A 54115-nucleotide genomic window follows, 5' to 3' on the forward strand; every position below is an offset into this window, starting at 1 on the left:
GCCTCGATCGCGGCGGCACCATCGGCGGACTGGCCGAGTCCCGCGGCCGGCAGCATCGCCGCCGCAAGCAACAGGAGCAGCGCCGGTACCAGCGCGTAGGCGGACACGCCCGCGAAGGCAAAAGCGATCAGAACCGCGGCGACACCGGCAGCAAGCAGCCAGCGGCTGTTCCACAGCCGGGCGGCCAGGATTTGCGCCATGCCCTTCTGCCCTGCGTCCAGATCAGTCATTCGCTCGCGCGCCCGCGCCCCATCGGTCGTGCGGCAGCGGAAACTTCCGCTGGACCGCTCCGCGCATGATCCCGTAAATCGGGAATCGATTCTCGGAAAGGATCATGCGCAAAATCAAAAGTCCTGCAGCGTCGTTTGCGCGTCCAGACGGACGCGCGGTCTGTAGTGGCTCCCAATAGCATGAGTCCGAAAGCTGGAAAGGGTTCGTCAGCATGAAAAATGCCAAGGAAAGTTCCGCCGCGCCGGCTTCGGGTCCGCTGAAGATCAGGATCGACGGCAAGGAACGGGAATTCGACATCGAGAATCCCGAGCTTCCGGAGTGGGTCGAGGCCAAAAAGCTGACCGCGGGAGGCTACCCCTACGACAAGAAGATGAAAAGCGACGAGTATGACGAGACGCTCGAAAAGTTGCAGATCGAGCTCGTCAAGGCGCAGGCATGGCTGCAGGCGACCGGCAAGCGGGTGATGGCGCTGTTCGAGGGCCGTGACGCCGCCGGCAAGGGCGGCACGATCTTCGTGGTGCATCAGTATCTCAACCCGCGCACGGCACGCAACGTGGCGCTGACCAAGCCGACCCAGCCCGAGCTGGGACAATGGTACTACCAGCGCTATGTCGACCACTTCCCGACATCGGGCGAGTTCGTCACTTTCGACCGCTCCTGGTACAACCGCGCCGGCGTTGAGCCGGTGATGGGCTTCTGCACGCCCGAACAGCACGAGAAGTTTCTCGACGAGACGCCCCATTTCGAACGGATGATCGTCAATGACGATATCCATTTCTTCAAGTTTTGGCTGAACATCGGCCGGGAAACGCAGCTCGAGCGTTTTCATGACCGTCGCTACAGTCCGCTGAAGAGCTGGAAGTTCTCGCCGATCGATGTCGCCGGCATCACCAAATGGGATGATTACACCAAGATGCGCGACACCATGTTCGAGCGGACCCACAAGGCGTTCGCGCCATGGATCATCGTGCGGGCCAACGACAAGCGCCGCGCGCGGCTGGCGGTGATGCGGCGCATCCTGTTGTCGCTGCCCTATGAGGGGCGCGATCTCGATATCATCGGCAAGGAAGACAAGAAGATCATCGGCGAAGGACCGTCATTCCTGGGCAAGGAGGGCTGAATTCGCCGTGCCGCGTGGCCTCCACGCGGCACGGCATTCTTCGCGATCCTCAGGCCGCCAGCCTTGCAATGCGCTGCAGGCGCCGCAGTGTGGTGTCGTCCTGCAATGCCTGCTGGAACAGCGATATCTCCTGGTCGATGCGATCGCACAGCGCGCCGGTGTTCCCCTTGAGCAGCCCACGGGTCTGCAGAAGGGCAGCGACCGGCTTCTTGGCCAGCTGCCTGGCCCGTCCGAGCGTCGCCTCCTCCACGCCGTCATGTACGATCTCGGCGACGAGACCGAGCGCCCTGGCATCCTCGGCGTGGAGCGTGTCGCCGAGGCAGAAGAAGCGGAAGGCGCCGGCATAGCCGAGCTTCTGCGGCGCCAGGATGCTGGTCGCCGCGTCCGGCACAAGGCCGAAATCGACGAACGGCACCCGGAACGTGCTTTCATTGGAGGCGATCACCATGTCGCAATGGAACAGGATCGTGCAGCCGACGCCGACGGCATCGCCGTCGACGCAGGCGAGGATAGGCTTCGGGAACGTCGCCAGCGTGCGGAACATGTCGGTGACGGCGGCGATGAGCTTCTGATGCTTGGTGGCGTCGAGGAATTCGGAGAAGTCGCCACCGAGGCAGAAACAGCCCGCCAGGCCACGCAGCACGACGACACGAACCTCATCATTGTCGGCGGCTTCGTGGAACGTCCTGGCAAGGCTTTCATAGGCCCTTCTGTCGAGCACCGGCCGGCCGTCATTCGACGACACGGTGACGATGAGCGTGTGGTTGCGCAGTTCCGGTTGCGGGTGCATGGCCATCTCCGATCTCATGACGCCCTCCTTTGGCCGAACATGTCTGGATATCCCCTGGCCAGAACGGGAGCATGATGATTGCGGCGCGAACGCACCACATCCAGCGTGTGCTCGGTGAAGGAGAGCAGTGTCGCCACGACCTGCTGATTTCCGTAGGTGCGCTGGTAGCCTAGCGGCGTCGCCAGGAAATGCAGTTGCAAGGCGCGCAATACCCACATCGGCTCGAACTCGATGATCACCTTGTCGACGCCGCGCTTCAGCCCCCACTCGACGAAGCCGGCGATCAATTCGGTGCCGACCGTCGAAACGCCGCGACGGCCATCGCGGAAGCCTGGAGCCACCGCATAGCGGGTCAATTCCCAGATGTTTGGGCCCGATGGCGGCGTTCCCTCGGAAAGGTCGGTCAGGACTTCGGTCAGCAGATGGGGCCGCGTGGTCGGCAACATCCTTTGATAGCCTGCGATTTCGTTGCCTCTGATGACGATCTGATGCACCGCCTCGTCATGGTCGAACTGGTCGACCTCGAATCCGTCCGGGCGCCGCAGGTCCTCCCACCCCATTTCTTCGACAAATATCTGGTAGCGCAGCCGATGGACGGCCTCCCAAAGGTCGGGACGTTCCATCAATTCCTGAGTTGTAAGACAAAAAAGCATGCCGTCGTCTCCTGGGTTTAAGAGGAAGATACGGCCGTGCTTCAGTGAGAAAATTGCGTGATCACGTAGGCAAGAATTTCTAGGTCGGCACGGCCGACCTAACTAATGTAGCCGCGCCTTATCGCTTCGGCGACAGCCTGAACCCGGTTGACGGCACCGAGTTTGCTTTTGGCGTTAAGAAGATGTTTCTCCGAGGTGTGCTCCGAGATGCCGAGGATTTGCGAAATCTCCCATTCGGACTTGCCGACAGCCGCCCATTGCAGGCATTCGCGCTCGCGCGGAGTCAACTCGATATGGTCGATGGTCTTGGCCGCCATGGTGTGGAGCTGCATGGCGCGGCCAACGGCATAGGTGGAGACCAGCGACACCAGGCCGAACTCTTCCGCCGACAGCTGCACGGCCTCGCCACCCAGCGACACCATGACGATCTGGCCGTCGAGTGTGATCAGCGGGAAAGCCAAGCCGTCGCGCAGCTTGAAGGCGCCGGCATCGCCCATCACTTCGCCGCTGCTCTTGTCGAAGCGAATGCCCTCGGCGGCTTCCCGCCACTGGAACGGCGCCTGCAGTTGTTTCATGTGGCTGACCACGGGATCGTGATCGACATAATTGCGCGACACGTAGCGCTCCAGCCATTCGACAGGCCAGTCGCACAGCAGCACATGCTGCTTTTGCTGCCCGGCCGGCGTGCCCGGCTGCGGAACGGTTCCGGCCATAAGCGCGGTCAGACCGAAATCCGACGTTATGCCCAACAGCTTCTCGCAAACCACCGCCGCCGTTCCGGCGTGCTGCAGTTGGTCTATGTATTCCAGCGTACGATCGAATTGACCCATCGCAACATCAACCCCATGTTGCCTCATGCATTGAGACCGATGGTCCATGCCTTGCCTGCACTTTGCCACCGACCACGGATTGCAATCGCACTTTTCCGGTTGTGGTTCTCGACCCTGGTCCCCCAACCAAGGCAGCCACCGCTGTTTGCAAACGCGCTAAATCATATCCTGAAATCGGCGCGTTGAAATCAAAAACCATTGTGCCTGTATCATTTTCGTACCAAAACCAGTGCGAAAACGAGTGCGGCGGAGTTCTATCGTGGCGTTCCAATGGCGGTTCCTGGTCCTGGCGTCGCTGCTGATGGCGGCACTGCCGGCGGCTTCTGGCGCGCGCGCGGCGGAACCGCAGGTGCCGGTGCTGTGGGACGCCAAGGAACGGTTGCCCAAGCCAGATCTTTCGGCCCTGCCACGGCTGCGGTTCCTGACGACCACGGATTTTCCACCCTTCAATTTCCTCGACGGCTCGGGAAAGCTGTCCGGTTTCCACATCGACCTGGCACGCGCCATCTGCGCCGAACTCGGCATCATCGACAAATGCCAGATCCAGGCATTGCCCTGGGCCGAGCTCGAAGGGGCGCTTGAGAAAGGCGAGGGCGAAGCCATCATCGCCGGCATCGCCGCAACGCCACAGGCACGCCAGACATATGCCTTCTCACGCTCCTATCTGCAGTTTCCGGCGCGTTTCATCATGCCGAAGGGCAAGGCGTTGACGGAACCGGTCTTCGACAAATTGCACGGCAAGCGCGTTGGCGTGATCGCCGGCTCGGCGCATGAGCGCATGCTGCGCGACTATTTCAACACGGTCCAGGTCGTCTCCTTCGACGGACCGGAAGCCCTTTACGCCGACCTCAAGGCGGGCAAGATCGATGCGGCCTTTGGCGACGGCATGCGCTTCGCCTTCTGGCTGGGCGGCTCGGACGCCGCAGGCTGCTGCCGCTTTGCCGGCGGTCCCTATCTGGCGCCAGAATATCTGGGCACGGGCATGGCCATCGCCACACGGGCGGACAATCCGGCCCTGGCCGCCGCGATCGACTACGCGCTGCAGGAGATTTCGATGAAAGGTACCTTCGCCGAATTCTACCTGCGCTATTTCCCGGTCAGTTTTTTCTGATCCGGTCCCGGTCAGTTTTTTCCGATCCGGTTCCGGTTTTCTGATCCGCCCGTAACCCAGTCAGGTCAGAGTGCGCAGCCGCGCCTTGGCCGCGCGGCCGATGGCGGCGACGGTCAGTGTGTCGAGATCGAGCTGCCGGCGGATCAACTGCAGCACGCGCACTTCCTCCATGCGCATTTCGAGATCGACGGCGGCCACTTCGAAGGCAGCGGCATAGGCGGTGTCGCGCAGGCGCTCCGGCAGGGCTTCGGCGACTTGTGCCAGGACACCCTCCAGGCCGTCCTTTTCATGCAGCAGCTTCTGGCAAGCCTGGGCGACGGGAACCAGCCTATCCTGCTTGAAATCCTCGAACACCGGCCATGAGCGGACAACATCGCCGATCCGGGCCAGTTCGACATCGGTCATGTCCCGATCGGAGGCCGAGGTGATGACCATCAGGTAGATCAGGGCTTCATGCGGCGTCGGCGATGGCATTCGGTACTCCTTGAACGGGCTTCGAAGGTAGGAACGGCGCTCGGAGGCCGCAAGGAAAAAGCGCCGCAATCGTTGACGCTCCGGCCCCGCGCGCCTAGAGACCGGTTGAAAATCGACACCGCGGCCAAACCAGCGAAAATAGTCTGGCCGGCGAATAATTTGGAAACAGCACCATGGCGGGATCAAACATCCTCGATCTCAACCCCGAACTGCTGGCGGCCGCCGCCGAGAGCAAGGCGTGGCCGTTCGAGGAGGCCAAAAAGATCATCGAGCGCTACAAAGGCGCCGACTTTCCCGAAACGGTCCTGTTCGAGACCGGATATGGCCCGTCCGGCCTGCCGCATATCGGCACGTTCGGCGAGGTGGCGCGCACCTCGATGGTGCGCCATGCGTTCCGTGTGCTGACGCAAGACAAGGTCGCCACGAAGCTGCTGTGCTTTTCCGACGACATGGATGGCATGCGCAAGATACCCGACAACGTGCCGGACCGCGCAGCGCTTGAGCCGCATCTGCACAAGCCGCTCTCTTCGGTTCCCAATCCGTTCGGCGGCGACTATGCGAGCTTCGCCGACCACAACAACGCGATGCTCTGCCGCTTCCTGGACACGTTCGGCTTCGACTACGAATTCGCCAGTGCGACGCAGTACTACAAGTCCGGCCGTTTCGACGCGATGCTGCTTCGCGCCGCCGAGCGCTACGACAAGATCATGGCAGTGATGCTGCCGACGCTCGGACCGGAGCGGCAGGCGACCTACAGCCCGTTCCTGCCGATTTCTCCGAAGAGCGGCCGCGTGCTTTACGTGCCGATGAAGCATGTCGATGCCAAGGCCGGCACCATCACCTTCGACGACGAAGGCACCGAGACCACGCTTTCGATCACCGGCGGCCGGGTGAAGCTGCAATGGAAGCCGGATTTCGGCATGCGCTGGGCGGCGCTGGGCGTCGATTTCGAAATGTTCGGCAAGGACCACCAGACCAACGCGGTCGTTTATGACCGCATCTGCGACATCCTGGGCGGACGCGCGCCGGAGCATTTCGTCTACGAACTGTTCCTGGACGAGAACGGCCAGAAGATCTCGAAGTCGAAGGGCAACGGCCTGACCATCGACGAATGGCTGACCTACGCGCCGACCGAGAGCCTCGGGCTCTACATGTATCAACGGCCGCGGCAGGCCAAGAAGCTCTATTTCGACGTCATCCCACGGGCCGTGGATGAATATTACACCTTCCTTGCCGCCTACCCACGGCAGGACTGGAAGGAGCGGCTGGGCAACCCGGTCTGGCATATGCATGACGGCAATCCGCCGGCCATCGACATGCCGGTGCCGTTCTCGCTGCTGCTCAACCTGGTCAGTGCTTCCAATGCGCAGAACAAGGATGTGCTGTGGGGCTTCATCTCACGCCACGCCGCCGGCGTGACGCCGGCCACCCATCCCGAACTCGACAGGCTGACGGGCTATGCGATCCGCTATTTCGACGACTTCGTAAAGCCGACGAAAACGTTCCGCGCCGCCGACGATGTCGAGCGCGAGGCGCTGCAGGCGCTGGACGCGGCGCTTGGCACGCTGCCGACGGATGCCAGCGGCGAAGCGATCCAGAACGCTTCACTCAACGTGGCGCGCAAGATCGAACGCTATCAGGACCATTCCAAGCAGAGCCCGGAAGGCGGCCCAGGCGTTTCTGGCGCCTTCTTCCAGATGATCTACCAGGTGCTCATCGGGCAGGAGCGCGGCCCGCGCTTCGGATCGTTCGCCGCGCTCTACGGCGTCGCCGAGACCCGTGCGCTCATTCAGCAGGCGCTGGCTGGTCAACTGGCTTGAGGGCGCCGCCCTCCTCTTTCAGGATCGAGCCCTCTTCCAGGATCGAGCCCGGCGCCTGAGGCGCCGGGGCGGGCGCGGCGGGCATCGCCGAGATGCCGGCAAGATCCGGCGCCGGCCCGAAAATGCCCTTCTTGCCGCTTTGCGCCTTTTCGCCGGCCTCGACATAGGGCCCGCCCTTGGCGGCACGCGCCCAGCCGTTTTCGACCAGCCACTGGCCGACGTCCTGCTTGCCGATCCGGCATTCGGCCGCGATCCGGTCGCGGCCGCCTTCAGGCGGGACCGTGCAAATCACCGCGCGGCCGCGCAGAAAGGCCCTGAAGGCGCTGCGCGCGCGAATGCCGCACGGCCAGGATTTGCCGTCCGTGGTGCAGGCCTCGTCCTGCGCGACGACATCGATGCCGGAAACCGCGACGGAATAGCCTTTCGCCTCGATAAGGCCGGCGGCCGGCGCGACCGGCTGGAACAGCTTCGTGCCGTTCCAGTCGTCGGGCATCTTCGGCTTTGGCGGCATGGCCAGCGCCAGCTTGCTCAGCGGTTCGCGCGGCTCGATCCGCTCGATTTCTCCGGCGGGCAGGTCCGGCGGCGCGACGACCTCCGGATCAATCGCCCGCGAATGCACCGCCGGCTTTGCCGGTGGCGGAGCGGCAGGCGCTGGAATGGCTGACGTGGCCGGCTCTTCCGGCCCGGCATCGGTGCCTGCCTGAGAGATCGTATCAACGCCAGGATCGATCTGGTCCACCGCGACGGTGCTTTCGCTTCCTTTCAGCGTACGGCCGCCGGCGACGACCAGGGCCGCCATCACCGGAACCATCACAACCGCCAGGGCAAGATGAGGAAGCCGCACCAGCTCGGACCTACTGACTCGCCCAGACAATCCGCGCCACCCATTCGACATCGCGCATGGGAATGTCGCGGTCGGGATGATCGGGATTGAGGGAGACCAGCGCGATCGACTTGACGGTCTGGCGCTCGAGCACCTTTGCCATCACCTCGCCTGACGTGGTCTTGACGACGACGCGATCACCCTTGCGGGTGGCCGCGCCCGGCTCGACGATGAGGACGTCGCCATTGCGGTAGAGCGGCAGCATGGAGTCGCCTTGCACCTGCAGCGCATAGGAGCTTTCGGTCGACTGCGCCGGCAGTTCGACCAGATCCCAGCCCTGCCCTGCAGGAAAACCGGCATCGTCGAAAAAACCGCCGGCGCCGGCCTGGGCAAAGCCAAGCAAGGGCACCGATCGCCGGTAGGCGGGCGCGGCGCCCATGCGGCCTTCGATAAGCCCGGTGAATTCGTCGAGTGAAGCACCCGTCGCCTCGATGATCTTGGCCAGCGATTCGGTCGAAGGCCAGCGTGGCCGGCCGTCGGACGACAGGCGTTTCGATTTGTTGAAAGCAGTCGAATCGAGCCCCGCGCGCCTTGCCAGACCTGAAGCCGAAAGCGAATAGCGCTCGGCGAGAGCATCGATGGCGGCCCAGACGCGGTCGTGCGAGAGCATGTCGTGCTCTCCTTCGAAACAGGAAAAAATGCCTGTTCGTTCTAGTCCGCGAAGGCCGCTTTGTCCACCAGCACCGCTCACCCGACACACATTCGTGTCGACCCTAGACATTGGGATTCCCGGGATCAACTGGCCGCCTTGGCGAGGGTACGCAAACCCTGGTGCGAAGCCATGAAAATCCGTTCCGCCTCCGTTGGCTGTCGTGGATCGGCTGTGCGACCAAGGGCTGCAACAACCTCGGCAATGTCGAGGAAGCGGCGAGCCTTGCGGTCATAGACGCCGGCGGTCGTCAGGATCAAAGCAGCCGTCTCGCCATTGTCGAGGACGAAACGGTGCTTGCCGATGACCTGGCTACCTTCCCAGGTTTCGATCGACGACACCACTTCGAACCGGCGCCACAGCCGGATCTCGCGTGCGTAGACCGCCTGCAGCCCGCCCATCATCGGCGCCCAGCCATTCTTTCGCGCCAGCGTGATCAGCCCGGCGCGGACAAAGAGGTCAATGCGGCCGAGATCGGCCAGCATCATGTAGCGCGCATTGTTGAGATGGATGTTGAAATCGATGTCGGTCGGCAGGCAGCGAAAAGCCAGCCGGCTTTCACCGCCCATCACATAGGGGCCACGGCTTCGCGCCGTGGCCAGCATGCGCGCCATACGCGCCCAGACATACATTACAGCGCCGCGCGTCCTGTTGGACGCGCAAAGGACGCTGTAACACTTTCGACTCTACCCATGCGTCAGGCGGCTTGCTTCACGTCACCCTTGGCATAGGGGTCGAAGCGTTCGTAGAAGGTCTCGCCCTTCTCGGCCATGTCGATGAGAAGCCTGGGCGCCTTGAATTCGGCGCCGTATTTCTTCTGCAGCCCCTTGGCGATCTTGACGAAGCGCTTGGCGCCGATGCCGTCGATATAGGACAGCGCACCGCCGGTATAGGGCGCGAAGCCGAAGGCCAGGATCGACCCAACATCGGCCTCGCGCGGATCGGTGACGATGCCCTCTTCCATCACCCGTGCCGCCTCCAGGGCGATGGTGACGAGCAACCGCTGCTGGAGTTCCTCGTAATCGACTGTCTCGGGCTCTAGCTGCGGATAGAGGTCCTTCAACCCCGGCCACAGCTTCTTCTTGGCGGGCTTGGCCGGATAGTCATAAAAGCCCTTGCCATTCTTGCGGCCGAAACGGCCATGGTCGTCGACCATGGTGTTGATCAGCGCCATCTGCCTGGGGTCGACGGCCTTGTCGCCGAGATCCCTGATGGTCTGCTTCATGATCTTCTGGGCAAGGTCGATCGCCGTCTCGTCGGTCAGCGCCAGCGGGCCAACCGGCATGCCGGCGGCCTTTGCCGCATTCTCGATCATCGGCGCGGGAACGCCTTCGATCAGCATCTTGTAGGCCTCAGACATATAGCGCAGCACGCAGCGATTGACGTAGAAGCCGCGCGTGTCGTTGACGACGATCGGCGTCTTCTTGATGGCGCGGACGAAGTCGATCGCGGTCGCCAGCGCCTTGTCGCCGGTCTTCTTGCCCAAAATGATCTCGACCAGCATCATCTTGTCGACCGGCGAGAAGAAGTGAATGCCGACAAAATTCTTCGGCCGCGCCGAATTCTTGGCCAGCGAGGTGATCGGGATGGTCGAAGTGTTGGAGGCGAAGATCGCCGACGACTTCAGCACCGCTTCCGCCTGCTCGGTGGCGGCCTTCTTGACAGCGGAATCCTCGAACACCGCCTCGACGACGAGGTCGCAACCGGCAAGGTCGGCATAGTCGGCCGTGGGCGTGATCAGCGACAGGAGCTTGTCCTTCTCCTCCGGCTTGGCGCGGCCCTTCTTGACCTGATCCGAGACCAGGCTGTCGGAATGCGCCTTGCCCTTCTGAGCGGACTCGATATCGCGGTCGAGCAGCACCACCGGGATACCGGCCTTGGCCGTGACATAAGCGATGCCGGCGCCCATGAAACCGGCGCCGAGAATGCCGATCTTCTTGAATTTGGTTTCCGGCACGCCGGCCGGGCGGCGCGCGCCCTTGTTCAATTCCTGCAGCGATACGAACAGCGAGCGGATCATCGCCGCCGCTTCCCTGGTCCGCATGATCTCGGTGAAATAGCGCTGCTCGATCCTGAGCGCGGTGTCGAACGGCACCAGCAGGCCTTCATAGACGCATTTCAGGATGGCGGCGGCGGCCGGGTAATTGCCATAGGTCTCCCGACGCAGGATGGCGATGGCCGGCGGCCAGAGATTGAAGCCGGCCGGCGAATAGATCTGGCCGCCGGGCAGCTTGAAGCCCTTCTCGTCCCAGGGCTGGACGGCCTTCAGGCCGTTCTTGATCATGGCCTTTGCCGTCTCGATCAGCTTGGCTGGCTCGGCTATCTCGTGGATAAGGCCCATGGCCTTGGCCTTCTGCGGCGACAGGTTCTGGCCCGAGGTCAGCATCTGCAGCGCCTGCTGCTGATCGGTCAGCCGCGGCACGCGCTGGGTGCCGCCGGCGCCGGGGAAGATACCGACCTTGACTTCCGGCAGGGCCATCTTGACCTTGTCCGAGTCAGCCGCGACGCGGCCGTGGCAGGCCAGCGACAGTTCGAAGGCACCGCCCATGCAGGTGCCGTTGATCGCCGACACCCAAGGCTTGCCGGACGTTTCGAGCTTGCGCCACAGGCCGCCCATGCGGCCGGCATTGTCGAACAGCAGCTTTGCCGCCTTCTCCGGATCCTTGTCTTTCTCCATGGCAAAGACCGCCAGCATCTTCTGGAGCATGGTGAGATCGGCGCCGCCGGAGAAGCTGTCCTTGCCCGAGGTGATCACCGCACCCTTGATGCCGGCATCGGCCACCACCTGGTCGATGATCTTGTCCAACTCGCCCATCACCTCCTCGGTGAACACGTTCATCGAGCGGTCGGGCATGTTCCAGGTGACGAGCGCAATGCCGTCAGCGTCGGTGTCGAGGGTGAAATTGATGTAGCTCATTGTTCTCTCCCCGTCAGACGCGTTCGATGATCGTTGCGGTGCCCATGCCGGCGCCGATGCAGAGCGTCACCAGCGCGGTGTTGAGGTCGCGGCGCTCGAGTTCGTCCAGCACCGTGCCGAAGATCATCGCGCCGGTGGCGCCGAGCGGGTGGCCCATGGCGATGGCGCCGCCATTGACGTTGATCCTGTCGTGCGGGATGTCGAAGGCCTGCATGTAGCGCAACACCACCGAGGCGAAGGCCTCGTTGAGCTCGAACAGATCGATGTCGGACAGCTTCATCTTGGCGCGCTTCAGAAGCTTTTCGGTGACGTCGACCGGGCCGGTCAGCATCAGCACCGGCTCGGAACCGATATTGGCGAAGGTGCGGATGCGCGCGCGGGGTTTGAGGCCCATGGATTTTCCGGCCTTCTTCGAGCCGAGCAGCACGGCCGCCGCGCCATCGACGATGCCGGACGAGTTGCCGGCGTGGTGGACGTGGTTGACCTCTTCCACCTCGGGGTGCTTCTGCACCGCGACCGCGTCGAAACCGCCCATTTCACCAGGCATGACGAAGGATGGGTTGAGCGAGGCGAGCGACTGCATGTCGGTCGAAGGCCGCATGTGCTCGTCATGGTCGAGGATGGTGAGCCCGTTCTGGTCCTTGATCGGAATGACGGAGTTCTTGAAGCGACCGTCGGCCCAGGATTTTGCCGCCCGCTTCTGGCTCTCGACGGCATAGGCGTCGACGTCGTCACGGGAAAAACCGTATTTGGTGGCGATCAGGTCGGCCGAAATGCCTTGCGGCACGAACCAGCCGGGCAGGCCGACCGAGGGATCCATGAACCAGGCGCCACCCGAGGCGCCCATGCCGACGCGCGACATGGATTCGACGCCACCGGCGATGACGATCTCATCGGCGCCCTGCGCGATCTTGGCGGCGCCGAAATTGATGGCGTCGAGACCCGAGGCGCAGAAGCGCGAGATCTGCATGCCAGGTGCCTTGGTGTCGTAGCCGGCCTCGAAGGCGGCGGCGCGCGGAATGACCGAACCCGCCTCGCCGACCGGATCGACGCAGCCGAAGATGATGTCGTCGACTGTACCGGTGTCGAGCCCATTGCGGTCGCGCAACGCCTCGAGCGTCTTGGCGGCAAGCCGCACCGCCGGCACTTCGTGCAGCGATCCGTCCTTCTTGCCCTTGCCGCGCGGCGTGCGCACGGCGTCGTAGACGTAAGCCTCAGCCATTTCCTTGCTCCTTGGGTTTGCCGGCCGCCACTCTCAGAGAGAGCGTCCGATCAGCAATTTCATGATCTCGTTGGTGCCGCCGTAGATGCGCTGGACGCGAGCGTCGCGGAACATGCGGGCGATCGGATATTCATTCATGTAGCCATAGCCGCCATGCAATTGAAGGCATTCGTCGACGACTTTTCCCTGCAGGTCGGAGAGCCAGTATTTGGCCATCGAGGCCGTCACCGGATCGAGGCCGCCATTGATGTGGCGGGTGACGCAATCATTGTAGAAGACGCGGCCGATGGTGGCCTCGGTCTTGAGCTCGGCCAGCTTGAACTGGGTGTTCTGGAAGTCGATGATCGCCTTGCCGAAGGCCTTGCGTTCCTTCACGTAATCGATGGTCAGCGCCAGCGCCCGCTCGATCATGGCGATGGCGCCGGTGCCGATCTGCAACCGCTCCTGCGGCAGCTGCTGCATCAGCTGGATGAAGCCCTGCCCTTCCTCGTGGCCAAGCAGATTGGCGGTCGGCACGCGCACGTCGTTGAAGAACAGTTCCGACGTGTCGTTGGCCTTCAGACCGATCTTGTCGAGGTTGCGGCCGCGCTCGAAACCGTCGACCTCGTCGGTCTCGACGACGATCAGCGAGGTGCCCTTGGCGCCCTTTTCCGGATCGGTCTTGGTGACGACGATGATGAAGTTGGCGAGCTGGCCGTTGGTGATGAAGGTCTTGGAGCCGTTGATCCGGTACTGGTTGCCGTCTTTCTCGGCCCGCGTCTTGACGCCCTGCAGGTCGGAGCCGGCGCCTGGTTCGGTCATGGCGATGGCGCCGATCAGCTCGCCGGTCGCGAGCTTCGGCAGCCACTTCTTCTTCTGCTCCTCGGAGCCGTAGTGAAGGATGTAGGGCGCGACGATCGAATTGTGCAGGCCGATGCCGAAACCGTCGACGCCGACATGGCCGATCGCCTCGATGATGGCGCTCTCATGCGCGAAGGTGCCGCCGGAGCCGCCATATTCCTCCGGCATCGAGGCGCAGAGCAGGCCGGCGGCACCGGCCTTCAGCCAGCTCTCGCGGTCGACCATCTCGTTCTTCTCGAACTCGTCGTAGCGCGGCGCGATCTCCTCCGCCATGAAGCGGGTTGCCATGTCGTAGAGCATGCCGACCTCGTCCGCCGCCCAGGCGGGCTTGGGAAGGCCAAGAATTTCGGCGGGGTTGGTCATGTGGATATGGTACTCCTCCCAGAGCGCATCGTCAGAGTTGAGGTCGGCGCACGTCACGCGGGCCTCAACCGACCCTCCCCTCGAGGGAGAGGGCAACCATCTTTAGAACGCTTCCGCGGGCAGGGCCATCAGCGTGTCCGCGCCACTCGAAATACGGGCGAGATGGGCCGACGTCTCCGGCATGATCCGCTCCATGAAGAAGCGCGCCGTCACCACCTTGTTGTCGTAGAAGGACTGGGTGCCGTTGGCGCCGGTCTTGCCCTGTGCCACCTTGGCCATCTGCGCCCACATGTAGCCCAGCGCCACAAGGCCGAAGAGGTGCATATAGTCTGTCGAGGCCGCACCGGCATTGTCGGGCTTGGCCATGCCGTTCTGCACCAGCCACATGGTCGCCGCCTGCAGATCGTTGAGACCCTTCTTCAATCCCTTGGTGAACGGCGCCATCTTTTCGTCCGAACGGTTTTCCTCGCAGAATTCGCCGACCTCCTTGAAGAAGGCCTGGATGGCGCGGCCGCCGTTCAGGCCGAGCTTGCGGCCGACGAGGTCGAGCGCCTGGATGCCGTTGGCGCCTTCATAGATCATGGCGATGCGGGCATCGCGCACGAACTGGCTCATGCCATGTTCTTCGATATAGCCGTGGCCGCCGAAAACCTGCTGGGCCATCACCGCATGGTCGAAACCCTTGTCGGTGAGCACGCCCTTGACCACCGGCGTCATCAGGCCGGTGTAATCGTCGGCGGCCTGGCGGTCCTTGTCGTCGGCGGAGCGATGCGCGATGTCGGACTTGATCGCCGTCCACAGCGCCAGCGCGCGGCCGGCCTCGTTGAAGGCCTTCATGGTCATCAGCGAACGGCGGATGTCGGGATGGACGATGATCGGGTCGGCCTTCTTGTCCGGCGCCTTGGCGCCTGACAGCGAACGGCCCTGCAAGCGGTCCTTTGCGTAGGCGACGGCGTTCTGGTAGGCAATCTCCGACAGCGACAGCCCTTGCAGGCCGACGCCAAGGCGGGCCTCGTTCATCATCGTGAACATCGCCTTGAGGCCACCATTCTCCTCGCCGAGCAGCGTGCCTTCGGCCTCGTCATAGTTCATGACGCAGGTCGAATTGCCGTGGATGCCCATCTTCTCCTCGATCGAGCCGCAGGAGAGCGTGTTCTTCTCGCCCGGATTGCCCGACGCATCGAGCTTGAGCTTCGGCACGATGAACAGCGATATGCCCTTCACACCTTCCGGCGCGCCCTCGATGCGGGCCAGCACCAGATGGACGATGTTGTCCGACATGTCGTGCTCGCCGGCCGAGATGAAGATCTTCTGGCCTGAAATCCTGTAGGTGCCGTTGCCATTCGGCACCGCCTTGGTGCGCAGCAGGCCGAGATCGGTGCCGCAATGCGGCTCGGTGAGGTTCATGGTGCCGGTCCAGGAGCCCTCGACCATCCTGGGCAGCCAGGTCGCCTTCTGCTCATCGGTGCCGTGGGTGATGATCGCCGCGATCGCGCCCTGCGTCAGGCCCGGATACATCATCAGCGACATGTTGGCCGAGACCATGTATTCGGCGACAGCGGTGTGGACGGCATAGGGCAAGCCCTGGCCGCCGAACTCGACCGGTGCGGCCAGCCCCATCCAGCCGCCCTCGCGATACTGGTCGAAGGCCTCCTTGAAGCCTTTCGGCGTCGTCACCGAGCCGTCGTCGTGACGCACACAGCCTTCCATGTCGCCGACGCGGTTGAGCGGATGCATGACATTTTCGGCGAGCTTGGCGCCCTCGGCGAGGATCGCTTCCAGAACGTCGGGCGTGGCGTCGGCAAATCCGGGAAGGTTGGAATAGCGCTGATAGGCCAGCACCTCGGTGAGTACGAACAGCGTATCCTGAACCGGAGCCCTGTATGTCGGCATGCTTTTTCTCCACCCTGCGGACCTGGTCCGAAAGCCCCCGAATTCATGTCAGGGCAGCATGCGGACCCGTATTGGAGCCGAGATAGCAAAAATTGACGTTTGCGTAAACGTCAATTTTTTCGATGCGACAAGATTTCCCCCTGCCCCAAGCCTGGTGAGCCTAGCGGCGCAACGTCGTGCGGGCCAGAGCCGAGGGATCGGAGAGAGGCAGATGCACAAAGCGAAAAAGCCGCGTGGCAGAGCCACGCGGCTTGATCGTGCCGGAACCGGCGGTTTGCTTAGCTTGCGACGCTCGCCTGCGGCGCCGTGCGCTCGGCCAGCATCTGGCGAACCGCCGACATCGAGCCGGAAAGTTCGTTGATGGCGTCGTCGATCAGCGCTCGCTGCTTCTGCAGGCGGGCAAGCTGCTTCTCCGACTTGTCCAGCGCCAGCCGCAGCTGCTTGGTGTTGGAACCGGTCGGATCGTAGAGATCCATCATCTGCTTGACGTCGCGCAGCGAGAACCCGACCTTGCGGCCAAGCAGGATCAGCTTCAGCCGGGCCTTGTCGCGGCGTGTGTAGAGACGGGTCGAACCGTCGCGCTGCGGGTTGAGCAGGCCCTTGTCTTCGTAGAAACGCAGCGTACGCAGCGTCACGCCGTATTTCTTGGCCATTTCGCCGATGCGGACGAGGTCCTCACCGGCTTCGACAGATACATTATTGGTATTGGCGGCGGTCTCGCCGGCCGAGATAAGCTTCATGGTCACTGGCTTTCCCCGTCTGGTGGCGTCGCGGTCCTGGACCATGCGTCGCCTGACTGGAAGCGGGGGCGTGCTTCCGGCCGTGGTTTCGACAAACAAAATCGCAAACAGCACACTCAAATGCGCCTTTTACGTTTACGTCAATTCTATACCGATAGCCGCCTCATGACGCAAGGGGCGTTCTATGAAGGCGCTTTATGCCGCACCGCGGGCAGCGGCAGCCAACTTCTTGCAACTTCTTAAGCTTGGTTAACGCGTTGTTTACCACGTTGAGGGAAATGTGGGCGCGTCGGCTACCCGTGTTTATCCTGTATCGAATTTTTCACGGTTTTTCGGAGCGCGGGTGAACCCCCGGGAAGCTTGTCTTCCACCGTGGCATGGAAGCGCGGTCGCCTTCGTTCCGGCAGGGACTTGGGGAGCTGGCCGCAAGCCGGCCAATCTGAAAGACGGACGCACCGATGAACAGCAAGCGGTCCTACCTCGACACACTCAACGCCGGCAGGCAGCGCAGGCCGCAGACCACGCTCGAGCAGCTGAACCGTTCGCTGGAGACGCTGGAGCAGCGATTGGGGCAGACCCGCGAGGAGGTGACGGCACGTCCGGCCCAGCTCCAATACGGCGCCGACCCGCGTTATCCCGCCATGGAGCCGCGCTACCCCGCCGCGCAGCCAACCGGCCAGCAGCGCTGGTACGAGGATCCGCAACCGGCACCACGCCCGCAGAGCCCGGCGCCAGCCCCTTCATTCGACCAGAATTACCAAGCCATCGCCCGCGACATCGACCGTGTGCGCGGCCAGGAAGACAGTGTCGCCATGGTCGGCAAGATCGCCGGCGAGCTGCGCGGCATGCGCGAGGAACTGCGCCACCAGATGACGGCAGGCCTGCAGCGCGAATTCGATGCGCTGCGCAAGGATATCGACCGCGCCTTCCAGGCGAACGCCAAGCCCGGCGCGGCAGGCAAGGGCAGCGCCGAACTCGGCGTCGAGTTCGAACGGCTTTCCGGCGCCATCAAGTCGCTGTCGGAGAAGAGCGACGACAGAAGCGTCAATCTGCTGCGGCTGGAGCTCGAGCAGGTCAAGGCCGCGCTCGACACGCTGGCGCGCGAGGAGAGCGTGCAGAAGGTCGACCGCCGCTGGGACGAATTCGACCGCCGCTGGACGGCTTTCGAAGACCGCGTCGACGCCGACCAGCGCAAACGCTCCGACGATCCCGCCCTTGCGGCGCTGACCGACCGGCTGGAGCAGATCAGCAACGCCGTCAACAACCTGCCGGAATCGCTGTCGCTGCGCTCGCTCGAGGAAAAGGTCCGTACCCTGGCCGGCGCTGTCGATCACTTCGCCAGCCAGCAGCAGGACAATCGCGGCGGTGACACGCTTGCCATGATCGACGAGCGGCTGGACGAGATCTCCCGCGCCATCGTGGCCTCGACGGTCGCGGCACAGGCCAATTCGGTCGACCACGAAGCCTTCGACCGCATCGAGAAGCGCATCGACTCGCTCGCCCGGCAGATCGAGGAAGTGGCACAGGATCGCCCAGGCGACGCTGTCATGGATCGGCTGAGCACGCTATCGAGCCGGGTCGACGAAATCGCCGGCCGCGCCAACCTTCCCGAACAGGCGATGGAACGGCTGGCCAAGCAGATCACGCTCATCGCCGACAAGATCGACCAGGCGCCGGCCATGCCCGACGCCGACTATATCTTCCAGGGGCTCGAGCAGCGCTTCGACGTGCTGTCCGGCATGATGGAACGCCGACAGGGCGACGCCATCGAACAGGGCAACATGCTGTTTCGCGATCTCGAGCGTCGCCTGGACGAGGTTGCCGACCGGCTCGACCAGCGCATCATGCCGCAAGTGGACAGCGCCGGCATCATGGAAGCCATCGACGCACGCTTCACCGCGCTCGCAACGCGCATGGAGACGCGCGTTCCCGATCCGGCCGGCGAAGCAGCGATCCGTGGCCTGGAAAGCCGGCTCGAGGACATTTCCAGCCGGCTCGACGCATCGGCGGCCCAGGTGGCCGGCATCGACCCGGCGCTGATCCGCAGCCTGGAAGCGCAGGTCGCCGGCCTGTCCGCCCATCTTTCCAGGCCGAGCACCCCACTGCCGGAATTCGAGGACATCAGCCCGCGCCTCGACGAAATCGAGAAGGCGCTGGCAGGCACCCGCGATTCCATCCTCGGCGCGGCACGCGAAGCGGCCGAGAACGCAGTGCGTTCGCTGGCCGGCTCGAGCGCCAACACGACCGCCGTTTCCGGCCTCGCCCAGGACCTGAAGACGCTGGAAACACTGACGCGGCGTTCCGACGAACGCAATTCGAGAACGTTTGAAGCCATCCACGACACATTGCTCAAGATCGTCGACAGGCTTGGTTCGCTGGAGACCAGCGAACCGTCCGAGGCGGTAAGCGAGCTTCTGGACACGCGATCGGACGAAGCGGTCGGCAAGCGCCGCACGCGGACCGCCAAGATGGCTGTCGAGGCGCCGTCCCTGGATATCGACGAGCCGACGCCGCTGACCGGCGACATGGCCGATCTCGACGGCCGCGCCGCCGCCATATTGCGCAACGAGCACGGGGCTCGTGGCGACCTGGGTACGCGCGGCGACCTGGGTACGCGCACGCCGGCGGAGGCCGCCGCGGCTGCCGCCATCGCGGCCCTCGGATCCGACACCATCGCCGAGAAGGACCAGCCGGCAGGCCGCAAATCGATGTTCGGCGGGCTGGCACGCGCCTTCAAGGGCAAGAAGGCGGCGGATATTCCGCCACTGGCCGGCTCGGCGCCGAGCAGCGATATCCCGAGTGTCGATCTCGACGAGCCCCTCGACCCGAAAGTGGCCAATCGCCCGCTAGAGCCGGGCTCCGGTGCGCCGGACCTCAATGCCATCATGAAGCGGGTGCGCGACGAGCGTGGTCAGCCGGCCAAGCTCAGCGAAGGCGACGCCGCGAAGTCGGACTTCATCGCCGCTGCACGGCGCGCGGCCCAGGCCGCCGCGGCCGAGGCCGACGCCTTGAAGCGCCAGTCGACGATGAAGGGACCGGTGAAGGCGCTCAGGATCGGCGACCTGCTCAAGGCGCGGCGCAAGCCGATCCTGATGGCGGCGGCGGCGATCATGCTGGCGCTTGCCGGCCTGCAGCTCGGCAAGGCGTTTTTCTCGGATCCCGCCCAGGTGGCAAACAATGACGCGACACCGATCGTCGCCGCGAGGCCTGTACAAACGGCGTCCGTCGACACGACGAGCCAGCCGAAGGCGGACGCCCAGTCGGCCGCAACGGACAGTGCGCCGTCCCGCGCCGTCAGGCAGGCGGAACCATCCCCGTCCGCGACCAAGGACGACATGGTGACGCAGACCGCCCTGGCGATGCCGTCGGACATGGATGCAATGGCGGATACAGCACCGGTTGCGGCGCCCGCGGCTTCGGCCGCCTCCTCCGGCCCGAGCGCAGCCGCCTCCGATGCGATGGCTCCGGCACCAGCCGCGCCCGTTGCGGATACCGATGCCCAGCCGGCAGCGGTTGCCCCGGCGGCGGCCAATGAGACCACGTCCAAACTCACCACCGGTGCCGTTGCGCCGACGGATGCACCGGCAGCCGCGACCAAGTTCGACATTCCGGCCGATGCCGGCCCGGCCGCACTGCGCGATGCCGCCGCCAATGGCGACGCCAAGGCGCTGTTCGAGATCGGCTCGCGCTACGCCGAGTCGCGCGGCGTCAAGGAAGACATGGCGGCAGCGGCCAAATGGTACGAGAAATCGGCTGAACTCGGTTTCGCGCCGGCCGAATACCGCATCGGCAATTTCTACGAGAAGGGCATCGGCGTCGCGCGCGACATCAAGAAGTCGAAGACCTGGTACCAGCTGGCCGCCGAACAGGGCAACGCCAGCGCCATGCACAATCTGGCCGTGCTGTTCGCCATGGCCGCCGATGGCGTGACCGACAATGAATCGGCAGCGCACTGGTTCCAGGAGGCTGCCGACCTCGGCGTCAAGGACAGCCAGTTCAATCTCGGCATCCTCGCCGCCAAGGGCGTCGGCATGAAGCAGAACCTCGAGGAATCCTACAAATGGTTCGCGCTCGTCGCCAAGACCGGCGACAAGGACGCGGCCGCCAAGCGCGACGAGATTGCCAACGCGCTGCGGCCCGAGCAGCTTGAGCGGGCGCGCGCCGCGACCGAATTGTGGAAGGCCAAGCCGCTCAACGCGGCATCCAATTCGGCCGACATTCCCGAGTCCTGGCAGGAAGGTACGCCGCAAACGACCGCCGGCATCGACATGAAGAAGGCGGTCAAGAACATCCAGCTCATCCTCAACAAGAACGGCTATGATGCCGGCGGCGCCGACGGCGTCATGGGCGACAAGACCAAGAACGCGATCATCGCTTTCCAGACCGACAACAAGCTGCCGGCGACCGGCGCCGTCGATGAGAAACTGGTCCGGGCGCTGCTGGCGCGCAAATAACAGAACAAGCGTCGTTTACACGACGCTCTTGCCATACATTTGCCTGTTAACTGATTGAGATATTTTTTGTTTCGGCGCGGCGACGGGGTTTGACCCCGCCGCCGCGTCGGCGCAAGGAAAAATTGGCTTTTCGGTGCGAGACTGCTCACAACGGCTGTATTCGCCGACAGGCAAACTGATCGAGACTGACGGGTGGGCATCTATCTCCCGATTGCGGAAATTTCCGTCAACGTCTTCGTGCTGCTGGCCATGGGCGCGGCGGTGGGCTTCCTGTCGGGCATGTTCGGCGTCGGTGGCGGGTTCCTCATCACGCCACTCTTGATTTTCTACAACATTCCCCCGGCGATCGCGGTTGCCACGGGCGCCAACCAGGTCATCGCCTCTTCCGTCTCCGGCGTCCTTTCTCACATGAAGCGAGGCACGCTCGACTTCAAGCTCGGCGGCGTGCTTCTGGCCGGCGGCATCGTCGGCTCCACCGCCGGCATCTACGTCTTCGCCTTCCTGCGCCGGCTTGGCCAGCTCGACCTGTTCATCTCGCTGCTTTATGTCGTGCTGCTCGGCACGGTCGGCGGACTGATGCTGGTCGAAAGCATCAATGCACTGCGCGCAACACGCAGCGGTGCCGCCCCGGTGTTGAAGAAATCCGGCCAGCACAACTGGATCCACCGGCTGCCGCTGAAGATGCGCTTCAGGGCGTCGAAGCTGTTCGTCAGCGTCATCCCGGTGCTTGGCCTTGGCGCGGGCATCGGCTTCCTCTCGTCGATCATGGGCGTCGGTGGCGGCTTCATCATGGTGCCGGCGCTGATCTATCTGCTCAAGGTTCCGACCAATGTCGTTATCGGCACCTCACTGTTCCAGATCATCTTCACGTCCGCCTATACAACGCTGGTCCACGCCACCACCAACCAGACGGTCGATGTCGTGCTGGCCTTCCTGTTGATGGCGGGTGGCGTGGCCGGCGCGCAATATGGCGCCAAGGCCGGCCAGAGGCTGCGCGGCGAGCAACTCAGGGCGTTGCTGGCCTTGCTGGTGCTGGCCGTGGCGATCAGGCTCGCCATCGATCTCTTCGTCACCCCGCCCAATCTCTATTCGCTGTCCGGCGTGGGCCTCAACTGATGACGGGCCCGAAAGCGTTCGCAGCCGCCATCCTCCTGTCACTGCTTGCAGTCGCCGCACCGGCGAAGGCACAGTCGCCCCTGCCGGAAGGCATCCAGATCGGGCTCTCCACCGACAATGTCTCGATCACCGCCGGCTTTTCCGGCGCCGACCTGACTATCTTCGGTTCGCTGGAAAATCCCGACCCGCTTATAGCCCGTCAGAACCGCTACGATGTCATCGTCGTGCTCGAAGGCCCGCCGCGACCGGTGGTGGTGCGCCGCAAGGACCGGGTGCTTGGCGTGTGGGTCAATCTCGATTCCGAAACCTTCGAGAACGTGCCGATGTCCTATTCGGTGGCGACGACGCGGCCGCTGCAGGACATCACCGAACCGAACAGCTACAAGCAGCTGTCGCTCGGCGCCTCCAACCTCTATATGCAGCCCGCCGACGCCGGCGACAGTCCGGCAACGATCCAGGAATTCACCGCGGCATTGCGCGAACGCAAGGCCGCGACCGGCCTCTACAGCGAAAATGTCGGCGGGGTGCAATTCCTGTCGCAGAACCTGTTCCGCGCCACCGTCAGGCTTGCGCCGAATGTGCCGGTCGGCACCCACAAGGCGCGCGCCTTCCTGTTCAGGAGCGGCCTGTTCATCAAGGAGAGCTCGGCCCAGCTCGAAATCCGCAAGTCCGGCTTCGAACAGTCGATCTTCCGGGTCGCCCACGACTACTCCTTCCTCTATGGCGTCTTCGCCATATCGCTGGCCATGCTGACAGGCTGGCTCGGCAGGCTGGTCTTCCGCAAGGACTAGGCATCCCAAAGGGGGTTTCCCTTTCCCGCCTCATGCTATAGACCGCACCTCCCCGCCCACCGGGCAAGCACGCACAATTCAATTCGGCAAAGTGGTTCGGTCGCCCGAAACCGCAGCGCACGCGTCTACAGCGAGCGCCGATCCACTGCCTGGCGCCAATGACAGGAGGCTGCCTTGCGACCAGCATTCGCCGGCATCGACTTCGGCACTTCGAACTCCACTGTCGGCGTGGTCCGCAACGGGCAACCTCGCCTCGTCACGCTTGAGGACGGCCAGGTCACGCTGCCGAGTGCCGTGTTCTTCAATTTCGAGGATGGCCGCATCTTCTTTGGCCGCCAGGCGATCGCCAACTACACCGACAGCGTGGAAGGCCGGCTGATGCGTTCGCTGAAGAGCGTGCTCGGCAGTTCGCTGGCGCATGAAAAGACACGCATCAAGGCGCGCTCGATCGGCTTCATGGAGATCATCGGCCTGTTCCTCGGACATCTCAGGAAAAGGCTGGAGGAGGATGGCGGCGACCAGGTGGAGACCGTGGTGCTCGGCCGCCCGGTGCAGTTCGTCGATGACGACGCGCAAGCCGACGCCAATGCCCAGAGCGACCTGGAAAAGGCCGCGCACGCGCAGGGCTTCAAGCAGATCGCCTTCCAGTTCGAGCCGATCGCGGCGGCGCTCGACTATGAGCAGAGGGTGACGCGCGAGGAACTGGCGCTGATCATCGACATGGGCGGCGGCACGTCGGATTTCTCTGTCGTGCGCGTCTCGCCCGAGCGGGCCCGATCCCCGGACCGCAAGGACGACATCCTGGCCAGCCGGGGTGTCCATATTGGCGGTACGGATTTCGACCGGCTGCTCAGCATAGCCCATGTCATGCCGCAGCTCGGCTATCTCTCCCCAACCAGGGACGGCAAGCGCAATCTGCCGGCCAGCTATTTCATCGATCTCGCGACATGGCAGCGCATCAACCTGGTCTACACCGCCAAGGCGATGACGTATCTGCGCCAGATCCGCTACGAGGCCGCGCGCGCCGATCTGGTCGACCGCTTCATCCACATCGTCGAGCACCGCTACGGGCACGCGCTGGCGGCATTGGTCGAAAAGGCCAAGATCGAGCTGACCGACCAGTCATCGGCGGAAGTCGCGGTGAGGCTATCAGACGTGGAGTTCGCCGCCGAGATCACGCGCGACGGGCTGGACGCCACGATCGCCAGGGACATCGAGCGCGTCACCGCAACGGTGGCTGAGACCATCCGCGACGCGCAGGTCAGGCCGGCCGACATCACGGCGGTCTTCCTGACCGGCGGCTCGACCGCGATCCCGCTGGCGAGGCGGGAAATCCTGTCGCTGGTGCCGCACGCTTCCGTCATCGACGGCGACATGTTCGGTTCGGTCGGGCTTGGCCTGGCTCTGGACGCCCAGCGCAAGTTCGGCTGAACGGGTTCACTGATATCCTACCCCGGCGCAGACCCGTTCATCTCTGTAGCCAGATGTGCCTTCAGCGCCATCTGGGCCAGGCTCGCCTGCCGATCGCGGTGCGTGATCATGGCGAAGTCGCGCTTCGGCAGTTCAATCGGCACGGCCCTCAGACTGCCCTCAGCCACGGCGCGTCCGACGACGAGTTCCGAAATGATGGTGGCGCCGGCACCCGCCTCGACCGCCTGGCGGACGGCTTCATTGCTGGGCAGCACCAGGAATATCTGCAAATCGGCAAGCGAAATCCCCTCGCGCCGCGCCAGGTCCTCCAGCACCTCGCGCGTGCCCGAACCGCCCTCGCGAATGATCCAGCGCAAGCCCCTGATATCCGGACGGCCCGGTGCAATTTCGGTAATCCCGGGATGGGAGGCGGCAACCACCAGCATCAGCCGGTCGGTATCGACCTTGGCGCGGCGCAAGATATCGGATTCGGTGCGCCCCTCGACCAGCCCGAGATCTGCGGTTCCATCCAGCACACTGGCCTCGACCTGCCTTGTGTTGCCGATGCTGACGCTCAGCCGCACCGCGGGATAGGCCTCGTGGAAGGACGCCAGCCGGCGCGGCAGCCAGTAGCTGGCAATGGTCAGGCTGGCGGCGATCGACAGACTGCCGGCGACCGTCTGAGAGACATGTTCCAGCACATTGCGCGCGGCGGCGGCGCGCTCCAGCACGGCCTTGGCCTCCGGCAGGAACCGGTGACCAGTCTGGGCAAGCTCGATGTTGCGGCCGACGCGGTTGAACAGATGGACGCCGTGCTGCTCTTCAAGCGCGCGAATGGCGGCCGATGCCGCCGACTGGGAAATGCCCAAAAGCTCCGCCGCCTTGGTCATGTGGCCGCGCTCGGCGACGGCGACGAAAATGCGCAACTGATCCAGGGTCATGGGCGCATTAAGAACCAATATCGATCGAATTTACAAGAACAACTGATTAGACGGATCGATGTCTTTATTCTACTTTTTCGGGCGAAGTTAGAAAAAATTGGCCTTCAGGTCGCAGCGAATAAAATGATCGGGCGGTTCAGATCCCTGCTTGCCCATTGGGCCCGTGGCATAAGGCGGCGGCTGGCCGGCGATCGCTATCATCCGGAGGAACACTATATGCGCGGCCCCGGGCCGAAGACGCGGGCCAAGTCCGGGGGTTCCGCCGGATCATGAGGCACCGACCGCCGCGCGGCGCGAATTCGGCACCATCGCAACGCCCGCTTGCCGACACACGCGCACCTGATGAAGGTGACGGTGTCGAGACGTCGCCTGGCATTTCCGACAGCATCGCCAAGACCACCTGCTACATGTGCGCCTGCCGCTGCGGCATCGACGTGCACATCAAGGACGGCAAGGTCCGCTACATCAACGGCAACAAGGACCATCCGGTCAATCGCGGCGTGATCTGCGGCAAGGGCAGTTCCGGCATCATGCAGCACTACAGCCCGGCCCGGCTGAAGAAGCCATTGCTGCGCAGCGGCCCGCGCGGCTCCGGCGAGTTTCGCGAGATCGAGTGGGAAGAAGCCTTTTCCATCGCCACAGAGCGGCTTTCGAAGATACGCCGGAACGATCCGAAAAAGCTCGCCTTCTTCACCGGCCGCGACCAGTCGCAATCCTTGACTGGCTGGTGGGCGAGCCAGTTCGGCACGCCGAATTTCGCCGCCCATGGCGGCTTCTGTTCGGTCAACATGGCGGCCGGAGGCCTTTACTCGATCGGCGGCTCGTTCTGGGAGTTCGGCGAGCCCGACTGGGACAACACGCGATATTTCATGCTGTTCGGCGTCGCCGAGGATCATGATTCCAACCCGATCAAGATCGGCCTCGGCAAACTCAAGGCGCGTGGCGCCAAGGTGGTCTCGATCAATCCGTGCCGGACCGGCTACAATGCCATTGCCGACGACTGGATCGGCATCCGGCCCGGCACGGATGGCCTGTTCGTCTTCGCGCTCATCCACGAGCTGTTGAAGGCTGGCCGCGTCGATCTCGATTATTTGCTGCGCTACACCAACTCCCATATCCTCGTCGTGCAGGAGCCTGGCGCCTCCGACGACGGGCTGTTCGTCAGGGATGCCGACGGCAATCCGCTGGCCTGGGACAGGGTGGCGAAGACCGCCGTCAAGGCAACCGACCCGGAGGCGAAGCCGGCGCTGACCGGCAGCTTCGAAGTCAACGGACGCCGCTGCACGCCGGTGTTCCAGCTGATCGCCGACCGATATCTTGACGAAAGCTACGCCCCCGATGCGGTCGCCGAGCGCTGCGGCATTGCCGCCGATACGATCCGCGGGATCGCCGCCGAACTCGCCCATGTCGCCTTCGAACAGGCGATCGAACTGCCGGTTGCCTGGACCGACTGGGCCGGGCGGCGGCACGAAACGATCAAAGGTCGGCCGGTTTCGATGCATGCCATGCGTGGCATCTCCGCCCATTCGAACGGTTTTCATACATGCCGCGCCATCCACCTGCTGCAGGTGCTGCTGGGCACGGTGGACGTTCCAGGCGGCTTCCGCTTCAAGCCGCCCTACCCCAGATCGGCGCCGCCTGGCCCGAAACCCGCCGGCAAGACCGTCAAGCCGATGACGCCGCTCGACGGCATGCCGCTCGGCTTCGTCTGTGGGCCTGACGATCTGCTGGTCGATGAAGACGGCACGCCGACCCGCATCGACAAGGCCTACTCCTGGGACGCGCCGCTGGCGGCGCACGGCCTGATGCACACCGTCATCCGCAATGCCTGGGCGGGCGATCCCTACCCGATCGACACGCTGATGATGTACATGTCGAACATGGCCTGGAATTCCTCGATGAACACCGTCGAGACGATTGCCATGCTGACCGACCATGACGGGGCCGGGAACTACAAGATTCCCTTCATCATCTATTCCGACGCCTATTATTCCGAGACCGTGCCGTTCGCGGATCTGGTGCTGCCCGACACCACCTATCTCGAACGCCATGACTGCATCAGCCTGCTCGACCGGCCGATCAGCCACGCCGACGGGCCGGGCGATGCCATCCGCCATCCCGTCGTCGAGCCGGACCGCGACGTCAGGCCGTTCCAGTCGGTGCTGATCGAGTTGGGCGCGCGGCTGGGACTCCCCGGCTTCGTCAATGACGACGGAACGGCCAAATATGCCGACTATGCGGACTACATCGTCAACCACGAGCGCACATCAGGCATCGGACCGCTTGCCGGCTGGCGCGGCAAGGACGGGACGTCGATCGGCAAGGGCGAGGCCAATCCGAACCAGTTGCAGCGCTACATCGACAATGGCGGCTTCTGGCACCACGACTTTGCCGACGACCAGCGCTACTACAAGATGGCCAACCGCTCCTATCTCGATTTCGCGGTGCAGATGGGTTTTATCCCCAAGGCCGAGCCGATCATCTTCCAGCTCTATTCCGAGCCGATGCAGCGTTTTCGACTCGCCGCGCGCGGCCATGGCCGCGTGGTGCCGCCCGAGAGCGAACGCCAGCGCATCGAGACCTACATGGACCCGCTGCCGTTCTGGTACAAGCCCTTCGAGGAAGCGGCCGTCGACCTTGAAAGATACCCACTGCACGCGCTGACGCAGCGGCCGATGCACATGTATCATTCCTGGGGCTCGCAGAATGCGTGGCTGCGGCAGATCACCAGCCAGAACCGGCTGTTCTTGCATCACCGGACCGGCGCCAGCCTCGGTCTGGTGGACGACGACTGGGTCTGGATCGAAAGCATCAATGGCAGAGTGAAGGGGCAGATCAAGCTGATCGACGGGGTAAACGAAAGCACGGTCTGGACCTGGAACGCGATCGGCAAAAGGCGCGGCAGTTGGGGGTTGAAGGACGATGCCGCCGAGAGCAATCGCGGCTTCCTGCTCAACCACATCATCGGCGACCAGACCTCGGCCGACGCGCAGGGCAAGCGCTACTCCAACTCCGATCCGGTGACCGGCCAGGCGGCATGGTTCGACCTGCGTGTGCGCATCGTCAAATGCGCTGATGAGGAAGCCGGCTTCACCGAGCCGCAATTCGAGCGATTCCGCCAGCCGCCGCATTTCGAACCCTCGCCCGACAAGCTGACTTTCGGCGCCGAGTTTCGCCGAGCACGAGAGGCGGCCGAATGACCTGTCTGCCAAGTCAAACCGGCAAAAAGCTCGGCCTTGTCATCGATCTCGACACCTGCGTCGGCTGCCAGGCCTGCGTCACCGCCTGCAAGGAATGGAACACCGGCGGCCACATGGCGCCGCTGACCGATATCGATCCCTATGGTGGCAATGTCGACGGCGTCTGGTTCAACCGCGTGCACAGCTATGAGCACACCACCGAGATGGGTGGGCGCACGGTGAACTTCCCCCGCTCTTGCCTGCATTGCGAGACGCCGGCCTGTGTCACCGTCTGCCCGACCGGCGCCTCTTACAAGCGGGCCTCGGACGGCATCGTGCTGATCGACGAGGACAAGTGCATCGGCTGCAAATTGTGCAGTTGGGCCTGTCCCTATGGCGCGCGCGAATTCGACACCGATGTCGGCGTCATGAAGAAATGCACGCTCTGCGTCGACCGCATCTACAACGACAATCTGGCCGAGGAGGACCGCGTGCCGGCCTGCGTCGCCGCCTGCCCGACAAGCGCGCGGCACTTCGGCGATCTCGGCGATCCCCTCTCGGCTGTCTCGCAACTGGTGGCGGAGCGCGGCGGGGTCGACCTGATGCCGGAACTCGGCTATCGCCCGACCAACAAATACCTGCCCCCGCGCGCCCATACGCAACGCGCCGCATCGGTGACAGCCCCCGCACTGGAGCCGGTGCGGGCCGAAGGCGGTTTCCTCGGCTGGGTCGACCGCATGCTTTCGAACTGACATCCATGCATCCAGCCTTCTCCGTTGTCTTCTTCACCACCGCCACGGGGGCCGGCTACGGCCTGCTCGCGCTGCTTGGCGTGCTCGGTGGGCTCCAGATCATCCCGGCCGATTTCTGGCTCGGCCTCGTCGGCCTGGCGCTGGCGCTCGGCCTGATCGCGGCGGGACTGTTGTCCTCGACCGGTCATCTCGGCCGACCCGAGCGCGCCTGGCGAGCGTTCTCGCAGTGGCGCAGTTCCTGGCTGTCGCGCGAAGGCGTGTCGTCGGTCATTACCTTCATCCCGGCGGGACTGTTCGGCATCGGCTGGGTGTTCCTGGGCCACACCGATGGCTGGGTGGCCATTGCCGGATTGCTGGCCGCCATCGGTGCGATCGTCACGGTCTGCACCACAGGGATGATCTATGCGTCACTGAAGCCGATTGCCCAGTGGCATAGCCGCTACACTTTGCCGGCCTATCTGATCTTCGCGGCAATGACCGGCAGTGTGCTTCTGAACGCACTATGCCAGGGCTTTGCGATCGGCTCGAAAATGCTTCTGGCGGCGTGCGTGCTGTTGACGGTGTTCGGCTGGGGCTGGAAGCTCGCGACCTGGCGGCACAATGACCGGCTCGAGATCCCAACCACCGCCAACACCGCGACCGGTCTGGCCGGCGGGACGGTGCGGTCGCTGGAATGGCCGCATACCGAGGAAAACTACCTGCTCAAGGAAATGGGCTTTCGCATCGCGCGCAAGCACGGTGCGAAGCTGCGCCGGATCACGCAGTTGCTGGCCTTCGCTCTGCCCGTCCTGCTGCTCACCGCCGCCTTCGTCCTGCCCTGGCCCTTTGCGGCGGTGTTTTCAGGGTTCGCGGCGATCGTCCAGTTCACCGGCATGCTGGTCGAGCGCTGGCTGTTCTTCGCCGAGGCGAAGCATACGGTCACCCTTTATTACGGCCGTTGACAGTCAGCCCGGCCGCAGCATCGAACCGGAAATCGCGAAGATGCGCTGGGTGCCAAGCATGTAAGCCATCAGCGTCTCCAGCCGGAACAGGCCGGCATAGGCGCGGTCGAGCACATTGAGCGAACCAGTATACGCGCCGAAGGCCGGCATGATCATGCGGCCGCCATCGCCGGCAAAGCAGCGCCTGCGCACCGAGCGGCCTTGTTGCACGATCCGCGCGCAAGGGTGCAGATGGCCTGAAATCTCGCCCTCGACGCGCATCTTGGATGGCTCGTGCCGGAACAGCAACGAACCGATGGCAAGTTCACGCACCGTTTCGCCGGGCAGGTCGGCCGGCGCTTCCGGATCATGATTGCCGGCGACCCAGAACCAGTCGCGACCTGCCATCAGCGCTTCCAGCCGCTCGCGGAAGCTTGCATGCATGCGCTCGGCGCCACCGCCATCGTGGAAGCTGTCGCCCAGGCTGATGACGATCGAAGGCTGATAATCCGCGATCACCGCTTGCAGCCGCAGCAAGGTCGCGCCGGTGTCGTAAGGCGGGATCAGCGTGCCGCGCCTTGCCAGCGACGAGCCCTTTTCCAGGTGCAGGTCGGACACCGCCAGAAGCCGAAACTCGGGAAAATAGAGCACGCCGCGCGGATCGCAGACCGCGCGCTCGCCGGCGATACCGACAAGGTCGGCCTCACCAATCAGCGACGTGCGCGCCAGCGAAAAATTCATTCCTTGACCATCTCCGGCCCCATGGCCTCCTCGACCAGTGTCGCCGCGTCCATCAACAGGGTTTCGTCGGCTTCGCCGTTCACCGGCATCTTGCCGATCTCGAGCATGATGGGCACGGCGAGCGGCGAAATCTGCTCCAGATTCTTATGCATGATTCGACCCTGGATGCGCGAGAGCATGTCGGCAAGTCTGCTGACATCGAGCAAACCGGCCGCCGCATCGGCGCGTGTCGCCTGAAGCAGGATATGGTCCGGTTCGTGGCTGCGCAGCACGTCGTAGATGAGGTCGGTCGACACGGTGACCTGGCGGCCGCTTTTCTCCTGACCCGGGTGGCGTTTCTCGATCAGCCCCGAAATCAGAGCGCAGTTGCGGAAGGTGCGCTTGAGAAGCCAGCTGTCGGCCAGCCAGGCTTCGAGATCGTCACCCAGCATGTCCTGGTCGAACAGGGCACCGAGCGACGGTTTGCGGGCCTTGAACATCGCACCCATGTCGCCCAGCGACCATATGGCCAGCGCATAGTCAGTGGCGACGAAGCCGAGTGGTCGTGCGCCTGCCCTGTCGAGACGGCGGGTGAGCAACATGCCGAGCGTCTGGTGGGCCAGCCTGCCCTCGAAGGGATAGGCGACGAGATAATAGCGGTTGCCGCGCGGAAAGGTCTCGATCAGCAGGTCATCGCGTTTGGGCAGCACCGATTTGTCGGCCTGGAATCGCAGCCAGTCGGCCACCTGCTCGGGCAGCTTCTTCCAGCGCTGCGGATCGTCCAGCATGATGCGGACCTGTTCGGCGAGATAGGTCGAAAGCGGAAACTTGCCGCCGCCATAGTAGGGCACCTTGGCATCGCTGCCGGGCGCGTTCGAGACGAAACATTCGTTCTCGCGAATGCCTTCGAAGCGCAGCACCTTGCCGGCAAACATGAAGGTGTCGCCATGCGTCAGCGTTTCGAGGAAGGCCTCCTCGATCTTGCCGAGAACGCTGCCGCCTCGCGTAGCCGAGCCTTTGCTGCCAGCCTTGACGTAACGCACGTTGAGCGCCGGCACTTCGATGATGGTGCCGACATTGAGCCTGTATTGCTGGGCGACGCGCGGATTGGAAACCCGCCATAGGCCATCCTTGTTCAGGCGGATCCGGGCGTAACGCTCATAGTTCTTCAGCGCGTAGCCGCCGGTGGCGACGAAATCGATGACGCGGTCGAAGGTTGGCCGATCGAGGCTGGCATAGGGTGCCGCCGTTCGCACCTCCTCGAACAGATCATCGGCGCGGAAGGGCGCGCCACAGGCGCAGCCGAGCACATGCTGCGCCAGCACGTCGAGACCGCCATCGACCAGCGGGGGTGTATCCTGTGCACCGAGATAGTTGGCGTCGAGCGCGGCCCGGCATTCCAGCACCTCGAAGCGATTGGCGGGGATGAGGATCGCCTTTGACGGTTCGTCCATGCGGTGGTTGGCGCGGCCGATGCGCTGCGCCAGCCGGCTCGCCCCCTTCGGCGCGCCGACATGCACGACCAGATCGACATCACCCCAGTCGATGCCGAGATCGAGCGTCGAGGTGGCGACGATGGCACGCAGCGCGTTCTCGCCCATCGCCTTCTCTACGCGCCGGCGCTGGGCGACATCGAGTGAGCCGTGATGAAGCGCGATCGGCAAGGTGTCCTCGTTGACCCGCCACAGTTCCTGGAACAGCAGCTCCGCCTGGCTGCGCGTGTTGACGAACAGCAACGTCGTCTTGTGGCGCTTGATCTCGCGATAGATCTCCGGCGTGGCGTAGCGGGCCGAATGCCCTGCCCATGGCACGCGTTCTTCGGAATCGAGGATGGAGATCTCAGGCTTCGCGCCACCCGTGACGACGATCAATTCTGACATGTCGCCGGGTGGATTCTGGCTGACCAGCCAGCGCCGCAACTCGTCCGGTTCGGCCACCGTCGCCGACAGGCCGATTGTCTGCAGGCCGGGCACAAAGCTGCGCAGCCGCGCCAGGCCGAGCGCCAGCAGATGGCCGCGTTTCGATGTCACCAGGGAATGCAGTTCGTCGAGCACGACATAGCGCAGGTCCTCGAAGAAGCGCCTGGCATCGCCGGCAGCGATCAGCAACGCGAGTTGCTCGGGGGTGGTCAGCAGAATATCGGGCGGCACCAGCTTCTGCCGCTGGCGTTTGTGCGACGGCGTGTCGCCGGTGCGTGTCTCGATGCTGATCGGCAACCCGATCTCCTCGACCGGCTTGCCGAGATTGCGCTCGATGTCGACGGCCAGCGCCTTGAGCGGCGAGATGTAGAGCGTGTGTATGCCGCGATGCGCCTGCCCCGGCCTTCGCCTTGGCCTGACGGCCAGTTCGGTCAGCGAGGGCAGGAAGCCGGCCAGCGTCTTGCCAGCCCCGGTCGGCGCGATCAGCAGCACCGATTGCCCGCTTTGAGCCTTCGCCAACAATTCGATCTGATGGGCGCGCGGCGACCAGCCCTTCTCCGCGAACCATCTGAGGAATGGCTCGGGCAGGGCCACGGTGGCATTCTGTTCGGCAAGGCGCGGCTCAACTGTCACGCGCCAGAGGTAGCGCGGCCACGGGCAATCGCCAAGGGAAATCGGAACAAAAGGGGATCGAGGAGCGCTCTTCCCCGTCACCATACGGGAGGAGGAAGAAGCTTACGGCCGCCGGAACCCCGTCGGGCCGCCATAGAGGTACCCGATGCGGGCGATGGCATCCTTCAGCCCTTCGCGCGAGACCAGCATGGTGTGGCCATTGGCATGGATCATGGTCTCGGTATCGGTCATGACCGCGACATGACCTTTCCAGAAAACGAGGTCGCCCCGGCGCAATCCGGCATGGTCCGGGCCTGGATCGAGCGGCTCGCCGATGCTTGCCGCCTGCATGTCGGAATCGCGCAGCACGTCCCGGCCAGCCATGCGCATCCCCAGTTGCACGAGGCCCGAACAGTCAATGCCGAAGCCGGACGCGCCACCCCAAAGATACGGTGTCCCAAGAAAGGCCTCGGCCACCGCGACATAGTCGGCGGCGACTTCGCCGATGGGCCGCAAATGGCCCGCGATGATCGCCTCGCCAGAGGGCAGGACGGCATAATGCGTGCCGCGCGTCTCGGCGCTCCCCGTCACGGTCACCGTCGATCCCATTGATAGCCGTCCCGCGATCGGAAAGCGCAGATCCGCGCCGGGGTAGAGGAAGGTGCGGGGCACCGAAACGATATGAGTGGGCGCGTGGTCCCGTCCGCCCAGCATGGTTGCGTCGACATAGCCGACATAGCCATCGCGTTCGGCCTGGATCCAGGCCCAGCCCTCGGCATCCTCGAAAACCAGCACATCGTCGCCAAACAGGGCTTGCGTGTTGATGCCCGCATCCGCCCTGGGCGCCTTGCGGATATCGGCCACCGATGCCGAAATCCGCGCCGGCCGGCCGGCGACGAAGCGGTCGGCGACGACCTCGCCCTTCAGCCTTGCGTCGGCAAGGTCGGCACGGAAAGCGTGAAGGCGGGCATCCCTGGCGGTCAAATCGGCAATCCGGTCAAATGGCTGGTGGTCAGATGGGCAGTTCATGCGCCCTGGCAATGATACCATCGCCGAAGCGCTCGACAAAGAGCGCGCCCTCGACCGTTCGCTTGATCAGGACATTGCGCTTGTCGAGTTCGTCGCGATGGCGCGAGACCAGCTTCAGCGCGCCCATCGTGTCGAGCGCGCGCGTGATGACGGGCTTGGTGACGTTGAGGCGAGCAGCCAGTCCGCGCACCGTGTGTGGCGGCGGATCGAGATAGATGGTGAACAGGATCGCCGTCTGGCGCATGGTCAGGTCGGGTGCGTCGTCGCGCACCTGCGACAGCATCACTTGCTGCCACAGTCGCAAGGCCTGGCTCGGGCGCATCGCAATCGACATCGCACCAGCATGACGCCAAATTGTTTCGGTTCCGTTTCAGTTTCAGCAATTTGCCGGCTCCGTTGGCGGGTCTGGAGCAGTTCACCATTTCACGGAAACGACGAACTGCTCTAACTATTTGTTTTGCGCAATTCCGGACGGAAACCGTTTCACGCTTTTCCTGGAATTAGCCAAACCGTCTCGAAATGACCTGCTCCAAAGCCCTGATACCCTGCGCTTCGCCGCCGGCAGGACCATGCGGGCGGTCGGCGGGGTTCCACGCGAAGATGTCGAAATGCGCCCAGCTCGCGGTCTTCTCGACAAAGCGCTTGAGGAACAGGGCAGCGGTGATCGAGCCGGCGAACCCGTCCGTGGTGACATTGTTGATGTCGGCGATCTTCGATGACAGTTTCGCATCGTAAGGCCGCCACAGCGGCATGCGCCACAGCGGATCCTCGACCGCGGCGGAAGCCGCCGCCAGATCCGAGGCCAGTGCCTCGTCACCGGTGTAGAAGGGCGGCAGATCGGGGCCAAGCGCGACACGGGCGGCTCCCGTGAGCGTCGCCATGTCGACCAGGAGCTGCGGTTCCTCGTCGTCGGCGAGCGCCAGCGCGTCGCCCAGCACGAGCCTCCCTTCGGCGTCCGTGTTGCCGATCTCGACCGTGATGCCCTTGCGGCTCGCCAGCACGTCGCCCGGTCGAAAAGCATTGCCTGAGATCGAATTCTCGACCGCGGGGATCAGCACCCGCAACCGCACGTTCAATCCCGCGGCCATGATCATGGAGGCCAGGCCAAGCACGTTGGCAGCGCCGCCCATGTCCTTCTTCATCAGCAGCATGCCCGATGACGGTTTGATGTCGAGGCCGCCAGTGTCGAAGCAGACGCCCTTGCCGACCAGCGTCACCTTCGGCGCGGCCTTCGATCCCCATGTCATGTCGATCAGGCGCGGCGCGCTGGTCGAGGCACGGCCGACGGCATGGATCATCGGGAAATTCTGGGCGAGCAGGTCGTCACCCTTGATGACGGAGACTTCGGCTTCATGAACCCCGGCCAAGGTCCGCACCGCCATCTCCAGATCGTCCGGTCCCATGTCGCTGGTCGGCGTGTTGACCAGGTCGCGTGCCAGGAAGACGCCATCGGCGATGCGGCGAACACGCCCCGCATCGGCACCGGCCGGCAGATCGAAGCGCAGCGCCTTGCCTGACTTCTTGCCGTAGCGGGTAAAGACATAGCCGCCGAGCGCCAGCGCGATTGCCGCGAGTTCCGGCTCGGCCGGCGTCGCGGCGAAATGCCAGTCGCCTTCCGGCAGGTTTCTGGACAATACACCCAGTGCCAGCGCCCCCTCACCGTCTCCAATGCCGAACAAGGCCCCGGCAAGCGCGCCGTTTTGGCCGGGCACGGCCAGCGTCCTGCCTGCCTCGCCGGAAAAGCCATTGGCCCTGGCCCAGGCGATCATGGACGGCGCAAGGCCCGCGGCCTCCAGACCGTCCCTGGCCACCAGGTGCACCGGCAACGCGCCGTCCAATTTCTTCTCGACGAGTTCGACAGGCATTCGATGTTCTCCATGCCGAACCCAAATCGAGTCGGCGTTTCTTAACTCTCCGTTAGGGTTAACAGAATATTTCTGCGGGAGGAAAGATGGCCACGCAATGGCCGCGCATGAATGGAGGCTTGGGTAGCGATGCCGACCGACCGCACAGTGAATGCCAGGGGAAAACGGCTCGTCACCACGGCCCTCATGCTGGCGCTCGCGGCGGGCGTCGCCGGCTGCGGAACCGACAAGCTCACCACCGGCTCGATCGGCCGCACCGGCGGCAAACCGCTGGAGACCATGTCGGCCGGAGAACTGCACAATGCCACGGCCGCCCTTGGCCAGTCCTACGCCAGGAACCCCAACGACAAGCGAATCGCGACCAATTTCGCGGCCGCGTTGCAGATGGATGGCGATGCCGACCAGTCGCTCGCCGTGATGCGCAAGCTGGCGATCGCTTACCCCAAGGACCGCGACGTGCTCGCCGCCTATGGCAAGGCGCTGGCCGCCAACGGCCAGTTCGAGGCAGCGCTCGACGCCGTGCGTCGCGCGCAGACGCCGGAATACCCTGACTGGAAGCTGGTCTCGGCGGAGGCGGCCATCCTTGACCAGCTCGGCCAGAAGGACGACGCGCGCCAGCTTTACCGCAAGGCCCTCGAACTCAAGCCGAACGAGCCCTCGGTTCTCTCCAATCTCGGCATGTCCTATGTGCTGGGAGGGGATCTGCGCACCGCCGAGACCTATATGCGCTCGGCCGCCCAGCAGCCCGGGGCCGACAGCCGTGTGCGCCAGAACCTGGCGTTGGTCGTCGGTCTGCAGGGCCGTTTCGACGAAGCCGAGAAAATCGCCTCGCAGGAGCTATCGCCCGAACAGGCACAGGCCAATGTCGCCTATCTCAGGCAGATGCTGGCCCAGCAGAATGCCTGGACCCAGCTCAAGGACCAGGACAAGGCGAAACCGGCAACCAACTGACAACGATTTCGCCGACAGACGTTGAAAGCCGCGCTGCATGCAGCGCGGCTTTTGTCTTTGGGCGAGAACCTGCCGCGATTTTTACTGGCTGGTCGACGCCGGCGCCCCGGAATGATCGCCAAAGATGCCGCGCTGGCTGACCTGTATACCGGCGGGTCCCAGGATGATGGCGAAGAGCACCGGCAGGAAGAACAAGATCATCGGCACGGTGAGTTTGGGCGGCAAGGCGGCGGCCTTCTTCTCGGCGGCGTTCATACGCATGTCGCGGCTTTCGGCGGCAAGCACGCGCAACGCGTGCGCCACGGGCGTGCCGTAGCGTTCGGCCTGGACGAGCGCCTGCGACACCGATTTGACCGATTCCAGGCCGGTACGGCTGGCAAGATTCTCATAGGCCTGCTTGCGTTCCTGCAGATAGGAAAGCTCGGCGTTGGTGAGGATGAATTCTTCCGCCAGAGCCACCGACTGGGCGCCGATCTCGTCGGCAACCTTGCGCAGCGCGGCTTCCACCGACATGCCCGACTCCACGCAGATCAGCATCAGGTCGAGCGCATCAGGCCACGCCATCTGGATCGACTGCTTGCGCTTGGTGGCGCGGTTGTTGACATAAACAACCGGTGCGTAGAAGCCGCCATAGGCTACGAGGACGCAGACGAACAGCCGCACGACCAGTGGTTTGTCCGGCAAGCCTCCAAGCACGAATATGTAGACCAGGGCCAGCGCGAAGCCGACAAAGGGCAGCACGAGACGGAAGAAGAGGAATCGCGTCAGCGGGTTCTGCCCGCGAAAGCCGGCGACCTTGAGTTTCTGCAAGGTGTTCTCGTCGGCAAGCGCGCGCCGTAGGTCTAGCCGGTCGACAATGTTGCGCATGCCGATCGACTGTTGTTCGCGCAGGCCCTTGCGGCGGCGATCTGCCTCGGTGGCAAGCCGCGCGCGCTGCTTGGCGCGAAGCTCATCGCGCTCGAGCGCGACCGTTTTCATGCGCGCCTTGAGCTGGTTGCCGCCAAGCGCCGGCAGCAGCGTAAAGACGGTCGCGAACACGGCGATGGCGACCAACACCGCGATCAGAAACGCCGGATCCGTCAGTGACTTGATGACTTGTTCACTCATGCCGCGGCCCTAGACATCAAAGTTCATCATCTTGCGCATCACGAAGATGCCAATCGACATCCAGACGGCGGAAACGCCGAGGATCAGATTGCCAACACTGGTGTTGAACAGCGGCATCAGGTAGAGCGGGCTCGAAAGGTAGACTAGGAAGGCGACGATGAAAGGCAGCGCGCCGATGATGGCGGCCGACGCCTTCGCCTCCATGGACAGCGCCTGGACCTTGGCCTTCATCTTCTTGCGGTCACGAAGCACGCGCGAGAGGTTGCCCAGCGCCTCGGACAGGTTGCCGCCGGCCTGCGACTGGATCTGGATGACGATGCCGAAGAAACTCGCCTCGGTGCATGGCATGGTTTCGGGCATGCGCAAGGTCGCATCGGGGATCGACAGGCCCATCTGCTGCGAGTCGACGATGCGGCGAAACTCGGTCTTCACCGGCTCGGGGGATTCGTTGGCGATCAGGCGCACGGCATCGTTCAGCGGCAGGCCGGACTTGACCGCGCGCACGATGATGTCGAGGGCGTTTGGAAATTCGTTGAGGAATGCCTTGACGCGCCGGGCGCGGCGAAACGAAACGAACCAGCGCGGCAGGCCAAGCGCGCCTGCCAGCAGCACGCCCGGCAGGACGAGCGTCGGCGCCCCGGCCATGAATGCGACCATGGTCAGCGCGAGGCCGCATATGGCAGAATAGATGTAAAAGCGCTCGATCGAAACCTTCATCCCGGCCTGCCGGATTTGCGCCTTCAGCGGCGGCTTCTTGACGGCGGTGTCCTTGGCTTTCTGCTTCTCGTCGAGCTCCTTCAGCGAATCCTGCACAGATTTACGGCGCTTGGCCGCGTCCGCGGCGCGGTCGCGGGTGGCCTTGACGATGGAGCGGTCCGTTTCCGCCGCCTTGATCGTTTCAAGCCGCTTGCCGGCCTGTTTCTCATTGCTGATCTGGTTGAACAGGAATGCATAGGCGACCGCGCCGGCGCTGAAGCCGGCGAGCACGACAAACGCCAATACGGTGCCGTCAATTCCAAACATCGAGCAGAGCCCTCAACGCCACGTCAGTCAGCGCGTTTCTCCATGGCCTCGAGCGCAACGGCGAGGCGCTGCTCCTCGCCGTAGTAACGGGCACGGTCCCAGAAATGCGGGCGGCCGATGCCGGTCGAGACGTGCTCGCCCAGAAGCTTGCCGTTGGCGTCCTCGCCCTTGATGTTATAGAGGACGATATCCTGCGTGATGATGACGTCGCCCTCCATCCCGATGACCTCGGTGATGTGGGTGATGCGACGCGATCCATCGCGCAGACGCGCCGCCTGGATGATCACATCGATGGAGCCGACGACGATTTCGCGCACGGTTTTCTGCGGCAGCGAGTAACCGCCCATGGCGATCATGGATTCGATACGGTTCAGGCATTCGCGCGGACTGTTCGAGTGGATCGTTCCCATCGAGCCGTCATGGCCGGTGTTCATCGCCTGCAGAAGATCGAACACTTCGGGTCCGCGCACCTCGCCGACGATGATGCGTTCGGGCCGCATGCGCAGGCAGTTCTTGACCAGGTCGCGCATCGTCACTTCGCCTTCGCCTTCGAGGTTGGGCGGTCGGGTCTCCAGGCGAACGACATGCGGCTGCTGCAGCTGCAGTTCGGCCGAATCCTCGCAGGTGATGACGCGCTCCTCGCGGTCGATATAGTTGGTCAGGCAGTTGAGCAGTGTCGTCTTGCCCGAGCCGGTGCCGCCGGAGATGACGATGTTGCAGCGAACGCGGCTGATGATCTTGAGAACCTCGGCTCCCTGCGGAGAAATGGCGCCAAACTTGACCAGCTGATCGAGCGTCAGCTTGTCCTTCTTGAATTTTCGGATGGTAAGTGCGGCTCCATCGATGGATAGCGGAGGCGCGATGACGTTGACGCGGGAGCCGTCGGGAAGGCGTGCGTCGCAGATCGGGCTGGATTCATCAACGCGGCGGCCGACCTGGCTGACGATGCGCTGGCAGATGTTGAGAAGCTGCTGATTGTCACGAAAGCGAATGGTGGTCTGCTCGACCTTGCCATTGACTTCGATGTAGACGTTCTTGGACCCGTTGACCATGATATCGGCGATGTCATCGCGGGCGAGCAATGGCTCAAGCGGCCCATAGCCAAGCACATCGTTGCAGATGTCTTCGAGCAATTCTTCCTGCTCGGCGATCGACATCGCGAAGTTCTTGATCGCGATGATGTCGTTGACGATGTCGCGGATTTCCTCGCGCGCGCTTTCGGGTTCGAGCTTGGCAAGTTGCGACAGGTCGATCGTGTCGATGAGCGCCGAGAAAACCTGGCTCTTGGTGTCGTAGTAGGTCTCGCTCTTTTCGCGGCCCCGCCTCGCCTCCGGCGCGATGGGTGGCGCCTCTACCGCACGCCGGGCTGGTGGAGCGACAGTTGCGCTTGGCGGCGGTGCCGCGGCCCGGCCAAGAACCGCCGTATCCGTCGAACCCGCGACTGGCGGCGCGGCCGGCGCCGGTGCTGGTTGGCGGAATTCCGGTGTGAACCGGTTGCCGTCGTCGTTGCCTCTTTTACCGAACATGATCGACTACCGGTTCCAAAGCATCACTTCTTGTTGCGCGAGAGCTTGCCGAGCAGGCTGCCCAAGCCGGCCTTCTTTTTCGTCCGGATTTCGCTTCGCCCGGTGAGCACATGGGCAATCTCATTGATGGTCGCGACAATCTGGTTCTTGGCATCCATTTCGCCGAGCATACGCCCGTTGTTGGCGGCATTGCCGAACAGCAACGGATCGAAGCCGATGACCGCCATCGGCGTCAGGCCGAGCGGCTCGGCGAAATCGGACGGCGAAATTTCCGGCCGCTTGGGGACGCCGGCCTGGTTGATGATGAGCTTCGGCGGCGGGTCGTTGGGGCGAAGCCGCTTGAGCATGTCGATCAGGTTCTTGGTGTTGCGCAGATTGGCCAGTTCCGGCGTCGCCGTGATGACGATCTCGTCGGCCTTGACCAGCGTGTTCTTGGCCCATCCCGTCCAGACATGGGGAACGTCCAGTACCAGAAGGGGTACGCTGCGCTGCGCGGTATCGACAAGCTGCGCGAAGGCATCGGGATCGAAGTCGTAGACACGTTCCAGCGTCGAGGGCGCCGCGAGCAGCGACAGGTGCTCCGCGCACTGGGTCAGCAGCCGGTCGAGATAGACTTCGTCGATGCGTTCGGGCGAAAACACCGCTTCGGCGATGCCCTGTGCCGGGTCCTGGTCGAAATTGATGTTGGCCGTGCCGAAGGCGAGGTCGAGGTCGGCAACGACGACCTCGGACTTGAACAGGGAGGACATTGCCCAGGCTACATTGTGGGAGATGGTGGAGGAGCCGACGCCGCCCTTGGCACCGACAAAGGCCACCGAACGGCCGAGCGGTTCGGCCTCAGGGTCGACGAAAATCGACGACACGACGCTGACGATGTCGGCCATCGACACCGGCGCGATGACATATTCGGAGATGCCGGAGCGAATCAGCTCGCGATAGAGACCGACGTCGTTGTAATGGCCGATAACCACCACTTTCGAGGATGGATCGCAGTGTTCGGAGAGCTGGGCGAGCTGCTCCAGCAATTGCTTGGGTTCACTGCGTGATTCCAGCAGGATCAGGTTCGGCGTCGGTGCCGACTGATAGAACTCGATGGCCGTGGGAACGCCGCCCATATGGACCTTGAGATGCGCCTTGGTCATGCGGCGGTCCTCGCCGGCGCGCTCGACCGGATTGGCAACGCCCTCGGTCTCGCAGAATGCCTGGATCGAGATGCGCGGGACCGGCCGCAACGCCTGCATCGCGGCGATGTCCTGCGGTGAGGTGTCACCGCCGTCCACGGTGGCGTCATAGGCAAGGTTGCTCATGGTCATGCTCTTTCCGTGGCCTGTTCTTTCCGTGTCTTCTCTTTCCCAAGGGCGGCTTAGTAGGTCACTTCCGAATTGCCGAGGAATTCATCCGAAATGCCCCTGTTGCGATAGACATCGATCACCGCGCCGCGGTTTTCCGCGTCGATGGTGGTCTGCTTGCGCGGCCCGAGCAGATCGGCCGGGTTGGCCATCTGGGCGGCGAGATTGTTCTGATAGGAGCAGCCGAAGTCGGCATAGTGCTTGTTCTCCGACGTCTCCGTCAGATCGTCGGGCCAGCGTCCGCATTTGTCGGTCTGGGCCCTCACCGCGATATAGGAGACGCGAACCGGGGCCGATACCTCGCTCGATCCGGCCTGATAGGAAACCACGATGATTCGGTTGCGCTTGACGCCGCTGGCGACCGCCAGCCGGGCGAAATCGCGGCCGGCCGCCGAGGCGGCAACCTGATTGGCCGATCCGCTGGGAACCTGGATCGTCAATGTCGGAGCGGCACTCTTGTCATAGCCGTCGAGGAAACCGAGCAGCGTGTCGCGCTGCGAACCGGTCATGCCACGGTCACCGGCGCCGACGGGAAGGTCGATCTTCTGGTTCTTCTCCGCGATCACGATCGGATGGTTGGTGCGATAGTCGTCCGGAATGGCGCCCACGGTGATGCTGTCGCGCTGGGCGCAGCCGGCCAGTAAAGCCGTTGCCGCCACCGCCAGGATCGAGAGCGCCCGCAGGCTGGTCCGCGAACGGCCGGTGCGCATCGTCGTGACGATGCCCCTTGTGTTCAACGCTGACTGAGACATGTCCGCTTCCCCATTCACTTGTAGATAAAGCCGACAACGCCGTGATACCGGCCGTTGGGCTTGTCGGTCTGCATGGTGCCGTAGACGCGATTGACCTTGCCAAGGAACATGCCGGCGCCGTCGCTCGGAGGATTGAAATTGTCGTCCGGCTTGGCGAGATCGTTGCGTGCCACCGGCTTCGCCAGATAGGGCGTGATGATGATGACGAGTTCGGTCTCATTGCGCACGAAATCCCTGCTGCGGAAGAGCGCGCCGAGCACTGGGATTTTTGTCAGCCCAGGCAAGCCGGTGACGGCTTGCCTGACATCGTCGCGAACCAGGCCGGCGATCATCATCGAGCCGCCCGAGGGCAGTTCGACGGTCGTATCGGCAAGACGCTTGCGCAGTGACAGGGCATTCATGCCGATACTCTTGTTGTCCGTGGATGCCGACACGGACCCCTCGGTTGTCGGTTCGGAAACCGAGGTTCTGACTTTCAGGCTTATGCGACCGGGCGACAGAACCACCGGCTGGAATTCCAGGCCGATGCCGTACTCGATCTTGTCGACTGTATAGGTCTTCAGACCGGTCTGATTGTCGCTGGATACGTTGGCGGAGACCGAGCTCACCATATTGTACTCGCCGCCGACCTTGAAGGTCGCCTTCTCACCGGATACCGCGGTCAAGGTTGGCTCGGCCAAGGTCTTCATGACCCCGGATTGCTCCATTGCGTTGATATAGGACTGCAGCCCCGACGTACTGATACCGAGGCCCGCGTTCGACAGCGGCTTGCCGAGACCCGCGAAAGGGTCACTGAGCGCGCCGTAGCTGATGCCGTTGCTGCCGCCGCTGCCGACCATGTTGACGCCGAGCTGTTTCATCACTGACCGGCTGACTTCGGCGACAGTCACTTTCAGCGTGACCTGGTCGTCACCGATGATCTGCAGGAGATTGACGATCTTCGAGACGCGTCGTTCCTGGTCGGGGTTGTTGATGTCGACACCGCTCTGGGCCGAGCCGCCGGCCGCGGTCTGCGAATACTGACCCGTCGTCGCTTCACCGCCCGAGACGAAGATCGTCGCCAGGTCGACCGCCCGCTTCGCATCCAGCGGCGTATCGACCGTTCCGGTCAGGACGACGTTGTCGTTCAGCAGTTCCACCTTGACGGCCGAGGTCGGAAGGAAGCGCTTGATGTAGCCTTCCAGACCGGCAACGTCGCGTTCGACGGCCAGATCCAGACTGGCGATCTGTTCGCCGTTCGGACCGAAGACGAAGATATTGGTCTCGCCGACCGACTTGCCGAACAGGTAGATACGCCTTGCGGTGCGGGTCACCGCATCGGCGACGCTCGGGTTGGCGACAAGAATGTCGTAGGCATCGCTCGGCAGATCTATGACCACCGATTTGTTGAGGCCCAGCTTGACGCGCTGCGTGGCTGTCGTAGCCGTCACCTGCGTACTCTTGGCCTCGACGACGCCCTGCACATTCGTTCCGACGAGCAGCAGGCCGAATGCCGCGGCTGCGATTGCCGGCAGTTTACCGCTTAGCCTCATTTCCTTGCCCCTACTTCGGATACTTCACCCGACTTGATCAATCTCACCGTTCCCTTGCGGCCATTGCCGGAAACGAGATAGTCGGCCTCGTCCACATTCTTTTCCTGGGTGTCCGTGATCGCCCGCAGCGCCAGGGTCAGGCGATCGGCCATCTGCTGGGCAACGGTGATGATCTCCGCCTGTTTGGGCGTGAGCTCCAGCGTGGCGGTCTGGCCGACCCTGGTCTTCTTGCCCTCCTCGTCCTCCTGGATGGTCTGGTCGATCGCCAGGACGCGGATGTTCTTGAGGATGGTTTCAGTGTTGAAGCCGGTGCTGCCGCTGTTGGCATCCGCCCTTCGCGTCATGATGACGTCGACAAAATCGTTTGGCAGGATGAAGCCGCCTGCCGAAGTGTCGGCCGATATGGCGGTGGCGACCGCCCGCATCCCGGAAGGCAGGATGGACGACATGAAGCTCTGCCCCTCGCCGATCAGCTTGGAACGCCGCACGGGCTCACCCGCGTACATCGGCACACGGGCAATCGACCCCTTCAATTTGTCGAGGGCGTCGGGAGCGGTTGCCTTGGTGATGAAATTCGCGTTGACGCCGTCGGCCGGCCAGGATTGCCAGGAGATGTTGTTCTGGAGCGCGTTGCCCATAGCGACGTCGCCCGAGAGCACAAGCACGTCCTGCAGGGGCACGGCAGGAGCCTGGGGACCCGAATTAACGACGATCTGGGGCGGCGGCGCGGCGACCATGTTTTTTGCGACATAGCCAGCGCCACCTGCCGCGGCCACCGCCACGCTCAGAATAATCAGTCGGGATGCTGGCATCTGTCCGAACCCTCGCCCTTGGCAAACCACCTAGCCAAGCCGGACTTTGCAGCGGCAATCGTCAAAACAAGGTTAATGCAATGCTTACGATCGTGATTAATTTAAGGTTTACATAAATTAGCTGGATCGCCCGACCACGGATGCAAAAGAGGGTCCCGGCCGCCGGCGCTTTCCAAAGCCGGTCGGGCAACCCGATCAAGGTGACGGAATTCAGATCGCGTTCAGCTCGCCAGCCTTGCCAGCGCCCACACCATCAAGGGCGAATCCGGATAGGTCAGCAGTCCGCCCAGGCCGAGCGCGATCCCATAGGGAACCCCGGTCGTGTCATCCGCGAAATGACGCAGGAATGGATTGCGGCCGGTAATAACCGCCAGCGGCGATTTCCGATAGACGAGAATGGCAAGCGTCAGCAGGCCGCCGATAAATGTCGAGACAACCAGGTATTCGACAAGATGAACGTTCAACCCCATCCACACGGCCGTGGCGGCGAGCAGCTTGGCATCGCCTCCACCCATGCCACCCATCGCGAACAGGCCGAACGTAACGGCAAGGACCAGGGCGCCGGCGGCGAAATGCCAACCGTAGGCTGCCCATTCCATACCCGTCAGCGGCGCAACCAGCGCAAAGACGGCGACAAGCAACACCGACACGCGATTGGCAATCGTCATCGACAGCATGTCGGAGATCGCGGCAAAAAGCATGCAGAACGGAAAGACGACGAAGATCAGGGCTTCAAGCATCGGCGCTCATGCCTATTGTCAGAATTCCAAGGGGCTCAATCTAGGCTCGTTCGATTAACGATTGATGAGGCCCGAAACGAAAGGATGGCTGGTATTGGCAGTGACATGGACAAACAGAATAAAACAGGGGCCGCCATGTGGCGGCCCCTGTCTGGAACGCTATCGGAGCGTTCAACAATAAGCAGATCAGCTGCCGCTGCTGTTCAGGGTGCTTCCGATGGAAGTGAACTTGGCGTTGATCGCATTGCCGAGTGCGCCGGCGCCGGTGATGATGGCGAGCGCGATGAGAGCGGCGATCAGACCATATTCGATAGCGGTCGCGCCGGATTCGTCCTTCACGAAACGTGCAAAAAGGTTAGACATTCGAGAGCTCCTACTCCACGTGTTACAGCACTTCCGTCAACTTCTGTGATGGTTGATCGGATGCTGCCAATCTAGGGAGAAGCTCTTTCGATCGGCTTAATAAACAGCCTTACCGATTCCTTTCCCGGCTCGAACGGAGTGCTTGGTTAACTCCATGCTAAGCGCCGGCTAAAGTACCGTTCCCCAGGCCAACGCCGCAAAGGGCAAGGACTTAAGGAATCTTGTGACCCAGAGCGGATCGACCATGCGAACATTTGTACCGATCGCCATATCCGGCGCCAGCAAGCCGACTTAACTGTTGGTTCACCAATCTCGTTCATGTTCCGTTGAACAGTTTGCTTGCTTGGAGCGCCTCGATGGCCGTGCAGAGATCCTCAATCCTGATTGCCGTGCTTCTTGCCGCCACGAGCCTGATCACGCCAGCCAGAGCCGGCGCCGATATAGAAGTCACCATGAATCAGGCCAAGATCGTGAAACTGTCGCGCCCCGCCGACACGATCGTCGTCGGCAACCCGGCAATCGCCGATGCCTCCGTCCAGGACGCCTCGACGATCGTGCTCACCGGCAAGGGTTTTGGTGTCACCAATCTCGTCGTTCTCGACCAGGACGGCAGCCCGATCGTCGACGCACAGGTTACCGTCGTGCGGCAGGCAGCCTCGTCGGTTCGCATCTACCGGCGCGCCGAGGTCCAAACCATGTCTTGCACGCCCTATTGCGAGAGCTCCTACAAGAGCGAGGCCGAGAAATCCTCCGAAGCCGAAATGAACGTCAGCAGATAGGCTGCATGGCCCCGGCGGCCGTCCAGGTTACCGGCCAGTTAAGACGCCCTCACCGACTTTAACGATCATCCAAACCGGACTTCAATTGGTTTGCGTTAGGACACCTGCCAGGACCGTCCAGGGATGGCAGGACAAGGCATGCGCAACGGATTCGGCTCGACAGTTCGGCACAAGGTGGAGCGCGCCAGGTCTTTCAGGCGCTTCGTTCGCGACCGGCGTGGCAGCACGGCGCTGGAGTTCGCGCTGCTCGCATTGCCGTTCGCCCTCCTTGTGTTCGCCATCCTTGAAAGCTGCATCTCGTTTGCCGGCCAGGAGGTGATGGCCAACATCACCGACGATGTCGCGCGCCAGTTGCGCACGGGCCAGTTGAAGCCGGCCGATGTGGCCGGGGACAAGCTGACGACCCTGATCTGCGGCAGACTTCAGATCATCGTCTCCACGGATTGCCCGCAACAGTTGCTTGTGGATCTTCGCGAGTATCCGACTTTCGCCGACGCGGCGACGGCGAGCTTCAAGATCCAGAACGGCGACGTCGTGCTGATGCAAGGCACGAATTCACAGACTTTCGCGAACACGCCTGGCCTGGCGGAATCGAAGAACATGCTGCGGGTCTTCTACAAATGGCCTGTCATGACCGATCTGATGGCCAAGTCGATGGCCAATCTGAGCGGAGGCAGGACGCTGCACTTCGCGTCCGTGACCTGGCAGAACGAGCCGTTCGACAATTGAGTTCGAAGACGACAACAAGAAAAAAGGCAATGACATGATGCGTGCGGGGGCACATCCGGGAATTGCGGGGATCTGGGGCAAGGTGGTTGGGTTCCGCTCCAATCGCCGTGGGGTGGCGGCGGTCGAGTTCGCCCTGATCGTGCCGATCCTGCTGGTCATGTATTTCATGACCATGGAGGCTTCGCAGGCCATTGAGACCAGCAAGAAGGTCAGCCGCATCGGCAGCATGGTTGCCGACCTCGTCACGCAGCAGCCGACCATCGTCAAGGCGGATCTCGACGCCATCATGAAAATCGGCACCTCGACCATCCAGCCCTACAACCGCTCGACACCGAACATCACCATCACCGCGATACAGGTCACCGCCGATACGCCACCCAACGTGAACGTGGTGTGGTCGCGCAAGGTGGTCGATGGCGTCTACAGCATCGCCACTGCCCTGCCCGCGACCACCACTGTTCCGGCAACGCTCAGGGTCGCCGGCACCTTCCTCATCCGGGTCGAGAGCAACCTCGCCTATTCGCCAATTATCAACTGGCAGCCGGACACCCAACAGAAGCTTGGACTGACCCAATCCCTGTCCACGACAATCCCGATGGGCGAGACCTACTATCTGCGCCCGCGCAGGAGCCTGACGATCCCCTGCAGCGATTGCTGAAGACTTCTACTGCTGACCACCATCAGACGTCACCATGCGCACGACCGCCTCCGCCATCGCATAGTCCTTTGGGGCAACGGTCAAAAAGCCGCCGGAGTGTTTTGATTCCAGAAGATCGTAGACATCCGGCGTCGTCGATTTGAGGTTGGTGAGGAAGACGGTCAGCCGGCGCTTGGCTTCCGGGTCGAGATCGCTGCGCACGGCATGGGGACCGTATCTCAGCAAACCCGACATCCACACAACCTGAAATGCCGACGGCGCAAGGCCGGCCTCCTCCAACCTTGCCTGCGTGCCGTCAGACAACAAGGGCTGGCTGTCGGCCGTCGCCGTCACCCAGCCGAACATAGCGTCAGCCTGGCCATCGAAGAGCATTTTTTCCGCCGCGGACAAAGAATCGGCATGGACCAGAAACGGTGAATCTTCAGCGATCTTGACGTGTTCGGCGGCCAGGCCCGCCAGCGGCAAAAGCGAACCTCCGACGCTGTCCGGCGGCGGCATGGCGATCCGGTGCGCCTCCATCGCCGCCAGGTCGGGCAGCTTGCCGTCCCTGGTCAGCAGCACGGAGCGGATGCCGGCCGCCCCGTCGGAATCGACCGGAGCCACAAGCGGCTCGATGCATCCACAACGCTGCAGCGCCGTCGCGTAGGCCGTCGCCGAATAGATGGCATATTCGATCCGGGCATTGGCATGAGCATCGATCAGTGCCGCATAGTCGCGCGCGACGACGAACTCCACCTTCATGCCAAGCGCATTGGTAAAGGATTGCGTCAACAGCGCCAGCCCCGGAACGGTGTTGCCGGCGCCAGGCTCGGCGACGATACCGATGCGAAACGTGCCGATATCATCACGCCAGTCGGCCCGCGCCGGACCACACCAAAGCGCGCCGTGCACGGCCACAAGGGCGGCGCATGCCTTCCGCGCGGCATTCATGACAAGGCCGTCCTGCGTTTTCTTCGGTCCATATCCATGCCCGCTGCCCGCGACACTTTACATCCTGGATTGAGCTTGTCGTTGCCCCAAACCGCTACGCACTTTTGGGCGACATGGGCCCTTGGTTTTTTGCGCATGTCGTTGCCCCAAAACCGCTACGCACTTTTGGGCGACATGCGCCCTTGTTTTGCGCATGTCATTGCCCCAAACCGCTGCGCACTTTTTGGGCGACATGCACTGGACTATCGCGCCAAGCCGTTGCCGTTTGGTTTCCGAATTGCCAATGCCGCCGTGGGATCCTATGTCTGGGCGTCCAAACTGGCGATAATGACCCGATGGCGCGTGCTTTCCTCTTCGTCCTGGATTCTTTCGGCATCGGCGGCGCGGCCGACGCCGAACGCTATGGCGACGCCGGCGCCAACACGCTCGCGCACATCGCCGAAGCTTGCGCCGAAGGGCGCGCGGATCGCGAGCGGCTTCGGCAAGGGCCGCTGTTTGTCCCTCATATGGCATCACTCGGGCTCGGCAAGGCAGCCGAGACGGCGACAGGATTGGCTTTTGCCCATTTCGGTACGGATCTGCTCGCCAATGCTTTCCATGGCGCGGCGCAGGAAGTTTCGAGCGGCAAGGACACCCCCTCCGGCCACTGGGAGATCGCAGGCCTGCCGGTGCGTTTCGACTGGGGTTATTTCCCGGATACGGTTCCCGCCTTTCCGGCTGATCTGACCGCGGCGATGATCCGCGAGGGCGAGGTTTCAGGCATTCTCGGCAACTGCCATGCGCCGGGCACCGAAATCATCGAACGGTTCGGCGAGGAGCACATCCGCACCGGCAAGCCGATCTGCTACACTTCCGTCGACTCGGTCCTGCAGATCGCCGCGCATGAAGTCCATTTCGGGTTGGAACGGCTTTATGAGTTCTGTCAGGTCGTGCGCCGTCTGGTTGATCCGCTCAGAATCGGGCGCGTGATCGCACGGCCGTTCGTCGGTGAAACCGCCGCGACCTTCGAACGAACGTACAACCGCCACGACTATGCCGTGCCGCCGCCGGAGCCGACCTTGCTCGACCGGCTGACCGAGCGGGGAAGCCGCGTGATCGCCGTCGGCAAGATCGGCGACATCTTCGCCCATCGCGGAATTTCGGAAGTGCGCAAGGCCGCCGGCAACATGGCCATGTTCGACAAGGCGCTCGGCGCGATGGACGATGCCGCCGACGGCGATCTGGTTTTCGCCAATTTCGTCGATTTCGACACTGAATTCGGTCATCGCCGCGATGTCGCCGGCTATGCGGCCGCACTCGAGGCCTTCGACCGGCGGCTGCCGGAAGCACTCGCAAGGCTGCGACAGGGCGACCTTCTCATCCTGACGGCCGATCACGGCAATGATCCGACCTCGCGAGGGACCGATCATACGCGTGAACGCATACCGGTGATCGGCACGGGCCCCGGTTTGATAGGTAGCGACATCGGACTGAGAACAACATTCGCCGATATCGGCGAGACCGTCGCCGAACACCTCGGGCTGGCACCCGGACGCCACGGAACTTCCTTCCATGCGATGATTGGCGGCCATGCCTGAATTGCCCGAAGTCGAAACGGTCCGGCGCGGCCTGCAGCCTGTCCTGGAAGGTGCCCGTCTGGCCAGGGTCGAGGCGCGGCGGCCGGATCTCCGGTTTCCCTTTCCCGAACGGTTTTCGGAACGGCTGACCGGCAGGACGATCACGGCGCTTGGCCGCCGCGCCAAATATCTGACCATGCATGTGCGGGATGGCCCGCTGCTGATCTGCCATCTCGGCATGTCGGGCTCCTTTCGCATCGAGACCGACGATGACAGCGACACACCAGGCGTGTTCCATCACGAACGCTCGAAAAGCACGGTGCACGACCATGTCGTGTTCCATGTGATCTCCGCCGCCGGTGCCCTGTCGCGCGTAATCTTCAACGACCCGCGCCGTTTCGGTTTCATGCTGTTCGCGGAAGGATCGCCGGAGACGCATCCGATGCTGGCCGGGCTGGGCGTCGAGCCCACGGGCAATACGCTGGACGGCGTGCTGCTCGCCTCGCTGCTGAAAGGCCGCAGATCGCCTCTCAAGGCAGCTCTTCTCGACCAGAGGCTGATCGCGGGACTTGGCAATATCTATGTCTCGGAAGCGCTTTGGCGTGCCGGCCTGTCGCCCTTGCGCGAGGCGGGAACCATTGCCAGGCCGGGCAAGAAGGCCAGGGAACAAAGCGAACGCCTGGCCGAGGCGATCCGCTCGGTCATATCCGATGCCATCGCCGCCGGAGGGTCGTCGCTGCGCGACTATGTGCACACCGACGGATCGCTGGGCTACTTCCAGCACTCCTTCGCCGTCTACGACCGCGAGGGGCAGCCGTGCCCGAAACCCGGCTGCGGCGGCCACATCGAGCGTATCGTGCAGAGCGGACGCTCGACCTTCTATTGCCGGACGTGTCAGAGCTGAGTTAGTGAACGGTTTTCCCGGGAAGGCGCATGGCGCTTGGGAATGCGTCAAAACAAAGAGATAGACCGGATCGCGAGGAGAAGCAGCCATGGCCTATGAAACGATCATCTCCGAGACGCGCGGCAAGGTCGGACTGATCACGCTGAACCGGCCAAAGGCGCTCAATGCGCTTAATTCCCAGATCCTTGCCGAACTCGTCTCGGCGGTGAACGGTTTCGGCGCCGACCCCGGCATTGGCGCCATGGTTGTTACCGGCTCCGACAAGGCCTTTGCCGCCGGTGCCGACATCAAGGAGATGCAGGCGATCTCCTATGTGGACGCCTACAGCCAGGACTTCTTCGTCGGATGGGAAGAGTTCACGCGGGCGCGCAAGCCGATCATTGCGGCGGTGGCCGGCTATGCCCTTGGTGGCGGGTGCGAACTGGCGATGATGTGCGATTTCATCATTGCCGCCGACACGGCCAAATTCGGCCAGCCCGAAATCACGCTCGGCGTCATTCCCGGCATGGGGGGGTCGCAACGCCTGACCCGGTTCGTCGGAAAGTCGAAGGCGATGGACATGTGCCTGACCGGACGGATGATGGATGCAGCGGAAGCCGAGCGCTCAGGCCTGGTGTCGCGGGTCGTGCCCGCCGGCGAACTCATCGAGGAGGCGATCAGGGCGGCGGCCAAGATCGCCGATTTCTCGCTGCCGTCGGTGATGATGGCCAAGGAAGCCGTCAACCGCTCCTATGAGACGACGCTGGCGGAGGGCTTGCGGTTCGAACGCCGCCTGTTCCATTCGCTTTTCGCGCTCGAAGACCAGAAGGAAGGCATGGCGGCTTTCGCCGAAAAGCGGAAGCCGAATTTCACCAATCGGTAAAGCGTTGCCGGCCGACGATCGAAACCCTGGGGCGGCGACCAAAAAGAACGCCGGGCAGCGTTGACGCGCCGGAAAAGCTGAACTATAAGCCGCACCAACCGAGGCGGCCCCGTGGCTGCCCGTTTGTTTTTTGCGCCCTGCGGCATGCCGCGTGCGCCGACCAGATCAGAAGAGAGGCATCATGGCCAACACATCCTCGGCCAAAAAGGCAACGCGCAAGATCGTCCGCCGCGCAGCGATCAACAAGAACCGCCGCTCGCGCGTGCGCACCTATGTCCGCCAGGTCGAGGAAGCACTCGCTTCCGGCGACAAGGCCGCCGCACAGGCCGCCTTCAAGGCCGCCGAGCCGGAATTGATGCGCGCCGCGACCAAGGGCGTCATCCACAAGAACACCGCGTCCCGCAAGGTGTCGCGCCTGGCCCAGCGCCTCAAGGTGTTGTCTGCCTGACATCGGCTTTTCAGACTGATCTTCTTTAAACCCGGCCGATCACGCCGGGTTTTTTCGTTTGCCGGCAAGGACTTAAAAAGAATACTCGGAAACGGCTGTCAAAGCGGATTCCAAGCTTCGAAATGCTTTGCCGGCACATGCATGTCCGCTGATGGTTGGCACGCTTGAAAAGCATCCGCTTAGAATTTCTTAATTCTCAGAAATAACCCCTATTTTTCAGATAGTTATCTGTGGTCATCCACAGCTTGTCCACAGCACTCCGGGGAGGCGCGAGGACAACTGGCTGTCAAGCAAATTATTTCAGAATATTTCGCGCCGGCCAGTCTTTTTCATATTCGCCGGAAAAGGGTTTGAATCACAATGGCTTTGTCAAAATACACCGCCGTGGCATGGCGCTCCGACGCGCCCGAGGTAACCAGATTCCTTAAAAATCCGTTAGACGTGGCCTTGCCCTATCCACAGCGATTTCGGTAATGTCGATCCATCGAAAGGGACGGGCCTCTGGGCCCTTAACCCAGCCTGACGCGGCCAGCTTAAATTGGCGGGATTTGCGACGCGGATCAAGTCCGCGGATGGGTTTGGTTTGCTCTTTTTCGATACGGTAGGGGACTGGCGTAACTAGACATGGCAGGTCGACGGCGCGCCGGCGTTTTCGCCGGACGGTGTTGTATTGCCCTGACATACCCAACGCGGACTGGCTTCCATGGGCCGGCACCGGTTCCCTGAGACAATGGGCGATGTTCACTGCCAGCGGCGGCAGCGGACGTTGTAGCAAAGCGCAGTCGCTGGAAGAAGGATGCAGGAGGCGCATCCCCGGCGGAAAAACAGGTACAAAACAAGGAACTCGATC

The 54115-nt window shown here is 63.2% G+C and carries 47 protein-coding genes (1 of these 47 only partly in view); 18 read left to right on the plus strand and 29 right to left on the minus strand.

The genetic code is table 11. The features are described 5' to 3' along the window. Positions 1-230, minus strand: partial view of an ATP-binding protein gene (locus EB230_RS32210; RefSeq protein WP_056570046.1) — the 5' portion only. It extends 1036 nt beyond the left edge of the window; 230 of the gene's 1266 nt are visible here — the first part of the coding sequence; it begins with the start codon at positions 228-230; its stop codon lies beyond the left edge, outside the window. Positions 231-442: 212 nt separating this feature from the next. Between EB230_RS32210 and ppk2 the strand changes: the two genes are divergently transcribed. Then, entirely contained in the window at positions 443-1351 is a 909-nt protein-coding gene (ppk2, locus tag EB230_RS32215) for a polyphosphate kinase 2 (RefSeq protein ID WP_056570044.1), read from the plus strand. Between the two features lie 49 nt (positions 1352-1400). Here the strand turns inward: ppk2 and EB230_RS32220 are convergent, their stop codons facing one another. The 3 genes from EB230_RS32220 to EB230_RS32230 all read right to left on the minus strand — a co-directional run bounded on the left by EB230_RS32220 (position 1401) and on the right by EB230_RS32230 (position 3624). Continuing rightward, entirely contained in the window at positions 1401-2147 is a 747-nt protein-coding gene (locus tag EB230_RS32220; RefSeq protein ID WP_081295035.1) for an enoyl-CoA hydratase-related protein, read from the minus strand. An 8-nt stretch (positions 2148-2155) separates the two neighbouring features. Continuing rightward, a complete protein-coding gene (locus EB230_RS32225) occupies positions 2156-2794 on the minus strand; it encodes an acyl-homoserine-lactone synthase (protein ID WP_056570040.1) in 639 nt (212 codons plus the stop codon). A gap of 98 nt (positions 2795-2892) precedes the next feature. Beyond that, positions 2893-3624, minus strand: a complete 732-nt coding sequence (locus tag EB230_RS32230) for a LuxR family transcriptional regulator (RefSeq protein ID WP_056570038.1) — start codon at positions 3622-3624, stop codon at positions 2893-2895. A 259-nt stretch (positions 3625-3883) separates the two neighbouring features. On the opposite strand from EB230_RS32230, the gene EB230_RS32235 reads away from it, so the two are divergent. Further along, positions 3884-4735: a transporter substrate-binding domain-containing protein gene (locus EB230_RS32235; RefSeq protein WP_246738895.1), complete on the plus strand. Its 852-nt coding sequence runs from the start codon at positions 3884-3886 to the stop codon at positions 4733-4735. Positions 4736-4795: 60 nt separating this feature from the next. Here EB230_RS32235 and EB230_RS32240 read toward each other — a convergent pair whose 3' ends face one another. Beyond that, positions 4796-5209 carry a tellurite resistance TerB family protein gene (locus tag EB230_RS32240; protein WP_056570030.1) on the minus strand — a complete coding sequence of 138 codons (414 nt, stop codon included), beginning with the start codon at positions 5207-5209 and terminating at the stop codon, positions 4796-4798. A 173-nt stretch (positions 5210-5382) separates the two neighbouring features. On the opposite strand from EB230_RS32240, the gene EB230_RS32245 reads away from it, so the two are divergent. Further along, positions 5383-7029 (plus strand): lysine--tRNA ligase, encoded by a 1647-nt coding sequence (locus tag EB230_RS32245; RefSeq protein WP_172374928.1) that lies wholly within the window; start codon positions 5383-5385, stop codon positions 7027-7029. On the opposite strand, the gene EB230_RS32250 is transcribed toward EB230_RS32245, so the two are convergent. The 8 genes from EB230_RS32250 to EB230_RS32285 all read right to left on the minus strand — a co-directional run bounded on the left by EB230_RS32250 (position 6995) and on the right by EB230_RS32285 (position 16536). Next, positions 6995-7873, minus strand: a complete 879-nt coding sequence (locus tag EB230_RS32250; protein WP_348626803.1) for a thermonuclease family protein — start codon at positions 7871-7873, stop codon at positions 6995-6997. The genes EB230_RS32245 and EB230_RS32250 overlap by 35 nt on opposite strands. A 10-nt stretch (positions 7874-7883) precedes the next feature. Continuing rightward, positions 7884-8522, minus strand: a complete 639-nt coding sequence (locus EB230_RS32255) for a helix-turn-helix transcriptional regulator (RefSeq protein WP_056570027.1) — start codon at positions 8520-8522, stop codon at positions 7884-7886. Positions 8523-8647: 125 nt separating this feature from the next. After that, positions 8648-9193, minus strand: a complete 546-nt coding sequence (locus tag EB230_RS32260; RefSeq protein WP_056570026.1) for a thioesterase family protein — start codon at positions 9191-9193, stop codon at positions 8648-8650. Positions 9194-9258: 65 nt separating this feature from the next. Next, complete coding sequence (locus EB230_RS32265) at positions 9259-11478, minus strand: 3-hydroxyacyl-CoA dehydrogenase NAD-binding domain-containing protein (protein ID WP_056570025.1); 2220 nt, start codon at positions 11476-11478, stop codon at positions 9259-9261. Positions 11479-11491: 13 nt separating this feature from the next. Beyond that, positions 11492-12700, minus strand: coding sequence for an acetyl-CoA C-acetyltransferase (locus EB230_RS32270; RefSeq protein WP_056570020.1), 1209 nt, complete (start codon positions 12698-12700; stop codon positions 11492-11494). A gap of 33 nt (positions 12701-12733) precedes the next feature. Further along, positions 12734-13903: an acyl-CoA dehydrogenase family protein gene (locus EB230_RS32275; RefSeq protein WP_081294920.1), complete on the minus strand. Its 1170-nt coding sequence runs from the start codon at positions 13901-13903 to the stop codon at positions 12734-12736. Positions 13904-14005: 102 nt separating this feature from the next. Then, entirely contained in the window at positions 14006-15796 is a 1791-nt protein-coding gene (locus EB230_RS32280; protein ID WP_172374930.1) for an acyl-CoA dehydrogenase, read from the minus strand. 278 nt (positions 15797-16074) lie between these two features. Next, positions 16075-16536 carry a MerR family DNA-binding transcriptional regulator gene (locus EB230_RS32285; RefSeq protein WP_081295036.1) on the minus strand — a complete coding sequence of 154 codons (462 nt, stop codon included), beginning with the start codon at positions 16534-16536 and terminating at the stop codon, positions 16075-16077. 458 nt (positions 16537-16994) lie between these two features. Here EB230_RS32285 and EB230_RS32290 point away from each other — a divergent pair, with 458 nt between their 5' ends. The 4 genes from EB230_RS32290 to EB230_RS32305 all read left to right on the plus strand — a co-directional run bounded on the left by EB230_RS32290 (position 16995) and on the right by EB230_RS32305 (position 24328). Next, positions 16995-20990, plus strand: a complete 3996-nt coding sequence (locus EB230_RS32290; protein ID WP_172374932.1) for a peptidoglycan-binding protein — start codon at positions 16995-16997, stop codon at positions 20988-20990. Between the two features lie 192 nt (positions 20991-21182). Next, entirely contained in the window at positions 21183-22106 is a 924-nt protein-coding gene (locus EB230_RS32295; RefSeq protein ID WP_056570016.1) for a sulfite exporter TauE/SafE family protein, read from the plus strand. Continuing rightward, positions 22106-22897, plus strand: coding sequence for a TIGR02186 family protein (locus EB230_RS32300; protein WP_172374934.1), 792 nt, complete (start codon positions 22106-22108; stop codon positions 22895-22897). Before EB230_RS32295 ends, EB230_RS32300 begins: the two co-directional genes overlap by 1 nt. 174 nt (positions 22898-23071) lie before the next feature. Continuing rightward, positions 23072-24328: an Hsp70 family protein gene (locus EB230_RS32305; protein WP_172374936.1), complete on the plus strand. Its 1257-nt coding sequence runs from the start codon at positions 23072-23074 to the stop codon at positions 24326-24328. 17 nt (positions 24329-24345) lie between these two features. Here EB230_RS32305 and EB230_RS32310 read toward each other — a convergent pair whose 3' ends face one another. Then, a complete protein-coding gene (locus tag EB230_RS32310; protein ID WP_172374938.1) occupies positions 24346-25248 on the minus strand; it encodes a LysR family transcriptional regulator in 903 nt (300 codons plus the stop codon). 269 nt (positions 25249-25517) lie between these two features. Here EB230_RS32310 and EB230_RS32315 point away from each other — a divergent pair, with 269 nt between their 5' ends. The 3 genes from EB230_RS32315 to EB230_RS32325 are packed head-to-tail and all read left to right on the plus strand — an operon-like array spanning position 25518 to position 30120. Next, entirely contained in the window at positions 25518-28448 is a 2931-nt protein-coding gene (locus tag EB230_RS32315; RefSeq protein WP_172374940.1) for a molybdopterin oxidoreductase family protein, read from the plus strand. Beyond that, positions 28445-29179 carry a 4Fe-4S dicluster domain-containing protein gene (locus EB230_RS32320; RefSeq protein ID WP_056570002.1) on the plus strand — a complete coding sequence of 245 codons (735 nt, stop codon included), beginning with the start codon at positions 28445-28447 and terminating at the stop codon, positions 29177-29179. Before EB230_RS32315 ends, EB230_RS32320 begins: the two co-directional genes overlap by 4 nt. Before the next feature lie 5 nt (positions 29180-29184). Beyond that, entirely contained in the window at positions 29185-30120 is a 936-nt protein-coding gene (locus EB230_RS32325; RefSeq protein WP_065005394.1) for a DmsC/YnfH family molybdoenzyme membrane anchor subunit, read from the plus strand. A gap of 3 nt (positions 30121-30123) precedes the next feature. Here the strand turns inward: EB230_RS32325 and pdeM are convergent, their stop codons facing one another. From pdeM to EB230_RS32350, 5 genes are all read right to left on the minus strand, one after another. Further along, the gene (pdeM, locus tag EB230_RS32330) at positions 30124-30840 is read right to left on the minus strand and encodes a ligase-associated DNA damage response endonuclease PdeM (protein ID WP_056569999.1); all 717 of its coding nucleotides are present in this window, start codon (positions 30838-30840) and stop codon (positions 30124-30126) included. After that, positions 30837-33371 (minus strand): ligase-associated DNA damage response DEXH box helicase, encoded by a 2535-nt coding sequence (locus EB230_RS32335; protein ID WP_172374942.1) that lies wholly within the window; start codon positions 33369-33371, stop codon positions 30837-30839. The genes pdeM and EB230_RS32335 overlap by 4 nt, the downstream gene beginning before the upstream one ends. A 102-nt stretch (positions 33372-33473) precedes the next feature. Beyond that, a complete protein-coding gene (locus EB230_RS32340) occupies positions 33474-34379 on the minus strand; it encodes an NlpC/P60 family protein (protein WP_172374944.1) in 906 nt (301 codons plus the stop codon). Continuing rightward, positions 34363-34713 (minus strand): MarR family winged helix-turn-helix transcriptional regulator, encoded by a 351-nt coding sequence (locus EB230_RS32345; protein WP_010913361.1) that lies wholly within the window; start codon positions 34711-34713, stop codon positions 34363-34365. The genes EB230_RS32340 and EB230_RS32345 overlap by 17 nt, the downstream gene beginning before the upstream one ends. A 166-nt stretch (positions 34714-34879) precedes the next feature. Continuing rightward, a complete protein-coding gene (locus EB230_RS32350) occupies positions 34880-36244 on the minus strand; it encodes a leucyl aminopeptidase family protein (RefSeq protein WP_172374946.1) in 1365 nt (454 codons plus the stop codon). Positions 36245-36373: 129 nt separating this feature from the next. Between EB230_RS32350 and EB230_RS32355 the strand changes: the two genes are divergently transcribed. Continuing rightward, positions 36374-37195, plus strand: coding sequence for a tetratricopeptide repeat protein (locus tag EB230_RS32355; protein WP_065005395.1), 822 nt, complete (start codon positions 36374-36376; stop codon positions 37193-37195). Positions 37196-37276: 81 nt separating this feature from the next. Here the strand turns inward: EB230_RS32355 and EB230_RS32360 are convergent, their stop codons facing one another. The 9 genes from EB230_RS32360 to EB230_RS32400 form a co-directional block, all read right to left on the minus strand. Continuing rightward, complete coding sequence (locus EB230_RS32360) at positions 37277-38302, minus strand: type II secretion system F family protein (RefSeq protein WP_056569991.1); 1026 nt, start codon at positions 38300-38302, stop codon at positions 37277-37279. 9 nt (positions 38303-38311) lie between these two features. Further along, positions 38312-39325, minus strand: a complete 1014-nt coding sequence (locus EB230_RS32365) for a type II secretion system F family protein (RefSeq protein ID WP_056569988.1) — start codon at positions 39323-39325, stop codon at positions 38312-38314. 23 nt (positions 39326-39348) lie between these two features. Then, on the minus strand, positions 39349-40851 hold the full coding sequence (locus tag EB230_RS32370) for a CpaF family protein (RefSeq protein ID WP_056569987.1): 1503 nt from the start codon (positions 40849-40851) through the stop codon (positions 39349-39351). A gap of 23 nt (positions 40852-40874) precedes the next feature. Continuing rightward, entirely contained in the window at positions 40875-42164 is a 1290-nt protein-coding gene (locus tag EB230_RS32375) for a CpaE family protein (RefSeq protein ID WP_056569985.1), read from the minus strand. Between the two features lie 50 nt (positions 42165-42214). Continuing rightward, positions 42215-42952 (minus strand): CpaD family pilus assembly protein, encoded by a 738-nt coding sequence (locus EB230_RS32380; RefSeq protein WP_065005396.1) that lies wholly within the window; start codon positions 42950-42952, stop codon positions 42215-42217. Positions 42953-42966: 14 nt separating this feature from the next. Beyond that, entirely contained in the window at positions 42967-44484 is a 1518-nt protein-coding gene (locus EB230_RS32385; RefSeq protein WP_172374948.1) for a type II and III secretion system protein family protein, read from the minus strand. After that, positions 44481-45296: a Flp pilus assembly protein CpaB gene (gene cpaB, locus EB230_RS32390; RefSeq protein WP_056569973.1), complete on the minus strand. Its 816-nt coding sequence runs from the start codon at positions 45294-45296 to the stop codon at positions 44481-44483. Before cpaB ends, EB230_RS32385 begins: the two co-directional genes overlap by 4 nt. Before the next feature lie 221 nt (positions 45297-45517). Then, positions 45518-46036 (minus strand): prepilin peptidase, encoded by a 519-nt coding sequence (locus EB230_RS32395; RefSeq protein WP_056569971.1) that lies wholly within the window; start codon positions 46034-46036, stop codon positions 45518-45520. Between the two features lie 186 nt (positions 46037-46222). Beyond that, on the minus strand, positions 46223-46399 hold the full coding sequence (locus tag EB230_RS32400; RefSeq protein ID WP_056569967.1) for a Flp family type IVb pilin: 177 nt from the start codon (positions 46397-46399) through the stop codon (positions 46223-46225). Positions 46400-46755: 356 nt separating this feature from the next. On the opposite strand from EB230_RS32400, the gene EB230_RS32405 reads away from it, so the two are divergent. The 3 genes from EB230_RS32405 (at position 46756) to EB230_RS32415 (ending at position 48565) form a co-directional block, all read left to right on the plus strand. Beyond that, the gene (locus tag EB230_RS32405; protein WP_056569964.1) at positions 46756-47178 is read left to right on the plus strand and encodes a pilus assembly protein N-terminal domain-containing protein; all 423 of its coding nucleotides are present in this window, start codon (positions 46756-46758) and stop codon (positions 47176-47178) included. Between the two features lie 138 nt (positions 47179-47316). Next, the gene (locus EB230_RS32410; protein ID WP_056569963.1) at positions 47317-47907 is read left to right on the plus strand and encodes a TadE/TadG family type IV pilus assembly protein; all 591 of its coding nucleotides are present in this window, start codon (positions 47317-47319) and stop codon (positions 47905-47907) included. Between the two features lie 34 nt (positions 47908-47941). Continuing rightward, complete coding sequence (locus EB230_RS32415) at positions 47942-48565, plus strand: TadE/TadG family type IV pilus assembly protein (protein WP_056569962.1); 624 nt, start codon at positions 47942-47944, stop codon at positions 48563-48565. Positions 48566-48571: 6 nt separating this feature from the next. Here EB230_RS32415 and EB230_RS32420 read toward each other — a convergent pair whose 3' ends face one another. Beyond that, the gene (locus EB230_RS32420) at positions 48572-49495 is read right to left on the minus strand and encodes a phosphate/phosphite/phosphonate ABC transporter substrate-binding protein (RefSeq protein ID WP_172374950.1); all 924 of its coding nucleotides are present in this window, start codon (positions 49493-49495) and stop codon (positions 48572-48574) included. A gap of 335 nt (positions 49496-49830) precedes the next feature. On the opposite strand from EB230_RS32420, the gene EB230_RS32425 reads away from it, so the two are divergent. The 4 genes from EB230_RS32425 to rpsT all read left to right on the plus strand — a co-directional run bounded on the left by EB230_RS32425 (position 49831) and on the right by rpsT (position 53265). Then, the gene (locus EB230_RS32425) at positions 49831-51072 is read left to right on the plus strand and encodes a phosphopentomutase (protein ID WP_172374952.1); all 1242 of its coding nucleotides are present in this window, start codon (positions 49831-49833) and stop codon (positions 51070-51072) included. Beyond that, positions 51065-51955, plus strand: a complete 891-nt coding sequence (mutM, locus tag EB230_RS32430) for a bifunctional DNA-formamidopyrimidine glycosylase/DNA-(apurinic or apyrimidinic site) lyase (protein ID WP_172374954.1) — start codon at positions 51065-51067, stop codon at positions 51953-51955. Before EB230_RS32425 ends, mutM begins: the two co-directional genes overlap by 8 nt. Before the next feature lie 88 nt (positions 51956-52043). Continuing rightward, the gene (locus EB230_RS32435) at positions 52044-52817 is read left to right on the plus strand and encodes an enoyl-CoA hydratase (RefSeq protein ID WP_172374956.1); all 774 of its coding nucleotides are present in this window, start codon (positions 52044-52046) and stop codon (positions 52815-52817) included. A 181-nt stretch (positions 52818-52998) separates the two neighbouring features. Further along, complete coding sequence (rpsT, locus tag EB230_RS32440; protein WP_056569958.1) at positions 52999-53265, plus strand: 30S ribosomal protein S20; 267 nt, start codon at positions 52999-53001, stop codon at positions 53263-53265. The last annotated feature ends 850 nt before the right edge of the window (positions 53266-54115 follow it).

The organism is Mesorhizobium sp. NZP2234, from assembly GCF_013170765.1.
Lineage (GTDB): Bacteria > Pseudomonadota > Alphaproteobacteria > Rhizobiales > Rhizobiaceae > Mesorhizobium > Mesorhizobium loti_D.

What these genes read in the sequence shown, in the direction of transcription:
- ppk2 (WP_056570044.1), top strand. Translation starts at nt 443, where the DNA reads ATGAAAAATGCCAAGGAAAGTTCCGCCGCGCCGGCTTCGGGTCCGCTG.
- EB230_RS32220 (WP_081295035.1), bottom strand. Translation starts at nt 2,147, where the DNA reads ATGGCCATGCACCCGCAACCGGAACTGCGCAACCACACGCTCATCGTC.
- EB230_RS32225 (WP_056570040.1), bottom strand. Translation starts at nt 2,794, where the DNA reads ATGCTTTTTTGTCTTACAACTCAGGAATTGATGGAACGTCCCGACCTT.
- EB230_RS32230 (WP_056570038.1), bottom strand. Translation starts at nt 3,624, where the DNA reads ATGGGTCAATTCGATCGTACGCTGGAATACATAGACCAACTGCAGCAC.
- EB230_RS32240 (WP_056570030.1), bottom strand. Translation starts at nt 5,209, where the DNA reads ATGCCATCGCCGACGCCGCATGAAGCCCTGATCTACCTGATGGTCATC.
- EB230_RS32245 (WP_172374928.1), top strand. Translation starts at nt 5,383, where the DNA reads ATGGCGGGATCAAACATCCTCGATCTCAACCCCGAACTGCTGGCGGCC.
- EB230_RS32255 (WP_056570027.1), bottom strand. Translation starts at nt 8,522, where the DNA reads ATGCTCTCGCACGACCGCGTCTGGGCCGCCATCGATGCTCTCGCCGAG.
- EB230_RS32260 (WP_056570026.1), bottom strand. Translation starts at nt 9,193, where the DNA reads ATGTATGTCTGGGCGCGTATGGCGCGCATGCTGGCCACGGCGCGAAGC.
- EB230_RS32265 (WP_056570025.1), bottom strand. Translation starts at nt 11,478, where the DNA reads ATGAGCTACATCAATTTCACCCTCGACACCGACGCTGACGGCATTGCG.
- EB230_RS32270 (WP_056570020.1), bottom strand. Translation starts at nt 12,700, where the DNA reads ATGGCTGAGGCTTACGTCTACGACGCCGTGCGCACGCCGCGCGGCAAG.
- EB230_RS32275 (WP_081294920.1), bottom strand. Translation starts at nt 13,903, where the DNA reads ATGACCAACCCCGCCGAAATTCTTGGCCTTCCCAAGCCCGCCTGGGCG.
- EB230_RS32280 (WP_172374930.1), bottom strand. Translation starts at nt 15,796, where the DNA reads ATGCCGACATACAGGGCTCCGGTTCAGGATACGCTGTTCGTACTCACC.
- EB230_RS32285 (WP_081295036.1), bottom strand. Translation starts at nt 16,536, where the DNA reads ATGAAGCTTATCTCGGCCGGCGAGACCGCCGCCAATACCAATAATGTA.
- EB230_RS32290 (WP_172374932.1), top strand. Translation starts at nt 16,995, where the DNA reads ATGAACAGCAAGCGGTCCTACCTCGACACACTCAACGCCGGCAGGCAG.
- EB230_RS32300 (WP_172374934.1), top strand. Translation starts at nt 22,106, where the DNA reads ATGACGGGCCCGAAAGCGTTCGCAGCCGCCATCCTCCTGTCACTGCTT.
- EB230_RS32310 (WP_172374938.1), bottom strand. Translation starts at nt 25,248, where the DNA reads ATGACCCTGGATCAGTTGCGCATTTTCGTCGCCGTCGCCGAGCGCGGC.
- EB230_RS32315 (WP_172374940.1), top strand. Translation starts at nt 25,518, where the DNA reads ATGAGGCACCGACCGCCGCGCGGCGCGAATTCGGCACCATCGCAACGC.
- EB230_RS32320 (WP_056570002.1), top strand. Translation starts at nt 28,445, where the DNA reads ATGACCTGTCTGCCAAGTCAAACCGGCAAAAAGCTCGGCCTTGTCATC.
- EB230_RS32325 (WP_065005394.1), top strand. Translation starts at nt 29,185, where the DNA reads ATGCATCCAGCCTTCTCCGTTGTCTTCTTCACCACCGCCACGGGGGCC.
- pdeM (WP_056569999.1), bottom strand. Translation starts at nt 30,840, where the DNA reads ATGAATTTTTCGCTGGCGCGCACGTCGCTGATTGGTGAGGCCGACCTT.
- EB230_RS32340 (WP_172374944.1), bottom strand. Translation starts at nt 34,379, where the DNA reads ATGAACTGCCCATCTGACCACCAGCCATTTGACCGGATTGCCGATTTG.
- EB230_RS32345 (WP_010913361.1), bottom strand. Translation starts at nt 34,713, where the DNA reads ATGTCGATTGCGATGCGCCCGAGCCAGGCCTTGCGACTGTGGCAGCAA.
- EB230_RS32350 (WP_172374946.1), bottom strand. Translation starts at nt 36,244, where the DNA reads ATGCCTGTCGAACTCGTCGAGAAGAAATTGGACGGCGCGTTGCCGGTG.
- EB230_RS32355 (WP_065005395.1), top strand. Translation starts at nt 36,374, where the DNA reads ATGCCGACCGACCGCACAGTGAATGCCAGGGGAAAACGGCTCGTCACC.
- EB230_RS32360 (WP_056569991.1), bottom strand. Translation starts at nt 38,302, where the DNA reads ATGAGTGAACAAGTCATCAAGTCACTGACGGATCCGGCGTTTCTGATC.
- EB230_RS32365 (WP_056569988.1), bottom strand. Translation starts at nt 39,325, where the DNA reads ATGTTTGGAATTGACGGCACCGTATTGGCGTTTGTCGTGCTCGCCGGC.
- EB230_RS32370 (WP_056569987.1), bottom strand. Translation starts at nt 40,851, where the DNA reads ATGTTCGGTAAAAGAGGCAACGACGACGGCAACCGGTTCACACCGGAA.
- EB230_RS32375 (WP_056569985.1), bottom strand. Translation starts at nt 42,164, where the DNA reads ATGACCATGAGCAACCTTGCCTATGACGCCACCGTGGACGGCGGTGAC.
- EB230_RS32380 (WP_065005396.1), bottom strand. Translation starts at nt 42,952, where the DNA reads ATGTCTCAGTCAGCGTTGAACACAAGGGGCATCGTCACGACGATGCGC.
- EB230_RS32385 (WP_172374948.1), bottom strand. Translation starts at nt 44,484, where the DNA reads ATGAGGCTAAGCGGTAAACTGCCGGCAATCGCAGCCGCGGCATTCGGC.
- cpaB (WP_056569973.1), bottom strand. Translation starts at nt 45,296, where the DNA reads ATGCCAGCATCCCGACTGATTATTCTGAGCGTGGCGGTGGCCGCGGCA.
- EB230_RS32395 (WP_056569971.1), bottom strand. Translation starts at nt 46,036, where the DNA reads ATGCTTGAAGCCCTGATCTTCGTCGTCTTTCCGTTCTGCATGCTTTTT.
- EB230_RS32400 (WP_056569967.1), bottom strand. Translation starts at nt 46,399, where the DNA reads ATGTCTAACCTTTTTGCACGTTTCGTGAAGGACGAATCCGGCGCGACC.
- EB230_RS32405 (WP_056569964.1), top strand. Translation starts at nt 46,756, where the DNA reads ATGGCCGTGCAGAGATCCTCAATCCTGATTGCCGTGCTTCTTGCCGCC.
- EB230_RS32410 (WP_056569963.1), top strand. Translation starts at nt 47,317, where the DNA reads ATGCGCAACGGATTCGGCTCGACAGTTCGGCACAAGGTGGAGCGCGCC.
- EB230_RS32415 (WP_056569962.1), top strand. Translation starts at nt 47,942, where the DNA reads ATGATGCGTGCGGGGGCACATCCGGGAATTGCGGGGATCTGGGGCAAG.
- EB230_RS32420 (WP_172374950.1), bottom strand. Translation starts at nt 49,495, where the DNA reads ATGAATGCCGCGCGGAAGGCATGCGCCGCCCTTGTGGCCGTGCACGGC.
- EB230_RS32425 (WP_172374952.1), top strand. Translation starts at nt 49,831, where the DNA reads ATGGCGCGTGCTTTCCTCTTCGTCCTGGATTCTTTCGGCATCGGCGGC.
- mutM (WP_172374954.1), top strand. Translation starts at nt 51,065, where the DNA reads ATGCCTGAATTGCCCGAAGTCGAAACGGTCCGGCGCGGCCTGCAGCCT.
- EB230_RS32435 (WP_172374956.1), top strand. Translation starts at nt 52,044, where the DNA reads ATGGCCTATGAAACGATCATCTCCGAGACGCGCGGCAAGGTCGGACTG.
- rpsT (WP_056569958.1), top strand. Translation starts at nt 52,999, where the DNA reads ATGGCCAACACATCCTCGGCCAAAAAGGCAACGCGCAAGATCGTCCGC.